The organism is Streptococcus oralis Uo5 (assembly GCF_000253155.1).
Classification (GTDB): domain Bacteria; phylum Bacillota; class Bacilli; order Lactobacillales; family Streptococcaceae; genus Streptococcus; species Streptococcus oralis_L.
Genome location: NC_015291.1, coordinates 1440912 through 1498582, shown reverse-complemented (window position 1 = coordinate 1498582; position 57671 = coordinate 1440912). Strand labels below are relative to the sequence as shown.

Sequence of the window (57671 nt, the reverse complement as noted above, 5' to 3'; positions counted from 1 at the left end):
TAGGAGCTGATGGGATTATCACTGCTGCTTTTGGGCAATTTCTCCCAAGTAAACTCCTTGATAGCATGGACTTTGCGGTCAACGTTCACGCCTCCCTTCTTCCAAAACACCGTGGTGGAGCTCCTATTCATTATGCCCTGATTCAAGGGGATGAGGAAGCTGGTGTGACCATTATGGAAATGGTTAAGGAAATGGATGCCGGAGACATGATTTCCCGTCGCAGTATTCCCATCACAGATGAGGACAATGTCGGTACCTTGTTTGAAAAATTAGCGATTGTTGGTCGGGACTTGCTTTTGGACACACTTCCTGGTTATATTACTGGGGAGATCAAACCTGAACCACAAGATTCTAGTCAAGTCACTTTCTCGCCAAATATTAAGCCAGAAGAAGAGAAACTTGATTGGACTAAAACCAATCGCCAACTCTTCAACCAAATCCGTGGGATGAATCCGTGGCCTGTTGCCCATACTTTCCTTAAGGGCGACCGCTTTAAGATTTATGAAGCCCTGCCAGTAGAAGGTCAGGGTTCTCCGGGTGAAATCCTCTCTATTGGCAAAAAGGAATTGATTGTTGCAACTGCTGAAGGAGCTTTATCTCTCAAGCAAGTGCAGCCAGCAGGTAAGCCTAAGATGGACATTGCTTCCTTCCTCAACGGAGTTGGACGGACATTGACTGTAGGAGAACGATTTGGTGACTAAAGTAGAAACGGCAAGAAATCTAGCTCTAGCAGTGTTAGAGGATGTTTTTGTCAACCAAGCATACTCCAATATTGCCTTAAACAAACACCTCAAGGGGAGTCAACTCTCAGCACCAGACAAGGGCTTGGTGACGGAGATTGTCTATGGAACGGTAGCCCGTAAACTGACTCTGGAATGGTACCTATCCCACTTTATCGAAGACCGGGATAAGCTTGATAACTGGCTCTATATCCTGCTCCTTCTTAGCGCCTACCAACTTCGGTATCTGGATAAGATTCCTAATCACGCTGTGGTCAATGAAGCAGTGGAAATAGCTAAAGCACGTAAAAAAGGCAGTGAAAAATTGGTCAACGCTGTCCTTCGTCGTATCTTGCGAGAAGGGTGGCCAGATATTGCAACTATCAAACGCAAAAATAAGCGTGATTCCATTGCCTATTCTCTCCCAGTTTGGCTAGTATCTAAGCTCAAGGAAGAATACGGTGAAGAGCGAGCACAAGCCATCTTTAAAAGTCTCTTGGTGCGCAACAAAGCTAGCATCCGGGTGACTGACTTGAGTCGAAAAGAGGAAATCAAAGCCGTGTTAGAGGCGACTGATTCTCCTTTGGCTTCCACTGGTCTGGTCAAGGAGCAAGGCCACTTTGCAGGACATGATTTGTTTTTTGAAGGGGCCATTACCATCCAAGACGAGTCCAGTCAACTGGTTGCTCCGACTCTTGATCTACAAGGTGATGAACAAGTCCTGGATGCCTGTGCCGCTCCAGGTGGGAAAACAGCCCATATGGCTTCGTATCTCAGGACAGGTCAGGTTACTGCTCTGGACTTGTATGACCATAAGTTGGACTTGATCCAAGAAAATGTGGAGCGCTTAGGTGTGGCAGATCGAGTGCAAACGAAAAAATTGGATGCTAGAAAAGTGCATGAGTTTTTTGGTCGGGACTCTTTTGATAAGATTTTGGTAGATGCTCCCTGTTCTGGGATTGGACTTTTACGTCGCAAACCAGACATCAAATACAATAAAGAAACGGCAGATTTCACCTCCTTACAGGAAATTCAGCTGGAAATATTAGGTAGTGTTTGTCAAACACTACGAAAAGGTGGTATAATAACGTATAGTACCTGTACTATTGTCTCTGAGGAGAACTTTCAAGTCGTTGAGGCGTTTTTAGAAAGTCATCCCGAGTTCGAGCAGGTTAAACTAGAACACGAATGTAAAGATATCCTGAAAGATGGCTGTATCCTGATTACTCCAGAATTGTATGGAAGTGATGGATTCTTCATTAGCCAATTTCGCAAGATATCAGAATAGGAAGGAACTGACACAATGGAAATAGCATTATTAACAGATGTTGGTCAGAAACGGACAAATAATCAGGACTATGTCAATCACTTTGTCAACCGAGCAGGACGCACTATGATCATCTTGGCTGACGGGATGGGAGGCCACCGTGCAGGTAATATCGCTAGTGAGATGGCGGTCACAGATCTCGGTGTGGCTTGGGTGGATACCCAAATCGACTCAGTCAATGAAGTTCGTGAGTGGTTTGCCCACTACCTGGAGATTGAAAATCAAAAAATTCACCAACTAGGTCAGGACGAAGCATACAGAGGCATGGGAACAACGCTAGAAGCTGTTGCTTTTATTGACAACCAAGCCATCTATGCTCACATTGGAGATTCTCGTATCGGTTTGATTCGTGGAGAAGAATACCACCAGTTGACCAGTGACCATTCTTTGGTCAATGAATTGCTCAAGGCTGGTCAATTGACTCCAGAAGAAGCAGAAACTCACCCTCAAAAGAATATCATTACCCAGTCCATCGGACAAAAAGATGAAATCCAGCCAGATTTTGGGATGATTACACTGGAGTCAGGAGATTATCTCTTGCTCAATAGTGATGGTTTGACCAATATGATTTCGGCAAGCGAGATTTATGATATCGTAACTAGTGATATTTCCCTAGCAGACAAGGCGGCAACTCTCATTCGTTTCGCTAACAATGCAGGAGGTTTAGACAACATTACGGTTGCCCTTGTTTACATGAACGAGGAGGCAGCAGAATGATCCAAATCGGCAAGATTTTTGCCGGGCGGTATCGGATTGTCAAGCAGATTGGTCGAGGAGGCATGGCAGATGTTTACTTGGCCAAGGATTTGATCCTAGATGGGGAAGAAGTGGCAGTGAAGGTCCTGAGGACCAACTACCAGACAGACCCGATTGCTGTGGCACGTTTCCAACGTGAAGCGAGAGCCATGGCGGATCTGGACCATCCTCATATCGTTCGGATAACAGATATTGGTGAGGAAGACGGTCAACAGTACCTGGCTATGGAATACGTAGCAGGTCTTGACCTCAAGCGTTATATCAAAGAACACTATCCTCTTTCAAACGAAGAAGCGGTTCGGATTATGGGACAAATCCTCTTGGCGATGCGCTTAGCCCATACTCGAGGAATCGTTCACCGGGATTTGAAACCTCAAAATATCCTCTTGACACCTGACGGCACAGCTAAGGTCACGGACTTTGGGATTGCAGTAGCCTTTGCGGAGACCAGTCTGACCCAGACGAACTCAATGCTGGGTTCTGTTCATTATTTGTCACCTGAGCAAGCACGTGGTTCTAAAGCGACCTTCCAGAGTGATATCTATGCAATGGGGATTATCTTCTATGAGATGCTAACGGGACATATCCCTTATGATGGGGATAGTGCGGTTACGATTGCCCTCCAGCATTTCCAGAAGCCACTACCGTCCGTCATAGCTGAAAATCCATCTGTCCCTCAGGCTTTAGAAAATGTTGTCATCAAGGCAACTGCTAAGAAGTTGTCAGACCGTTATCAGTCTGTTTCAGAAATGTATGTGGACTTGTCAACTAGCTTGTCTTATAATCGTCGGAATGAACCGAAACTGGTCTTTGACGATGCGAGTAAGGCAGACACTAAGACTTTACCTAAAGTTCCACAAAGTACACTGACATCGATTCCTAAAGCTCCGGCGCAAGAAGAACGCCCTCAGCCAAAGAAACCAACTCAACCAGTCGCAGAGCCAGCTCCATCGCCAAAGCCAGCCAAGAAACGGAAGTTTAAGGCTCGCTATATGATTCTTTTGGCTAGCCTTCTATTGGTTGTAGCCTCTTTGGTCTGGATTTTGTCAAGAACACCAGCAACGATTCCTATTCCTGACGTAGCCGGACAAACCGTTGCAGAGGCTAAGGAAGCTCTTAAAAAATCCAAGTTTGAAGCCGGTGAAGAAAAGTCAGAGGCCAGCGATACAGTAGCAGAAGGACGAGTTATTCGAACGGATCCAGAAGCTGGTAGCGGCCGAAAAGAAGGAACCAAGGTCAATTTGATTGTTTCTTCTGGTAAGCAATCCTTCCAATTGAGCAATTACGTCGGACGCAAGTATACAGATGTCGTAGCCGAACTCAAGGAGAAGAAGGTTCCTGAAAATCTAATCAAGATGGAAGAGGAAGAATCCAGCGAAAGCGAACCTGGAACCGTCCTCAGACAGACCCCTGCTTCGGGTTCGACTTATGATCTCTCAAAAGCCACTACGATTACCTTAACAGTGGCTAAGAAGGTGACTAGTGTCAGCATGCCGAACTACATTGGTTCAAGCCTCGAATTTACAAAGAATAACTTGACTCAGATTGTCGGTGTGAAGGAAGCAAATATTGAGGTTGTTGAAGTATCGACTGCTCCTGAAGGAACGGCAGAAGGAACTGTTGTAAGTCAAACGCCAAGAGCAGGAGAACTGGTTGATCTTGCAAGTACGCGTATCAAACTTTCCATCTACAAACCAAAAACACCACCGTCAACTTCATCCTCTAATCCTGCCCAACGTGGGAACCAGGGTTCTCCTACAAGTCCAAACCAGGGGAACCAACAAGGAAATCAACAAGGGAACACTCCTTCTAGCAGTTCATCCAATAGTGAAGGAACTCACGAAAGTTCTCGAGATTAAACGAATCTTTGTCATGATTTCATGACAAAGATTTTTTTTCACAAGATTTTGTGATAAAATATAGGAAGTAGAAAAAAGGAGGAGAAAATGGACGAATCGAGAGAGTTGAATGCCGTCATTGATGTGATTATGCTAGCAGGAACCATTCTCCTGAAAAGTGGCTCAGAGATTCATCGGGTTGAGGATACTATGATCCGTATTGCCCATTCGCAGGGAATAATGGATTGCAATGTTCTTGCCATGCCCGCAGCTATTTTCTTTTCTATTGAAAACACCAATATTTCTCGGATGAAACGGGTGACCTCATCCTCTTATAACATTGAAAAAGTCTGTGATGTCAACCAAGTATCACGGGAGCTTGTCGGAGGGCAGATTGATCTTTCGACAGCCTTTAAAAAGCTGAAAGAAATCGGCAATCAAGCCCTTCCTTATAGCAAGTTTCAAGTGACTGTAGCAGCGACCCTCAGTGCCCCTTTCTTCTCGATTATGTTTGGGGGCAATGTCTATGACGCTTTTGGCGCAGCTATTGCGACCTTATTTGGTTTTGCCTTCTCTCTCTATGTAGAGAAGTTTGTCCGCATTCCTTTTGTAACAGCCTTTGCGGGTGCCTTTGTTTTCGGATTGATCGCCCAGTTCTGGGCCCGCTACACAGGATTTCCTTCGACGGCAGACCTGATTATAGCAGGAGCGGTCATGCCCTTTGTTCCAGGGATTGCTCTGACAAATGCGGTACGGGATATCATGACCAACCATATCAACTCTGGTATGAGCAAGATGTTTGAATCTTTGCTCATTACCCTCGCTTTAGGGGCTGGCACCTCTGTCGCCCTGGTTTTGATGACATAAGATGACTCTAACAAGTATTTTGCTCCAAGCAGTGGCGAGTTTACTCGCCATTATCACCTTTCTAATCGTACTGAATGTTCAACGCTCCATGCTCCTACCTGGTGGTGTTTTGGGAATGGGCGTTTGGCTCCTCTATCTCGTGCTCAAAGAACCAACCAATGTTATTATTGCGACCTTTATCGCAGCAGTAATTGGCTCTTGCATCAGTCAGATTTTAAGTATTGTCTATAAGACACCAGCGGTGGTCTTTGTCTTGGCCATTCTTGCCCCCCTGGTGCCGGGTTATTTATCCTATCGAACGACAGCTTTCTTTGTGACAGGAGATTACAGCCATGCTATTGCCAGCGCGACTTTGGTGGTTATGTTAGCCCTCGTTATTTCTATTGGAATGGCAAGTGGAACAGTAATTCTAAAGCTTTATTACTACATCCGAAAACAACGAGGAATCTCTTCCTAATGCAGTCAAAGCAAAGACTTGATTTGTTGAATCAAGTCTTTTTTCTCTCTTTTGTCCCTATTTGTGATAAAATAGAATGAAACGATTTTTTACAATGAATGAAAAAACAGAGGTAAATATGACAATCGGTATTGATAAGATTGGTTTTGCGACCAGTCAATATGTCTTGAAATTACAAGACTTAGCAGAAGCGAGGGGAGTTGACCCCGAAAAATTTAGCAAGGGACTCTTGTTAAATGAAATTAGTATTGCGCCACTGACTGAGGACATTGTTACCTTGGCAGCTAGTGCAAGCAACTCTATTTTAACAGACAAAGAAAAAGAAGAAATCGATATGGTCATCGTGGCGACCGAGTCAGGGATTGACCAGAGTAAGGCAGCGGCAGTCTTTGTTCATGGCTTATTAGGCATTCAGCCTTTCGCTCGTAGCTTTGAAATCAAAGAAGCCTGCTATGGAGCGACAGCTGCCCTTCATTATGCTAAATTGCATGTGGAAAATTCTCCAGAATCAAAAGTCCTAGTCATTGCCAGTGATATTGCCAAGTATGGTGTCGGAACTCCGGGTGAACCAACTCAGGGTTCTGGAAGTGTAGCGATGTTGATCACCCAAAATCCGCGCATCATGGCTTTTAACAATGATAACGTTGCTCAAACGCGCGACATCATGGATTTCTGGCGTCCGAACTACTCAAGCACTCCTTATGTAAACGGCATGTACTCGACCCAACAGTATCTTGATTGCCTGACAACGACTTGGGATGAATACAAGAAACGCTATGATTGGACTATGGATGACTTTGCGGCTATCTGCTTCCACTTGCCTTATCCTAAGTTGGCCTTAAAAGGCTTGCGCAAGATGATGGACAAAACTTTATCTAAAGAAAAACAGGATAGTTTGCAAGAGAACTTTGATAAGTCCATTCTCTACAGTCAGATGATTGGGAATATCTACACAGGTTCCCTCTTCCTCGGGCTCCTCTCTCTTTTGGAAAATGCAGAGACTTTGAAGGCTGGAGATAAAATTGCCCTCTACAGTTATGGAAGTGGCGCGGTTTCAGAGTTCTTTAGTGGAGAGCTGGTCGAAGGCTATGAAACTTACCTTGATAAGGATCGCTTGAGTAAACTCAAACAACGTACAGCATTGTCTGTTGCAGACTATGAAAAAATCTTCTTCGAAGAGGTGCAGTTGGATGAGTCTGGCTCAGCCCAATTTGCAGGCTATGAACATCAAGACTATGCCTTGGTTGAAATTGTCGACCACCAACGCCGTTATAGCAAGGTTGAAAAATAATGAAGATAAGTTGGAATGGATTTTCTAAAAAATCATACCATGAGCGCCTTGAGTTGTTGCGAGCTCAGGCGCTCCTTAGTCCTGAAAAGCAATCGAGTATAGAGCAGAATGAACAGATCAGTTTGGCTGTTGCAGACCAGCTGAGTGAGAATGTAGTGGGAACTTTTTCTCTGCCTTATTCGATCATTCCAGAACTTTTGGTGAATGGTCAGGACTACACAGTTCCCTATGTGACAGAAGAACCCTCAGTGGTTGCTGCGGCCAGCTATGCCAGCAAAATCATCAAGCGAGCAGGCGGTTTTACTGCTCAAGTACATGAGCGCCAGATGATTGGGCAGGTAGCCCTTTATCAAGTTGCTGAACCTGAACAAGCGCAAGAAAAGATTGTCAGCAAGAAAGCAGAACTCTTGGAACTTGCCAATCAAGCCTATCCTTCCATCGTTAAACGCGGTGGTGGGGCGCGTGATTTGCATGTAGAGCAGATCAAGGGAGAAACAGACTTTCTCGTCGTCTATCTTCATGCCGATACCCAGGAAGCCATGGGAGCCAATATGCTCAACACCATGCTGGAGGCTTTGAAACCAGTCTTAGAAGAACTCAGTCAAGGACAGAGTCTCATGGGAATCTTGTCCAACTACGCGACCGATTCTCTGGTGACTGCAAACTGTCGTATAGCCTTTCGCTACTTGAGTCCTCAAAGGGATCAAGGACGAGAAATTGCGGAGAAAATAGCCTTGGCCAGCCAGTTTGCACAGGCTGATCCCTACCGAGCAGCTACTCACAATAAAGGGATTTTTAATGGTATCGATGCCATTTTAATCGCCACGGGTAATGACTGGCGTGCCATCGAAGCTGGGGCCCATGCCTTTGCCAGTCGAGACGGACACTATCAAGGTCTTAGTCAATGGACGCTGGACATGGAAAGAGAAGAATTGGTGGGGCAGATGACACTACCCATGCCGGTAGCTACAAAGGGCGGCTCTATCGGTCTTAATCCTCGTGTAGCCCTCAGTCATGAACTACTGGGGAATCCTTCTGCCAAGGAATTAGCTCAGATTGTCGTGTCTATCGGTCTTGCCCAAAACTTTGCGGCTCTAAAAGCCTTGGTCAGTACGGGCATCCAGCAAGGTCACATGAAATTGCAAGCCAAATCCTTAGCTCTCCTAGCTGGTGCTAGTGAGACAGAGGTTGCTCCCCTCGTTGAGCGTCTCATCGCAGATAAAACCTTTAACTTAGAGACAGCCCAGCGATATCTCGAAAACTTAAGATCATAAAAAACTCAGACGAATCAGTCTGAGTTTTCTTGTGCTTAAATACTTTTTCCTGGTAATAGGGTGACTGGTAAGAAGTAACCAGTTGTCGCGACTTCCTTGCCTTCGATCTTCTGCAAGAGAAGATCAACAGTGAGGTGGGCAATCTCTTTCATTGGTTGCTTAATCGTTGTCAGGTGAGGGTAGTAGTTCTCAATAAAGTAAGTTCCATCATAGCCGATGACTTTGAGTTCTTCAGGGACAGAGATTCCCAGTTCTTGAGCAATTTTAATAACCAAAATTGCTGTCAAATCATCCGAAGCAAAAATCGCATCTGGTTTCTGATGGGTCAAGATATTCTTGATTTCCATTTCTTTTCGGACGGGAGAAAAGTCACTCGAAACATTGATAATAGGCGCTTTCGGGAGAATAGATGCAAAACCAGCATGGCGTAGTCCAGTAGGTGAGTTAGAGTTGTCATTCCCTGTAATCATGATGATAGACTGGGCTCCTGTCTTGACCAAAGTTTGGGCTGCGAGGACCCCGCCACCGTAGTTATCAGAGGAGACGACAGGGATATCTGGTGATAGATTTCGGTCAAAGGAAATGATCGGTGCCGTCACACGATTGTAGTCTTCGATTCCCAAGTTGTGACTTCCAGAAATGATACCATCGACCTGATTGGCCTCCAGCATTTCAATGTACTCCCGTTCTTTTTCAGAGTCATGTTCGCTGTTACAGATGATGGTCTTGTAGCCATTCTTGAAGAGTTGGTGTTCCAACTTGTCAATCAACTCCGCATAAAAGACATGACTGATGTTTGGAAAAATAAGTCCAATCAACTTGGCAGATTTTCCTTGAAGACTTCGAGCCAGATTATTGGGCTTGTAGCCTAGCTCTCGCATGGCTTCATTAACCTTTTGGATGGTTTTCTCAGATAGATAACCCTTTTTATTGATGACCCGTGAGACGGTAGTTGGGCTGACGCCTGCAAGTTTTGCGACATCAGTTAGTTTTGCGACCATAATCTAATTCATAGTAAGTTCCGGTTGGATTTCCAGATTTGATGAGGATACCATTTTGGTCTGCATGTGGGAAGACACGACCAGAAAATACTTTTTCTCCTTTATTGATGAAAATTTCAAAGACTGACTTATCGATGAAGATAGTAGCAGTTGTAGCTTGGTTATTGATAGGGCAAGAACGAGTTGTACCAAATTCTTGGGCATACTGTTCACCAGCCTGACTACGATCCACTGTCACCTGTCCATTGACAAGGTCAAAGTTGATTGAAAGCCCCTTGCCTTCTTTATCAGCGAGCAAGACAATCTCGCTTTGGCTATTGGCCTCCAAGTTGAGCTCCAGTTCATAGGTGTTATTGGTTTGAGTACGATTTGAGAAGACCTCTTCAGAAGAACGAAGTTCTTTGACGGCTGAGACAGGATATTGGTAGAGTTTGCCATCTTTGATAGTGAGTTCTTTGACCAATGAGAAGGTTCCTTGGTGGTCAAAACGGTCAGATGGGTAAGAAACATCTGGTAATCCAAGCCAACTTACTGCCAATGCACGTCCATCAGGAGCGTTAAAGGCTTGAGTTGCATAGGCTTCAAAACCATAGTCTAGATTTTGCAATGGAGACACATCTACCATTTCGGCATTTTCAGGATCAAAGGAAGCACCGATTTTGTACATGTTTGGATAGATATTATCATAGTCTAGAACAATCTTATCCAATCCTTGTGGGCAGTAGAGAAGGACAGGTTGCTCCCCTACAAAGACCAGATTTGGGCATTCCATCATGTAGGCAGTGCGGTCGTTAGCAAAGTCAAGGTCGCCAACTGCTTGCCAGTTTGTATAGTCATTGTCCACAGCCTTGTAGAGACGGACGAAGCCTTTTTTCTCCAAGTCCTGTCCACCGACGATAGCATAATATTGACCTTTAAAGTTAAAAATTTGTGGGTCGCGGAAGTGGTCAGTAGAGTCTGCTGGCTGGTCAATCAAGATCTTGTCAATCTTTGTGATTTTGCCATCTTTATCCATCAAAGCCCCAATCTGGTAGGGGTGACGGATCCAGTTTTCATCACGGACATTTCCAGTATAAAATAGGAACAACTGATCGCCAAACTGCATGGCAGACCCAGAGTAGGCACCGTGGCTATCTAATGGAGTATCTGGCAAAACTTTGACTCCAGTTTCTGTAAAGTGCACTAAATCATCACTTTCAAGGTGCACCCAAGATTTCAACCCATGGGCTGCACCAAAGGGGAAGTTCTGGTAAAAGAGAATCCATTTGCCATCAAAATAAGAAAAGCCATTTGGATCATTGAGAAGCCCCATTTTAGGCTCAACATGGTAACGAGTATGCCAAGGAGATTGTGCCATCTTTTCCTTTATTTGCTTGATTTCATCATTAGACCAGTCTTCATAGCGTCTATAACGGCGCTCAGTTGTCCATTCCATTTTATCTTTCCTCCCTAAGAGTTCTATTCTATTATTAATAGTAAACGTTTTCGGCAAAAAAAGCAAGTCTTTTATGTTAAAAAAGAGAAAAATATGTCAAACGATTGCCAGAAATCAAGTAAAGGAAATCTAGCAAATTTTCACGAAAAAATGAAAGAAAATGTAAATAAAAGCCTTTATTCCTCAAGTATAAAGATATTTTTTTGAGGAAAAAGAGAATATCCCTCAAAAACAAGCAAAAATAATCAGAGAAAAAAGAAAGAGAATAAAAATTTCTGCAAAACGCTTGACATATTTTAGAAACGTGATAAAATAATAGTCGTAGGGCGAATAAAATCGCTTTCAAACAAGAACAAAATTTTATAAGGAGATTTTTGCAAATGAACAATCAGGATATTGCAAAAAAGGTCATCGAAGCCCTTGGCGGACGTGAAAATGTCAACAGTGTAGCCCACTGTGCAACTCGTCTACGTGTCATGGTCAAAGATGAAGGGAAAATCAATAAGGAAGTGATTGAGAACTTGGATAAAGTTCAAGGAGCTTTCTTTAACTCAGGCCAATACCAAATCATCTTTGGTACTGGTACAGTAAACAAGATGTACGACGAAGTGGTTGCACTTGGTTTGCCAACATCTTCTAAAGAAGACATGAAAGCAGAAGCTGCTAAACAAGGAAACTGGTTCCAACGTGCTATCCGTACTTTCGGTGACGTCTTCGTGCCAATCATCCCAGTTATCGTAGCAACTGGTCTCTTCATGGGTCTTCGTGGACTCATGAACGCTCTTGGAATGACACTTCCAGATGATGTGAAGATTTACTCAGAAATCCTTACAGATACAGCCTTCATCATCTTGCCAGGTTTGGTTGTATGGTCAACCTTCCGCGTATTCGGTGGAAATCCAGCCGTTGGTATCGTCCTTGGTATGATGCTGGTTTCTGGTTCACTTCCAAACGCTTGGGCTGTAGCATCAGGTGGGGAAGTAACAGCTATGAACTTCTTTGGCTTCATTCCTGTTGTTGGTTTGCAAGGTTCCGTTCTTCCAGCCTTCATCATCGGGGTTGTCGGAGCCAAGTTTGAAAAAGCTCTCCGAAAGGTGGTTCCAGATGTCTTGGATCTCTTGGTAACACCATTCGTGACACTTTTGGTCATGTCTATCCTTGGACTCTTTGTCATCGGACCAGTCTTCCACGTTGTTGAAAACTATATCCTTCTCGGAACAAAAGCGATTCTTGCCTTGCCGTTTGGTCTTGGTGGTTTGGTCATCGGTGGGGTTCACCAATTGATCGTCGTATCAGGTGTGCACCACATCTTCAACTTGCTTGAAGTGCAGTTGCTTGCTGCGGACCATGCGAACCCATTCAACGCTATCATCACTGCAGCTATGACAGCTCAAGGGGCTGCAACTGTTGCTGTTGGTGTTAAAACGAAGAATCCTAAACTGAAAACACTTGCTTTCCCAGCTGCTCTTTCTGCCTTCCTCGGTATTACAGAGCCTGCTATCTTCGGGGTTAACTTGCGTTTCCGTAAACCATTCTTCCTCTCATTGATCGCTGGTGCTATCGGTGGTGGATTGGCTTCTATCCTTGGACTTGCTGGTACTGGTAATGGTATCACCATCATCCCTGGTACAATGTTGTACGTTGGTAACGGCCAACTTGCCCAATACCTTCTTATGGTAGCTGTATCATTCGTTCTTGGTTTTGCCCTTACTTACATGTTTGGTTACGAGGACGAAAAAGAAGTTGCTTCTGAAGTAGCGACAGAACGTTTGGTCCAAGAAGAAACAACTGGTAACATTCCAGTAGCTCCTCAAAATGAAACAATCCAAACTCCAATCGTTGGTGACGTAGTTGCTCTCGAGAATGTTAATGACCCAGTCTTTTCAAGTGGTGCAATGGGACAAGGGATTGCTGTAAAACCAAGCCAAGGTGTGGTTTACGCACCAGCTGATGCAGAAGTATCGATTGCCTTTGCTACAGGACATGCTTATGGTTTGAAGACAGCAAATGGAGCTGAGATCTTGATCCACGTTGGTATCGATACGGTGACTATGAACGGTGAAGGCTTTGAACAAAAAGTTTCTCAAGGTGACAAGGTCAAAGCTGGTGATGTTCTTGGAACATTTGACTCAAACAAAATCGCTGCTGCAGGTCTTGACGACACAACAATGGTTATCGTGACCAATACAGCAGACTACGCTTCTGTGACACCAGTCGCAAGCGGTTCTGTTGTCAAGGGTGACGCTATCATCGAAGTGAAAGCCTAATCCTCTTCGAAAATCAAATCTAAAAACAAAACGAACAAATATCATGTTTGTTCGTTTTTACTTGGATGGTAAGATTTACAGAGGAAAATCTAAAATATTGAGAAATCTAGCCCTTTAAAATGTGCTATAATAGAGAAAACAAAGATAAGAGGTTTATCATGACAAAATTATATGGAAGCTTAGAAGCGGGCGGTACAAAGTTTGTCTGTGCTGTCGGAGATGAAAATTTTAACGTTGTAGAAAAGACACAGTTTCCTACAACAACTCCTATCGAGACCATCGATAAAACCATCGAATTCTTTTCTAAATTCGATAATCTTGCAGGTCTTGCCATTGGTTCCTTCGGTCCCATCGATATCGATAAAAACTCAAAAACCTATGGCTTTATCACAACGACTCCAAAACCTCACTGGGCAAATGTAGACCTACTTGGTGCCCTCCGTCGTGCCCTAAATGTGCCCATGTATTTCACGACAGACGTAAACAGCTCTGCTTATGGTGAAGTGGTTGCCCGTAACAATGCTGGCGGCCGCATCGAAAACTTGGTTTACTACACGATTGGTACAGGTATCGGTGCAGGTGTCATCCAACGGGGCGAGTTTATCGGCGGTGCTGGTCACCCTGAAATGGGCCACTACTATGTGGCTAAACACCCAATGGACGAGGAGAAAGAGTTTAACGGTGTTTGTCCTTTCCACAAGGGCTGTTTGGAAGGCTTTGCGGCTGGACCAAGTTTGGAAGCTCGTACAGGTATTCGTGGTGAAAATATTGAACTCAACAGCTCTGTTTGGGATGTTCAAGCCTACTATATCGCTCAAGCTGCAGTCAATGCTACAGTGACTTTCCGTCCAGATGTGATCGTCTTTGGTGGCGGGGTTATGGCCCAACAACACATGCTGGACCGTGTGCGTGAGAAATTCACAGCACTTCTCAATGGCTACCTACCAGTACCAGACGTGCGTGACTATATCGTGACGCCAGCAGTTGCTGGAAATGGTTCTGCCACACTTGGGAACTTTGTCCTTGCTAAGAGTGTCGCAAAATAAAACAAAGAAAACATCCGCTTGGGAAACCAAACGGATATTTTCTTTGAAGACAATTTTTTTGAGCCTTTCCTTAAGTGATTACGGACGGTAGCGACTTTCTTCGAAATTCCATATCTTAACTTTGAGCCTAATGTCTCAAAGTTTCCGAACACCTGAAACCATTAGATTTCAGGTGTTTTTATCACGGCGGAAAGGCTAGGTAAATCCTCGCTTCACTATTGACAAATAGGCATGATTTCCATACCAAAGTATATTTAGTATTAGGCTATATTCTATCCTCAAAACATCTGCCAGAAGAAATCAATAATATAAGTCAAACCATAAGTATAAACCACTAGGGTAAAGGGCTTGGTCAAAACGATGATAATCATATAGCGCTTGAAGGTCATCTTGGTGAGGGCAGCCAGCATACAGAGAAAGTCAGCCGGGCTAACTGGCCAGATCATCATAAAGATAAAGAACCGCTCGAAACGATTGCCCTTATCTAGCCAACCGATATACTTGTCATAGGTGCGCTTGCTAACGACCGACTGAACAAAGGCAGCTCCGTAGAGGCGCACAAGGTAAAAGATAATGGCACAGCCAATCACGATGCCGATATAGTTATAGATAGTCCCGATGATGTGGCCGTAAATAAAGACCCCAGCCACTGAGGTCAAAGCTCCCGGAATGATCGGTACAACGGTTTGTAGAATCTGTAAAAAGATAAAGAGTGGTGGCCCCCAGACTCCAGCTTGCTGGATAAAGGCTGATAGGGTTTCCTTTGACTGTAACACTCCTGCCTGATAGGCCCAAATACAGAAAATCAAGGTACCGACTCCCCCGACGATAGATGAGATATTGATGACTTGCTGTAGAAGGGGAGAAACAGCTTTCATTTGCTTATCCTGTGACATGTAAACTCCTCATAGATAGTATGATTCTACTATACCATATTTTATGGAGAAAAACTATCTGGATTATCTGACTGGAGAAATAAGTGTGGTAAAATGAGAATAAGAAAATGACGGTATAGAATGAGGGGTATCATGTTAGGTTTAAACTTTAAAGGAAGCTGGCGCCAATATCAAAAACAGGTCTTGGATTGTTTTCAGGACTATCAAGCAGACGGTCATGTTCATCTAGTGGCCGCTCCAGGGTCTGGAAAGACAACCATTGGTATCGAGCTAATCGCTCGTTTTGGCAACCCAGCCCTCATCTTAGTTCCGACTGTCACCATTCGCGAACAATGGGTAGATAGGATCCAAACTGCTTTTCTAGAGGATGGTCAGAGGCTTTCAGACCTCGTTTCCCAAAACTTAAAGGAGATGAAGGCATTAACAATTGTGACCTATCAGGCTTTTCATAGTGCCATGAACCAACTTCAATCACAAGAAGATGGAGAAGCAGAGGATTTTGTGGGGTTTGATTTGCTTGCAAGCCTAAGAGCTCAGAAAGTTGCGACTCTTTGTTTGGACGAATGCCACCACCTGCGCAATGAATGGTGGAAAAGTCTGGAAGCCTTTCGCAAGCAGTATGGACCGCTGAAACTCATCTCCCTGACAGCCACACCACCTTATGACAGCGAGCCAGAACTCTGGGAACGCTATATCCGTATGTGTGGGGAGATTGATCAAGAAATCACGGTACCTGAACTAGTCAAGGAAGACACTCTTTGCCCTCATCAGGATTTTGTCTATATGTGTTCACCAACAGCTGAAGAGGCGGAACGTCTCAAACGGTTTGAGGAGACTAAGTGGGACTATATTCACCACCTTATAGTTGATCCTGATTTTCAAACGTTTGTAGCAGGGTCTAAGGTCCTCAAAGGGGATATTTCATCTGATTTGCTCTTAGAAGATCCCAAGTACTTGTCTGCTATGTTGATTTATATGCATTCTCAGGGTTTAACGATTCCTTCCTCTTTACAAAATTTACTGCGAACCCAGAAGCTTCCAGCATTGACCTCCTACTGGCTGGAGACGCTGTTGCAGAGCATACTCTATCAGACACCAGATTGGTATGAGGATCCAGATGGATATAGGAAAAAGTTAGAGGCTGACTTGAAGGCGCGTGGGTTGGTGGAAAAACGTCAGGTTTATCTGGTTAAGTCCAAGGCTTCCGATCAGCTTTTAACCCAATCTCTGGGGAAGTTGTCTGCCATTGCCGATATCTTTTTGACGGAGTATGAGAGTCTAGGTCAGGAACTGAGACAGTTAGTACTAGCTGACTATATTCGCAAGGATTTTGCTACTTATCTGGGAGATAATCAGGCAACCATTTCTCAGTTGGGGGTTCTCCCTTATTTTGAAAGCATTCGTCGAAAAGCTCAGGAGCAAGAGATACCTGTGTCTTTGGCTGTCTTGTCAGGTAGTGTCGTTATTTTGCCTACCGATGTAGCAGCAGAGTTGAAGGAGCTCTTGCCTCAGGTTCCTCTTAGTTTCTCATCTATTGGTCACTTAGATCCAAAAGATTATGTGCAGGTAGGTTTTCCGAGCTCAGCTAAGGGAATCGTAGCGGCAGTGACGGACCTTTTTCAACGAGGACAGATTCAGGTCCTAGTCGGAACCAAATCTCTCCTCGGAGAGGGTTGGGATGCTCCTTGTGTTAATTCCCTAATCCTCGGAAGCTTTGTGGGGAGCTTTATGCTGAGTAACCAGATGCGCGGGCGTGCCATTCGTATCTGGCCGGGGCATCCAGAAAAGACCAGCAACATCTGGCATCTGGTAGCCGTTCAAGCGCAAGCACTTATCACTCTTCCTGGTGAGGAGCCTAGACCAGAGAGCAATCAGGATCTGCAGACCTTGTCGCGACGGATGGAGCATTTTCTTGGATTGGCTTATAATCAGGAGAGTATTGAGACCGGTTTGGATCGTTTGGATTTTCCAAAGCCCCCTTTTAAGAAAAAGCAAATTAGTGAGTACAATGAGCGAGTTAAGAGTCTCTCCAAGGATCGAGCAGGCTTGAGAAAAAAATGGCAAGATGCTCTTGTCGTAGCGGATCAGTTCGAGATAGTTACAGAAGTCGCAACCCAAAAACAGAAAATCCCAGTTATGCTCTTGCTTGATGCATTAAAATGGGTTCGCATGTCATTGCTCTTGTTGGCAGTAGATTTGTTGGTCTTGCTATTTAGACTGAGACTGATTGGTGTTTGGTGGCTTACAGCAGCCTGTCTCCTCTTTTTGGTCTTTGCATCTTGGCGCTACCTCCGTTATAAAAGTCCCTATAAACGTTTGCAATCTCTGGGTGAGCAGATCCGAAAGGCTCTGCTAGATTCAGAGCATCTAACGGACGATCAATCCCGTGTTCATGTAGAGGAGGACAAGGAAAATTATATGGTTTTCGCCTATCTCAAGGGAGGAAGCATGAGGGACAAGGAGCTGTTTGCGCAGACTGTGGGAGAGTTCTTTGCTCCAGTGGACAATCAGCGCTATCTCTTGAAGGCAGAGAAAGTCCGACAAGGTCAGTCACTTTACTATGTCGTGCCTAGTCTTTTTGACAAGCGCAAGGAAGAAGCACAGAAATTCCTCGACTTTCTGAGACCAACTATCGGACGTTATCACCTCGTCTATACACGAACAGAGGCCGGGCGGAAAATCCTTCTCGAAGCTCGTATCAAAGCTCTCTCCAATAAAAATGACCGTACCTTGACTAAGAAGAAGGTTAAAAGCCAGTTGGAGTAGGAGCGTATGGGAAAATCCATCTGAAACATGATATAATAATAGAGAAAATAAATTTTTAATAGTTGAAACAGTTGAATAGAATGAAGCGTTTAGAATAAACTATTCTTACAAAGCTTAAGAAAGGTTTTTTATGGCAAAGAGAAAAGATTTTTCTGAACTAACCAGGGTACAAATCCCAGCAGCTCTACATCTCATGCGTATGGGCTATACATATCTTCCTCGCAATGGGAAGGAAATTGCAGAAAGAGATCCAGATACCAACATCCTTGTATCTGTTTTTAAGGAGCAATTTTTAAAATTAAGAAATGTATTTTTGGATAAACTTGCTATTAAGGAGGTGAATGACATTGTCTTGTGTAATTGGAACTGTTTTTAGAAATTTTGCAATTATTTCAGGAGACATGAGAATGAGTAATTCGGATGAAATTACGAGTGAAAAAACGTCAAAGGTTTTTAAAGTAAATAATAAAGTTTTGGTTGGAATGACAGGTTCAGCACAGCCGGTAATAACTTTAAAAGAGAATGGTTATTTTTCATTAGAGGATTGTCCGAGTGCAGAAGATTATTTTGAATTTTTATGGCTTTTAACTGGGAACAAACAAGTTATTCAGCAAAATCAAAGTAACGTTCTAGTTATAGGAGTAAGTAAAGAGGGGATTGGATTTGGAGGAAATTTTCACATGGATGATGAAATGCTTAATAATCAGTTATATATATCTGAAAAATTAGATGGATGGTCACCTATATTGACTCCTCCTAGCGTGAACCAAAAATATTATCAAAAGGTCATTGATAATAGAATAATCGAAATTGTTTTATCTCAGACTAATATTCAAAATTTTAGTCGAGGCATGCTAATTAAAAATATAAAAGAACTTCATAGAGAAATTATTCTTGAAATTTCTAAAAAAGATAAATCAGTTAATAGTAATATTGAACAACACGTGATTAAATGGTGAATATGACTAATAAAATTATTGAATACAAAGACCTAATTGCTTTCCACCCAGGTCAATATATTGGAGAGCTAATTGAAGATTATAACATGACCCAGAAAGAATTTGCGGAGAAGTTGGGGGTATCGCCAAAGATGATCAGAAAATTAGTGAAAGGTGAGCAGTCAATTAGTAATGAGATTGCTCAGAAGTTAGAGAAACTTACCAATATTTCGATGAAAACTTGGCTCAATCTTCAAAATGCTTACGATGTAAAAATGGCAGAGTTCTTAGAGTAATCATGGTATAATGTCAATTATGAATAATAACAACCAACGTGCCCTTTGCCAACAACTCTGGGCTAGAAACAAATACCTCGTTTTGAGCCATTCCAGCAATATTTATAATGAGATTCGCCAATATCTCAAGAATGAAGTGGTGGAGGTCAGCCATGTTCAAGAACTGATTGACCGTGCTTGCCAAATTCCTGAGCATAGGGGTCAGGTTTGCAATGCCTTTCAGCATATTTGGGGCTATTTCAAAAAGAAAGCGACAGATGTTGAGCGCAAAGACTATATGCTCTTGCTGGATCGCTACCGCTTTGGTCAGGCTTCTAAGGAAGACTTGATTGCTAAGACTCGAGACTTGCTTGATCGCTATCCAAATACCTACTTGCAACATTCGACTTTACTGAAAGGAGACTCCCATGAGACTTTGGCATGAGGCTTTGATTTCGCAACTTCCTCGTCCTCAACTTTTGGGGCAACATCGAGAGTGCTGCGCCCTACGTGGCAATGGCTGGGGCAGAAAGCATGCGACGGTGGACTATGTCTTTACTCACTCGCCCTATCGTCTCTATGCCTATCATGACTTGATCATGGAGGAGATGGCTGACCGTGGCTACAATGTCAGTCCAGAGTGGCTGGATAAGAACTACCGTGGCAAGACCTGCCCTCCTTATCAAGACTTACCCGAGGAGAAGCTAACCAGTCCCATCTATAGTGAGCATGATACAGGATACTATGAGGAGTGCTTAGATAATCTCCGAGACAAGGGGATAGACCTATAGTCTTTTCTAATAACAAGCCATAGTCACTTATAAGAATTATTAATAACACGTTTTAGTATTCTAACTAAAATACAGCCACAAAACAAGCTATACAAAGGATTTGAGACACTGGTCTCAAGTCTTTTTCTTTTGATCAAAAGAGTGATATAGTTTCAAACTATATCAAAGCCTAATTATTTACAATTATACAGACAGTTTCTTTTCTGTTAAGATAGTTTCAACAACAAATTTTGGAGGACACATCATGTCAACTACGATCATCGGTTTCCCTCGTTTGGGTGAATTCCGCGAATTAAAATTTACAACTGAAAAATATTTTAGAAAAGAAATCTCAGAAGAAGAACTCCTTGCAGCAGCAAAAGACTTGCGTGCAAAACACTGGAACATCGTCAAAGAAAAAGGCATCACTGAAATTCCATCAAATGACTTTTCTCACTATGACAACTTCCTTGATGCTGCTTTCCTTTTCAACGTAGTTCCTGCATCAGTACAAAACTTAGAATTATCTGATCTTGAGCGTTACTTTGCTTTGGGTCGTGGTTACCAAGGAGAAAAAGGGGATGTTCGTGCCCTTCCGATGAAGAAATGGTTCAACACCAACTACCACTACATCGTTCCTAAATTTGAAAAAGACACTCAAGTTAAATTGGCTGGTCACAAGATTTTTGATGAGTTCCAAGAAGCAAAAGAACTTGGTCTCAACACTCGTCCAGTCCTTGTAGGTCCGTTCACTTTCCTTCAATTGTCAGACTTTGAAGACGGTGTGAAAGCAGAAGACTTCGTAGATAGCTTAGTAGCTGCTTACCAAGAAGTTTTTGCTAAATTGGCGGAGCTTGGTGCGACTCGTATCCAATTGGACGAAGCAGCTCTTGTCAAAGACTTGACAGCTGAAGAAAAGGCTCTTTTCTTGAACCTCTACAACAAACTCTTGGCTGACAAAAAAGGTCTTGAAGTCTTGCTTCAAACTTACTTCGGAGACGTTCGTGACATTTACGCTGACCTTGTGAACTTGCCAGTAGATGCCATTGGTCTTGACTTCGTTGAAGGTAAGAAAACTCTTGAACTCGTTAAAAGTGGTTTCCCAGCTGACAAGACTCTCTATGCAGGTATCGTCAATGGTAAGAACATCTGGCGCAACAACTACGAAAAGAGCTTGGCTGTTCTTGAGCAAATCCCAGCTGAAAACATTGTTTTGACAAGTTCATGCTCACTTCTTCATGTGCCATTTACAACTGCTAACGAAGAATTTGAACCAGCTATCTTGAACCACTTTGCTTTTGCAGTTGAAAAATTGGATGAGATTCGTGATTTGGATGCTATCCGCAATGGTCAAGGCGCAGAGGCTCTTGCTGCTAACAAAGAACTCTTTGCGACTGAACGTGTTGGTGAAAATGCGGAACTTCGTGCGCGCATCGCTGGATTGACAGACGCTGACTACACTCGTTTGCCAGCCTTTTCAGAGCGTGAAGCTATCCAAGAAGAAGCCTTTAAACTTCCAGCTCTTCCAACAACAACCATCGGTTCATTCCCTCAAACAAAAGAAGTCCGTGCTAAACGTTTGGCCTTCCGTAAGGGTGAATTATCACAAGAAGAATACGATGCCTTCCTTGCTGAAACCATCGACGAATGGATCAAATGGCAAGAAGAAGTTGGATTTGACGTGCTTGTACACGGTGAGTTCGAGCGTAACGACATGGTTGAGTACTTCGGTCAAAACTTGTCAGGTTACCTCTTCTCTAAGAATGGTTGGGTACAATCATACGGTATGCGTGGGGTGAAACCACCAATCATCTGGGGTGATGTGACTCGTCTCAACCCAATCACTGTCAAATGGTCTAGCTACGCACAAAGCCGTACTGACAAACCTGTTAAAGGTATGTTAACTGGACCGGTTACCATCCTCAACTGGTCATTCCCACGTGAAGACATCTCTATCAAGGATTCTACTCTTCAAATCGCTCTTGCTATTAAGGATGAAGTTCTTGACCTTGAAGCTGCAGGCGTGAAGATTATCCAAATCGATGAGGCTGCTCTTCGTGAGAAATTGCCACTCCGTCGTAGCGACTGGTACGAAGACTACCTTGACTGGGCTATTCCAGCCTTCCGCTTGGTACACTCTACAGTTGCACCAGATACTCAAATCCACACCCACATGTGTTACTCAGAATTTACAGATATCATCCCAGCTATCGACAACATGGATGCGGACGTTATTTCCTTTGAAGCAAGCCGTTCAAACCTTGAAATCTTGGACGAACTCAAAGCGAAAAACTTCCAAACAGAAGTGGGACCTGGGGTTTACGATATCCACTCACCTCGTGTGCCAAATGAAGGCGAAATCGACCACACAATCGATGCTATTCTTGCTAAAGTTCCAAGCAAGAAAGTTTGGATTAACCCTGACTGTGGTTTGAAAACACGTGGTATTCCAGAAACAAAAGAAAGCTTGATCCGCCTTGTCGAAGCAGCCAAAGCTGCGCGTGAGAAATTGTAAGAAAAGACATTTCTCCATACATGGTTGATCAGTAAGAAATCAACTAGAAAACTAGAAAAGGATAATGACTATGTCACGCCAAACGCCGTCACTTTCATTTGAAGTGTTCCCTCCAAACCCAGCTGTGGGTAATGATAATATTATTTCAGCCTTGCAGGATATGCGGGAGCTGACACCGCATTTTATCAGTGTGACCGCCAGCAATAATAAATTTAATATCAAGGAAACAACGGTTCGTTTGGCTGACTTTATCCAGAATGACTTGGCGATTCCAACCATTGCCCACTTGCCAGCTATCTATCTGACCAAGGAAAAGGTTGCTGAAACCATTGCAGACTTGGATAAGGTTGGGGTACAGAAAATCTTGGCCTTGCGTGGAGATATTATCCCTGATGTGGAACCACAAAAGGATTTCCGCTACGCAACGGACTTGATCGAGTTCATCAAGGAACAAGCTCCTCACTTTGATATTGTTGGCGCTTGCTACCCAGAGGGGCATCCAGATTCTCCAAATCAAATCTCAGATATTCAAAATCTCAAGAAGAAAGTGGATGCAGGCTGTTCAAGTCTTGTAACGCAACTTTTCTTTGACAATGAGCGTTTCTATGATTTTCAAGACAAGTGTACCTTGGCAGGGATTGATGTTCCTATTCATGCGGGTATCATGCCCATTCTGAACCGTAATCAAGCGCTTCGTCTCTTGAAAACGTGTGAGAATATCCACCTTCCACGAAAATTCAAGGCCATCTTAGACAAGTATGAGCATGACCCTGAGTCACTCAGAGCAGCAGGACTTGCCTACGCAGTGGATCAGATCGTGGACTTAGTCACACAGGATGTCGCAGGTGTGCATCTCTACACCATGAACAATGCTGAAACAGCAAAATACATTCACCAAGCAACCCATGCCTTGTTTAATCATCAGTCTTTAGGGTAATCGATTCTTTAACCACTGAGACGGCAGCTTGTCATTTACATGCTTTTAAATGAAAAATGGCAGTTGCGAAAGCCAAAGAATTTGCTAAATAAAATAAACAACAAACCATTCCTCTTTTCATGGGGGAATGGTTCCTTTTTAATAGAAAAGCCCGCACTTTTTAAGAAAAATATGATAAAATAGACTCTGTACGTACTTGATACAAAGATGAGGGTATTTAGATTGTAGAAATTTGTTTAAAGTGGATTATTTTTTAAACAAAATATGATAATAGGTGTCTCAAAAAACACGAACGGAGTGAGTATTTAAAAGATATTTCACGCTATAGTGGTATCCTAGAGAATAACTCTGTTATTTTCTAGGACGGAATTTTTTAGACTTCAGGCTAAAAAATAAGGGATGAAATTCCCTGGATTTCTAAAATCATCCACTGGATAATTTTACCTTCCGTCCGCACTATTCCAGTGAAATATCAAAAAAACTACTTAATTGAATTTTGGTCTCATTTCTTAGGAAAAAAGATAAGCTTCCTAGCACTCATCGAGTGCGGCGTCACCTTCCTATTTTTCTACAGAAATGTTCGGCAAGCCGAACCGTCCAAAATATCTTGATCTTTGTAGGCAAGGCGTATAATTTCATCAATCCAAAGGGGATTAAAATGACAAAACAAGTGTTTCAAACGACTTTTGCGGGTCGTGAGTTGGTTGTAGAGACTGGTCAGGTTGCTAAGCAAGCAAATGGCTCTGTTGTCGTGCGTTACGGTGAGTCAACTGTCTTGACTGCTGCCGTTATGTCTAAGAAGATGGCAACTGGGGATTTCTTCCCTCTCCAGGTCAACTACGAAGAAAAAATGTATGCGGCTGGGAAGTTTCCTGGTGGCTTTATGAAGCGTGAAGGACGTCCTTCAACTGATGCGACTTTGACAGCGCGTTTGATTGACCGTCCAATCCGCCCTATGTTTGCGGAAGGTTTTCGTAATGAAGTGCAAGTGATCAACACGGTCCTTTCTTATGATGAAAATGCCTCTGCACCAATGGCAGCTATGTTTGGTTCATCCTTGGCACTTTCTATCTCAGATATTCCATTTGACGGACCAATCGCTGGGGTACAAGTGGGCTATGTAGATGGTCAAATCATCATCAACCCAAGTCAAGAACAAGCAGAGCGTTCGCTTCTTGAATTGACAGTAGCTGGGACCAAGCATGCTATCAACATGGTTGAGTCTGGTGCCAAAGAATTGTCAGAAGAAATCATGTTGGAAGCCCTTCTAAAAGGACATGAAGCCGTTAAAGAATTGATTGCCTTCCAAGAAGAAATCGTTGCCGCAGTTGGTAAGGAAAAAGCAGAAGTGGAATTGCTTCATGTGGATGCTGAATTACAAGCTGAAATCACCGAAGCTTACAACAGTGACCTTCAAAAAGCGGTTCAAGTAGAAGAAAAATTGGCTCGTGAATCTGCAACTCAAGCAGTGAAAGACCAAGTCACAGCAGTTTACGAAGAAAAGTATGCAGACCACGAAGAATTTGACCGTATCATGCGTGATGTAGCTGAAATCTTGGAACAAATGGAACATGCTGAAGTGCGCCGTTTGATCACAGAAGACAAGGTTCGTCCTGACGGTCGTAAGGTCGATGAAATCCGTCCTTTGGATGCGGTTGTTGACTTCCTTCCTCGTGTGCATGGTTCCGGTCTCTTCACTCGTGGACAAACTCAGGCTCTTTCAGTTTTGACCTTGGCTCCGATGGGAGAAACGCAAATCATCGATGGTTTGGATCCAGAGTACAAGAAACGCTTTATGCACCACTATAACTTCCCACAATACTCTGTAGGGGAAACAGGTCGTTATGGTGCACCAGGTCGTCGTGAAATTGGTCACGGTGCTCTCGGTGAGCGTGCTCTTGCTCAAGTCTTGCCAAGTTTGGAAGAATTCCCGTATGCGATCCGCTTGGTAGCTGAGGTTTTGGAATCAAATGGTTCTTCATCTCAAGCTTCTATCTGTGCGGGAACTCTTGCCCTTATGGCTGGTGGTGTGCCAATCAAGGCGCCGGTAGCTGGTATTGCCATGGGTCTCATCTCCGACGGAAACAACTACACAGTATTGACAGATATCCAAGGATTGGAAGACCACTTCGGTGATATGGACTTTAAAGTTGCCGGTACTCGTGACGGGATTACAGCCCTTCAAATGGATATCAAGATCCAAGGGATTACTGCAGAAATCTTGACTGAGGCTCTTGCTCAAGCCAAGAAAGCGCGTTTTGAAATCCTTGATGTGATTGAAGCAACGATTCCAGAAGTTCGTCCAGAATTGGCTCCAACTGCACCGAAAATTGATACCATCAAGATTGATGTGGACAAGATTAAGATTGTCATCGGTAAAGGTGGAGAAACCATCGATAAGATTATCGCTGAAACAGGCGTTAAAATCGATATCGACGAAGAAGGTAATGTTTCTATCTACTCTAGCGACCAAGATGCCATTAACCGTACCAAAGAAATTATTGCTGGCTTGGTTCGTGAAGCCAAAGTGGATGAAGTTTACCATGCCAAGGTTGTTCGTATCGAGAAATTTGGTGCCTTTGTCAACCTCTTTGATAAGACAGATGCACTTGTGCACATTTCTGAAATGGCTTGGACTCGTACCAACCGTGTCGAGGACTTGGTAGCTATCGGTGATGAAGTCGATGTTAAGGTTATCAAGATTGATGAAAAAGGCCGTATCGATGCCTCTATGAAAGCTCTTCTTCCTCGTCCTCCAAAACCTGAGCATGATGAAAAAGGTGAAAAGTCTGAGAGACCTCACCGTCCACGTCATCACAAGGACCACAAACCGAAGAAAGAATTTACAGAAACACCAAAAGATTCAGAATAAGAAAAGGAGAAATGTATGGGATGGTGGCGCGAAACCATTGATATTGTAAAAGAAAATGATCCAGCGGCACGCAACAGTTTGGAAGTTTTGCTGACTTATCCAGGTGTCAAGGCCTTAGCTGCCCACCGTCTCTCGCATTTTCTATGGAAGCACGGCTTCAAACTCCTAGCTCGGATGCACAGTCAGTTTTGGCGTTTTTGGACCCAAATCGAGATTCATCCGGGTGCCCAGATTGACTCAGGTGTTTTTATCGACCATGGTTCAGGTCTGGTGATTGGAGAGACGGCGATTGTTGAAAAAGGCGTTCTTCTCTATCACGGAGTAACACTTGGTGGGACAGGGAAGGATGTTGGCAAACGCCATCCGACTGTGCGTAAAGGAGCTCTCATATCAGCCCATGCCCAAGTCATCGGACCGGTAGAAATCGGTGAAAATGCCAAAGTCGGTGCTGCTGCAGTAGTCGTGGCAGACGTACCTAGTGATGTGACGGTTGTCGGTATTCCGGCTAAGATCGTCCGAGTTCATGGACAGAAGGATGAACCAACGATCCACGAAGTCGAAGAAAAACGAGAGTACTACGTCAATAAACTCGAGCATGCTAGAGAAGCCAGTCACCATTCATCAAGTCTGTAGGATAGGGTAGCAAAGTTATCGAGGTGAAGTATGACAGGAGGTAAGAACTATGTCAGATTTATCAGATGCAATTTTGAACCAGGCAGTTCTTGAGTTGCAAGAACGCTTGGATGGTCTTGCTAAGGAGCGCTTTATTAAACTGCCACCTAGCCACCAGCGTGAATGGGCTCATTATATCAGTGAAGCCAAAAAAGATGAGACCAAACTGCGCCGTCTAAATAAAATGAAGGCGGATTTGCTGGAGCCTTAAAGAAAGAGAAGTTATGCTATTAGAGGAATTTGAAGATGTAGCAGCAGTTATTGAGCCAACTGAAAAGCCAGTCCATGACAAGGGAGAGGTATGCGAAACCATCATTCTGTCCTTTAATGGCGAAATTCTGAAACGTTTGATTGAGTCAGAAGATGTCTATCCGGGAGGCTATTTGAAAAGCATAAACGGCCATCATCCATGGTATATTTATGGCCAAGGACCTAGCAAGCTAGCAGTTATGTTGGCTCCAATTGGGGCTCCCATGATAGTCGGCCAGCTGGAGGAGTTGGCGGCCAGAGGCTTCAAAAATTTCATCATTTTAGGTTCCTGTGGCGTTTTGGACCGCTCAATTGAGGCGGATAAAATTATCCTGCCTGCAGCTGCATTGCGAGATGAAGGAACTAGCTATCACTATGCCCCACCGGGTGACGAAGTCGCCTATGACGAGTCTCTGCTGATTGAGCTGGAAGCCATCTTTGACAAGCACAATATCGAGCATATCCGCACCAAGTCTTGGACGACTGATGCCTTTTATCGAGAAACGCCTGATAAGGTCAAACGTCGCTTGGCTGCTGGAGCTCAAGTGGTGGACATGGAAGCTTCAGCTATCATGGCTTGGAGTCAATTTCGCAAGAGTAAAGTCTATCAGTTCTTCTACACAGCTGACTATGTGGATCATCATAACCGAACCTGGGATGCCCGCCATGAAGAGCGGACAGCTGATGCCATGACTTTTTTCACTATCGCTTTGACAATAGCAAAGGAACTAGAAAGGTAACTACAAGAATGGCAGTATATTTTTACGGCTGTATCACCATGGATGGCTACTTGGCAGACAGCCAGCACAGGATAGACTGGCTGCATCAGCTTGGTTCTGTAGAGGATACAGGCTATGATGACTTTTACAGGCAAATGGATATCACCATCATGGGCAAGCGGACCTTTGAGGAAATCCAAGATTTGCAAGATGTAGAAAGTTTTTATCAAGCTACGGAGAACTATGTCTTTACGCATGATAGGCACCTGCCTGTCAGCAATTACCAGCCAGTAGCTGGGGATGTGGTGGACTTTGTTCATCAGATTGACAAAGGAAAAAATGTCTTTGTGATTGGTGGTAATTCCTTGGTAGGACCGCTCTTGGATGCGGATCTTTTCGACCACCTCATTATTCAGATAGCGCCCCTTATCCTAGGAAAGGGGGTTCCCCTCTTTACCCAAGAGGAAGGGCAGCGCTTTTACCAATTGGATAGCCTCAGACAATTTGGTCCTTTTGCAGAGATGGTTTTCAGCCGAAAAAGTCAGAAATAGAGAAGGGAGTGGACCGCATGATTAAAATTTACGACACTATGTCTCGTGATTTGCGAGAATTTGTCCCGATCGAGGACGGTAAGGTTAAGATGTATGTCTGTGGGCCTACGGTATACAACTATATTCACGTGGGCAATGCCCGCTCAACAGTAGCTTTTGACACTGTTCGTCGCTACTTTGAGTATCGGGGATTTGAGGTCAATTATATTTCCAATTTTACAGATGTAGATGATAAGATTATCAATCGCGCCAAGGAAGAAGGCATCACACCTCAGGAGGTTGCGGACAAGTACATCGCGGCCTTTCGTGAGGATGTGACGGCCTTGGGCGTAAAACCTGCGACTCGCCATCCACGAGTAGTCGAGTTTATGGCTGACATTATCCGTTTTGTGGAAGACTTGATTGAAAAAGGCTTTGCCTACGAGAGTCAAGGGGATGTTTACTTCCGTGTGGAAAAATCTCATAACTATGCCAAGTTAGCCAATAAAACCTTGGAAGATTTGGAGCTGGGTGCTTCAGGTCGTACCGATGAAGAAACGGCTCGTAAGGAAAATCCTGTGGACTTTGCCCTTTGGAAGACTGCCAAACCAGGCGAGATTTCTTGGGACAGTCCTTGGGGACCTGGTCGTCCAGGCTGGCATATCGAGTGTTCGGTCATGTCGACAGAGATTTTGGGAGATACCATTGATATTCACGGTGGTGGAGCCGATCTGGAGTTTCCGCATCATACCAATGAAATTGCCCAGTCAGAAGCTAAAACAGGTAAGACTTTTGCCAACTACTGGATACACAATGGCTTTGTCAATATCGACAATGTCAAGATGTCCAAGTCCTTGGGCAACTTTATCACTGTCCATGATGCCCTCAAAACCATCGATGGCCAAGTCCTTCGTTTCTTCTTTGCCACTCAGCATTACCGCAAGCCAATCAACTTTACCGAAAAAGCAGTGCGAGACGCCGAGACTAATCTCAAATATCTGAAGATCACTTACGAACAACCATTTACAGGAAACGTGGATACCCAAGAGTTACAGGACTTTAAAGATAAGTTTGTAGCCGCTATGGATGAGGATTTCAACTCCGCAAATGGTATCACAGTTGTCTTTGAAATGGCAAAATGGATCAACTCCGGCAACTATGATGCAAGTGTTAAGGAAGCTCTTGCGGCTATGTTAGAGGTCTTTGGGATTGTCTTTGTTGAGGAAGTTTTGGATGCAGACATTGAAGCCTTGATCCAAAAGCGCCAAGAAGCGCGTGCCAATCGTGACTTTGCGACAGCAGACCAAATCCGTGACCAATTGGCTGCTCAAGGAATTAAGCTCCTTGACACCAAGGATGGAGTGAGGTGGACTCGTGATTGATGTCAATCTCATTAACGGGATTGCGCTTGCCTTCGAAGGAGATGCGGTTTATTCCATGTATATCCGTCGCCATCTCATCCTTAAAGGCATGACCAAACCCAACAAACTCCACCAAGAGGCGACTAAGTATGTGTCAGCCAAGGCTCAGGCTCGCTTGATTTCCCTCATGTTGGAAGAGCAAGTCCTGACGGAAAAAGAAGAAGAAATCTACAAACGTGGCCGCAATACCAATAGTCACACAAAGGCTAAAAATGCAGATGTGGTGACTTACCGCATGTCTACTGGCTTTGAGGCGGTGATGGGCTATCTCCATCTGACTGAAAATGTGGAGCGCCTAGAGACCATAATTTCTTGGTGCATCCAAAAAGTGGAGGGCTAGGAATGATTGCAAAAGAATTACTAGATTGGTTTCCACAAGCTCAAATCGTAGACCAGCCAGTCGACAAGGAAGGCTATCTGACGCTTCCGGGATCCTCAAATCAGTGGGTTTTACTGGAGGAGTCCAATCTCACTGAACGTGAAAAGCAGTTAATTGCCCTTTTAACCCAGCAGGAGCAGGCTCGTTCGCTCAATCCTTGGTATTCCTATTTGATTGAGGGGAAGGGGCAGGCACCGCAAACTTTCAAAAAGATTCAGCTGGTTTATTGCCATCTATCCTATTACCAACAGGAAAATCTATCCTCTTGGCTAGACATGATGCGGACTCTTTTTCCCAACTGCCAGACAGTGCTACAGGTTGGGGCTCAGGATTATGTATTTGTTCTTCAACAAGATAAATATAGCTCTGTTCGCTCAATCTTATCTGATATGATTGAAGCGGTTGAGTATGACTTTGGCCTTCGTCTGTCTATCATGTTAGGCCAGGTTTGGTCTCAGACAGGCCCTCAAGCCCTATCAGACTTAATCAAAGCGGAGCGGGATTTGTTTAAAGCTTGGTGGCGCCAAGGTCACCAAGGTGTACACACCTTTTCACAGCTCTATCTATGGAGTATGGGGGAAAGACTTGTGGAACTGAGAGTCATTAAAGAATACCTGCATCAGATGATTTTGGATCAGGATCAGATTCAGGAAATTATCCTTTCTCTCTGGGAAAACAGTGCTGTCCTAACTAAAACGGCCCAGCAACTCTATCTGCACCGCAATTCTCTCCAATACAAGATTGACAAATGGGAAGAATTGACAGGGCTACAGTTGAAGGAATTGACCGACTTGACCTTGTGTTATCAGTTGATTTTACCAGATATTCTTTAAAGTTTTGTGCAAGTTGCACAGAACTTTTTTATTTTTTTGGTCACCTTGCCATAGAAAAGTAAAGCGTTTTCATCTATAATAAAGCTATCAAAAAATAAAAGGAGTTCACCTCGATGGTAGAATTAAATCTTAAAAACATTTACAAAAAATATCCAAACAGCGAACACTACTCAGTTGAAGACTTCAACTTGGACATCAAAGATAAAGAATTTATCGTTTTCGTAGGTCCTTCAGGATGTGGTAAATCAACAACTCTTCGTATGATTGCTGGTCTTGAAGACATCACAGAAGGTACTGCATCTATCGATGGCGTGGTTGTCAACGACGTAGCTCCAAAAGACCGTGACATCGCCATGGTATTCCAAAACTACGCTCTTTATCCACACATGACTGTATATGACAACATGGCTTTCGGTTTGAAATTGCGTAAATACAGCAAGGAAGACATCGACAAACGTGTTCAAGAAGCAGCAGCAATCCTTGGTTTGAAAGAATTCTTGGATCGTAAACCTGCTGACCTCTCAGGTGGTCAACGTCAACGTGTTGCCATGGGTCGTGCCATCGTCCGTGATGCAAAAGTATTCTTGATGGACGAACCTTTGTCAAACTTGGATGCCAAACTTCGTGTATCCATGCGTGCTGAAATCGCGAAAATCCACCGTCGTATCGGAGCTACAACTATCTACGTAACCCACGACCAAACAGAAGCGATGACTCTTGCAGACCGTATCGTTATCATGTCAGCTACTAAGAACCCTGCTGGTACAGGTACTATCGGACGTGTTGAACAAATCGGTACCCCTCAAGAAGTTTACAAAAACCCAGTTAACAAGTTCGTTGCAGGATTCATCGGAAGCCCAGCTATGAACTTCATCAATGTGAAATTGGTTGGTGGTGAAATTGTTTCTGACGGTTTCCGCTTGAAAGTTCCAGAAGGAGCATTGAAAGTTCTTCGTGATAAAGGCTATGAAGGTAAAGAATTGATTTTCGGTATTCGTCCAGAAGATGTGAATGCAGAACCTGCTTTCCTTGAAACATTCCCAGAATCAGTTGTTAAAGCAACTATCTCTGTATCAGAATTGCTTGGTTCAGAATCTCACCTTTACTGCCAAGTTGGTAAAGATGAATTTGTTGCAAAAGTGGATGCTCGTGACTACTTGCAAACAGGTGCAACAGTTGAACTTGGATTTGACTTGAACAAAGCACACTTCTTCGACGTAGAAACTGAAAAAACTGTCTACTAAGCAAATGAAATGTCAAAACACTGCTAGAGAAATCTGGCAGTGTTTTTTTAATGATTGGTATTGGCATAAAAACAGGCTTTTCTAGTTTTCATATCCTTAAAAAAGTGATAAAATGGTAGGAAGAATTGGAGAGTATAGATGCCGAAAGAAGTGAATTTGACGGGCGATCAGGTAGTCGCTTTAACGAGAGAATATTTAACAAAGGAAGACGTTGCTTTTGTACAAAAAGCATTGATTTACGCAGTTGATTGTCATAGTGGGCAGTTTCGGAAATCAGGTGAGCCCTATATTATCCATCCCATTCAGGTAGCAGGAATTCTGGCTAAGCTCAAGCTGGATGCCGTAACAGTTGCCTGTGGTTTTTTGCATGACGTGGTTGAGGACACAGATGCGACACTGGATGATCTGGAGAGAGAGTTCGGTCATGATGTTCGGATTATCGTTGATGGGGTGACCAAGCTTGGTAAGGTTGAGTACAAATCACTCGAGGAACAATTGGCGGAAAATCACCGCAAGATGCTTATGGCCATGTCAGAGGATATCCGTGTTATCTTGGTTAAATTATCGGACCGTTTGCACAATATGCGGACTCTCAAACACCTGCGAAAGGACAAGCAAGAGCGTATTTCCAGAGAAACCATGGAAATTTACGCACCACTTGCTCATCGTCTAGGGATTTCCAGTGTCAAGTGGGAGTTGGAAGATCTATCTTTCCGTTACCTCAACCCAACTGAGTTTTACAAGATCACCCACATGATGAAGGAAAAACGCAGAGAACGTGAGGCTTTGGTCGATGAAGTCGTAACCAAGTTGGAAGACTACGCTACCGAACGCAATCTCAAAGGGAAAATCTATGGTCGTCCTAAGCATATCTATTCGATCTACCGCAAGATGCAGGATAAGAAGAAACGCTTTGAGGAGATTTATGACCTGATTGCCATTCGCTGTATCTTGGATACCCAAAGTGATGTCTATGCCATGCTGGGGTATGTGCATGAACTTTGGAAACCTATGCCAGGTCGCTTCAAAGACTATATCGCTAACCGCAAGGCCAACGGTTACCAGTCTATCCATACGACTGTCTATGGACCAAAAGGGCCGATTGAATTCCAGATTCGGACTAAGGAAATGCACGAAGTGGCTGAGTACGGGGTTGCGGCTCACTGGGCTTATAAGAAAGGCATTAAAGGGCAGGTCAACAGCAAGGAATCTGCTATTGGGATGAACTGGATCAAGGAGATGATGGAGCTCCAAGACCAGGCTGATGATGCCAAGGAATTTGTGGACTCTGTTAAAGAAAACTATCTGGCGGAGGAGATTTACGTCTTTACTCCAGATGGTGCAGTTCGTTCCCTTCCAAAAGATTCAGGACCGATTGACTTTGCCTATGAAATCCATACCAAAGTCGGTGAAAAAGCGACTGGCGCCAAGGTCAATGGCCGTATGGTTCCACTGACAACCAAGCTCAAGACAGGGGATCAGGTTGAAATTATCACCAACCCCAACTCCTTTGGTCCGAGTCGTGACTGGCTCAACATGGTCAAGACCAGCAAGGCGCGCAACAAGATTCGGCAGTTCTTTAAAAATCAAGACAAGGAATTATCCGTTAACAAGGGCCGTGAAATGTTGATGGCCCAGTTCCAAGAAAACGGCTATGTAGCCAATAAATTCATGGACAAGCGCCATATGGATGAGGTTCTTCAAAAGACCAGCTACAAGACAGAGGAAGCCCTCTATGCAGCCATTGGTTTTGGAGAAATTGGCGCTATTACCGTCTTTAACCGTTTGACAGAAAAGGAACGCCGTGAGGAAGAGCGTGCCAAGGCCAAGGCGGAAGCAGAAGAGCTTGTCAAAGGTGGCGAAGTTAAGGTTGAAAATAAAGAAACCCTCAAGGTTAAGCATGAGGGTGGCGTGGTCATTGAAGGAGCCTCAGGTCTCCTAGTTCGGATTGCCAAGTGTTGCAATCCAGTGCCAGGTGACGACATTGTCGGCTACATTACCAAGGGTCGCGGTGTAGCTATTCACCGTGTGGACTGTATGAACCTTCGCGCCCAAGAAAACTACGAGCAACGTCTCCTTGATGTGGAATGGGAAGATCAATTCTCAAGCAAGGAATACACTGCCCACATCGATATCTATGGTCTCAACCGTACAGGGCTCTTAAATGATGTTTTACAAGTTCTCTCAAACACGACCAAGAATATCTCAACTGTTAATGCTCAACCAACTAAGGATATGAAATTTGCTAATATCCATGTCTCATTTGGTATTTCCAACCTCTCTACACTGACCACAGTCGTGGACAAGATTAAGAGTGTACCAGAGGTCTACTCTGTTAAACGGACCAACGGCTAATTCTCTCTTCAGTTACTAGAAAGGCTATTATGAAAATCATCATTCAACGAGTCAAGAAAGCCCAAGTCAGTATCGGAGGTCAGGTTCATGGGAAAATTAATCAGGGACTTTTATTACTGGTCGGTGTAGGTCCAGAGGACCAAGAGGAAGATTTGGACTATGCTGTGAGAAAGCTTGTCAATATGCGGATTTTTTCAGATGCAGAAGGCAAGATGAACCTGTCTGTCCAGGATATTGAAGGGGAAATCCTTTCTATTTCTCAGTTTACCCTCTTTGCGGATACCAAGAAGGGCAATCGTCCAGCTTTTACAGGTGCCGCCAAGCCGGATATGGCAGCTGCCTTCTATGAGGCTTTCAACCAAAAGCTAGCTCAGGAAGTGCCCGTTCAGACAGGCATCTTTGGAGCGGATATGCAGGTGGAGCTGGTCAATGATGGACCAGTTACCATCATTCTTGATACTAAAAATAGATAAGAAAACCAAGCCCAGCTGGCTTGGTTTTTGTTTATAGACACTCCCAGAAAGAGATGTGTTTATTGTAAAAGTCTGGATAGTTTTCTCTTAGGTGGCTAGCCGTTATATAATATAAAGTAGAATGACAACCAGTGACGATTGGCATAAGAGAGGAAAGTCGCTGAGAACTAGCGAAGGCTAAGAGGACAAATAATAGAAAATCGCTGATGACTACTCCTAAATAGTAGAAGCGAAACTTTTTATTCATCTGAGGATAAATCTCAGCGAACTGTTTTTTGAGTCGGTTGACCAAGCGAAATAGCAGTAGTCCCTGAGCAAGGATGAAAATAAAACCAGAGAGCAGGAGCCAGTCTACAGAGAGATCGGTTTTGGAGATAAAAATTGCTAACAGTAGCAAATCGCTGACTGCAATGGCTGCAAAATGGATTCTAAAGAGCTTTTTCATAGGAAGACCTCCCTCTTTTATCTAGCTTCATTCTACATCAAACGAATGGGACTTACAAGCAAAATAATAAAAAATCCCTGAAAGGAATTTCTTTCAGGAATAAGGGGTTAGTTGATTTTTTCGACATAGAGTTGTTTGGCGATATCGATGCTAACTTGGAGGTCTTCACCTTTGTTGACCAGTGTAAAGGTATTGGAAAAATTATCAAACTGCTTGACTTGGACTTGGTCACCGATATGAATTTCATGCTTTTCTAAGTATTTAAGCAGGTCAAAACTATCGTGAACCCGATTCAGGAGATAGGTACCGGCTTCTTTGGTATCTGCTAAAGGCAGGTTGTTAATTTCAACCAAGAGCTCTCCTTTGGCTGGGATGGTTCCTCCGTGGGGGCAGGTTTTAGGGAAGCCAAGTAGTTTATCCAGTCTCTCTACGAAGAGATCGGATACAGTGTGCTCTAGGACTTCAGCTTCTTCGTGGATCTGGTCACTGGTATAGTCGAGATGGTGAACCAGAAAGACTTCAATCAACCGGTGTTTGCGATAGAGTTCGGAGACTAGTTTGAGCCCAATATCTGTCAATAGATAGCCGTTCTCCTTATCCTTGAGGATGAGATTTTCACTTTTCATGCGTTTGATCATCTCTGTTACAGCAGGTGGAGAGACCTGCATACGGGCAGCAATTTCTTTGTTGGTGATTTTTTGCATGTCCGTACCGATTTCATAAATACATTTTAAATAATCTTCTTTATTTGGAGTCATTCGTTTCCTCTTGTATATTCTCTCCATCTAGTATACCAAAAAAAGCTAGATTTCTCTAGCTTTCTGTCATAATGCTTGTGATTTTAGTCTATTTCTTTAACTGCAGCAATAGCAGCTTCAAAGTTTGGCTCCGTGTTGATATTGTCAACGTATTCTACATAACGGATGACATTGTCAGTATCGAGAACAAAGACGGCACGTGCAAGGAGATGCCATTCGTTGATCAAGAGGGCATAATCGCGCCCGAAAGAATGGTCAAAGTAGTCTGAAAGCATGATGGCATTGTCAAGACCTTCAGCCCCACACCAGCGTCCTTGGGCAAATGGTAGGTCCATAGAAACAGTAAGAACGACAGTATTGTCAAGGTTGGCTAGTTCTTGGTTGAAGCGACGTGTTTGCGTTGAGCAGATACCGGTATCGATAGATGGGACAACACTCAAGACTTTTTTCTTTCCTTCAAAGTCGGCAAGACTTTTTTTAGAGAGATCGGTTGTCGTAAGAGAAAAGTCAAGTGCCTTGTCTCCGACTTGCAATTGTTTACCTGTAAAGGTTACAGGATTTCCGAGAAAAGTGGTCATAAACTACTCCATTCTTTTTTCTTTTATTTTACCGAGAATTGTCAGATTTTTCCAATGATTTGACCGGAAATTGAAAAAACGCCAATTCGGTGAGAATGACGTTTTTTAATGGATTATTTTGACAAACCTTCAGCAATCTTGTCAAGGTTGTATTTCATCATGTTGTAGTAGCTGTCACCTTCTTTACCTTCTTCAGCGATTGAATCAGTAAAGATTTGTGCGTAAATTGGGATATTTGTGTCTTGTGAAACAGTCTTCATTGGACGGTCATCGACACTTGATTCAACAAAGAGTGATGGAACTTTTGTTTGGCGAAGTTTTTCAACCAAGGTCTTGATTTGTTCAGGTGTTCCTTCTTCTTCTGTGTTGATTTCCCAGATGTAGGCACTTGGGACACCGTAGGCTTTAGAGAAGTATTTGAAGCATCCTTCGCTGGTTACGATGAGTTTTTTCTCAGCAGGGATATTGTTAAATTTCTCTTTGGCTTCCTTGTCCAGTTTGTCTAGTTTTTCAGTATAGTCTTTGAGATTTTTTTCGTAGAATTCCTTGTTGCTTGGGTCTTTGGCAATGAGCTGTTTAGCGATATTTTTAGCATAAATCATCCCATTTTCAAGGTTGAGCCAAGCGTGTGGGTCTTCTTTGCCTTTCTCGTTTTGGCCTTCAAGGTAGATAACATCAACGCCTTCGCTGACTGCAAAGTAGTCTTTGTTTTCAGTTTTCTTGGCATTTTCGACCAATTTGGTAAACCAAGCATTGCCACCTGTTTCAAGGTTGATACCGTTATAGAAAATCAAGTCAGCTTGAGAAGTTTTCTTAACGTCTTCAGGAAGTGGTTCGTATTCGTGTGGGTCTTGACCAACAGGAACGATACTGTGAAGATCAATCTTGTCACCAGCGATATTTTTGGTAATATCAGCGATGATTGAGTTTGTAGCAACAACTTTTAGTTTTTGACCAGAAGCAGCATCTTTTTTTCCGCTAGCACATGCTACAAGTGCAATGACGGAAAGAAAGAGTACAAGCAATGTACCTAATTTTTTCATTAGATTCCTCCAGAAGGGTTTCCCCTTATTTATTGATTTTTTTATTTTTTAGTTTCAAGTATCGTTGCTTTGGAGAGATAAAGAAACTGATTAAAAAGAAGCTGGCAGATGTGAGCACGATGCTGGATCCTGCTGCGAGATTGAAGCTATAGCCGATAAAGAGTCCCAAAACAGAAGCGGTTGCCCCTAGGGTTGATGAAAGAAAAATCATGCTCTTTAGGCTATTCGCATAAAGGTAAGCCGTCGCAGCTGGGGTGATCAACATGGCCACGATAAGAATAGTTCCAACACTTTGCATGGCAGTGACTGACACAAGGGTCAAGAGCACCATGAGCAGATAGTGGTAGAAATTGACGGGCATTCCCATGGCTTTAGCCAGGAGTTCGTCAAAGGATGTAATCAATAGTTGTTTAAAGAAAATCCCGATAATCAAGAGAATGATTGCACCCACACCAATGGTGATCCACATGTCCGTATCTTGGACAGCGAGGATATTCCCAAAAAGGATATGGAAGAGGTCTGTCGAACTCTTGGCAACACTAATCAAGATGACACCTAAGGCTAAGAAAGATGAAAAGGTAATACCAATGGCAGTGTCACTCTTGATGATAGAGTTTCCCTTGATGTAGGTAATGATGATGGAAGCCATCAAGCCAAAGATGATCGCTCCAATAAAGAAATCAATTCCCAGGATAAAGGAAAGGGCTACGCCGGGCAAAACAGCGTGAGAGATGGCATCCCCCATGAGAGACATTCCACGCAGGATGATAAAACATCCCACGGCTCCAGCAACGACTCCGATGACTATAGCTGTTATCAGGGCGTTTTGTAGGAAATGGAAATGTTGCAATCCATCGATAAATTCTGCTAACATAGGTCACCTCCATTGAAAAAGAGTTTGTTACCGTAGGCCTTCTTAAGATTGGCTTCGGTAAAGGTTTCTTCAGTTGGACCAAGGTCTATTAATTCTCGATTGAGAAGCAAAACTTGGTCAAAATAATGGGGGACTTTGCTGAGGTCATGATGGACGATGAGAACTGTTTTACCAGCTTTTTTAAGATCTCTCAGCGTATTCATGATAATCTCTTCACTGATCGAGTCAATTCCAGCGAAAGGCTCATCTAAAAAGATGTAGTCAGCTTCCTGAACTAAGCAGCGGGCAATCAAAACACGTTGGAATTGTCCTCCTGAGAGCTGACTGATTTGGCGATCAGCATAGTCTGAGAGTCCAACGATTTCAAGTGCATCCGCCACTTTTTTCCAGTGGCTGGCCTTTAAAGTGTGGAAGAGCGGGATAGATGGATAGAGTCCCAGTGAGACACATTCCTTGACCTTGATAGGGAAATTGTAGTCGATATGGATTTTTTGCTCGACATAGGCAACTCGATGTAACGATTTCTTGACTTCTTTGTCATCGAGATAGGCCTGACCTTCGTGTGGGATAATTCCCAACATACTTTTTAATAAAGTTGATTTTCCAGCACCGTTTGGACCAATAATTCCGGTAATAGTCGGTCCGTGGAGCACTAGTGAAATATCCTTTAGTGCCAACGTCTCTTTGTAGGAGACACTGAGGTTTTCGATACGTATCATACAGTTGTTTTCCTCCTATCTTTTAATATACATTAAAAAAAATTAAGTCAAGTTAATTTTTGAAAAATTTAAAATAATAACTGAAAAATGAAGAAAAAAGAGAGACCATTTTTAATTGCATTCCCAAGTGTTTTTTGCTAAGCTAAGAATAAGTGAAAAATGAAAGCGAGAACAAGATGACACGTTATCAAGACGATTTTTATGATGCAATCAATGGAGAATGGGAAAAGACAGCTGTCATTCCAGCTGATAAATCTCGAACAGGTGGTTTTATTGACCTTGATGAGGAGATTGAAGAGTTAATGCTGGCGACTACGGACAAGTGGTTGGAAGGCGAAGATGTTCCAGAGGATGCAATCCTCGCAAACTTTGTTAAGTACCATCGTATGGTACGTGATTTTGATAAGAGGGAAGCAGATGGGATCAAACCTGTCCTTCCTCTACTCAAGGAATACCAGGGCTTAGAAAGTTTTGCTGATTTTACCAGCAAACTGGCAGAGTTTGAACTAGCTGGTAAACCAAACTTCCTTCCATTTGGTGTATCACCAGACTTTATGGATGCCAGAACCAATGTTCTCTGGGCCAGTGCACCAGGGACGATTTTGCCAGATACGACTTACTACGCTGAAGACCATCCTCAGCGTGAAGAGCTCTTGACTCTTTGGAAGGAAAGTACTACGAATCTTCTCAAAGCCTATGATTTTTCAGATGAGGAAATCGCAGACTTACTAGAGAAACGATTGGAATTGGACCGTCGCATTGCAACTGTGGTGCTGTCTAATGAAGAAAGTTCAGAGTATGCCAAACTCTACCATCCATACGCTTATGAAGATTTCAAGAAATTTGCTCCTGCCCTCCCTTTGGATGACTTCTTCCAAGCAGTGATTGGACAAACTCCAGATAAGGTTATCGTAGACGAGGAACGTTTCTGGCAAGCAGCAGAGCAATTCTATAGTGAAGAAGCGTGGCCTCTACTCAAAGCAACCTTGATTTTGGGTGTGGTCAATCTCTCAACAAGCTATCTCACAGATGAGATTCGTGTCCTGTCAGGTGCTTATGGTCGTGCCCTTTCAGGTGTTCCAGAAGCTCAGGATAAGGTCAAGGCAGCTTATCACTTGGCCCAAGGACCTTTCAAGCAAGCTCTTGGTCTCTGGTATGCGCATGAAAAATTCTCCCCAGAAGCTAAGGCTGACGTAGAGAAAAAAGTAGCGACTATGATTGACGTTTATAAGGAACGCTTGGCTAAGAACGACTGGCTCACGCCTGAAACGCGAGACAAGGCCATTGTCAAACTCAATGTTATCAAGCCTTATATCGGTTATCCAGAGGAATTGCCAGCCCGCTACAAGGACAAGGTAGTGGACGAAACTGCTAGTCTCTTTGATAATGCCCTAGCCTTTGCGCGTGTGGAAATCAAGCACAGCTGGAGCAAGTGGAACCAACCGGTTGACTACAAGGAGTGGGGTATGCCAGCTCATATGGTCAATGCCTACTACAATCCTCAGAAGAACTTGATTGTCTTCCCAGCTGCCATTTTACAGGCTCCATTCTATGATTTGCATCAGTCGTCTTCAGCTAACTACGGTGGTATTGGTGCTGTTATTGCCCACGAGATTTCTCATGCCTTCGACACAAATGGCGCTTCTTTTGATGAAAATGGTAGCCTCAAGGATTGGTGGACAGAGAGTGACTATACTGCTTTCAAAGAAAAAACACAAAAAGTTATCGACCAGTTTGATGGGCAAGAATCTTACGGTGCAAGAATCAACGGGAAACTAACTGTGTCTGAAAACGTTGCTGACTTGGGAGGAATTGCTGCAGCCCTTGAAGCTGCTAAGAGAGAACCAGACTTCTCTGCTGAAGAATTCTTCCACAACTTTGCTCGTATCTGGCGCATGAAAGGCCGTCCAGAATTGATGAAACTTATGGCCAGTGTCGATGTGCACGCGCCTGCCAAACTCCGTGTCAATGTGCAAGTACCAAACTTCGATGACTTCTTTACAACCTATGATGTCAAAGAAGGCGATGGTATGTGGCGTTCACCAGAGGACCGTGTGATTATTTGGTAAAGTAAGTCCTTAATCAAGTATCATCTTGGGATTAATGATTCATTTTTGAAGTTTATCCATCTGAAAATTCAATGCTATCGAGGTTAACATGAAGAAATTTTTAATGACGCTTTCAGCTATTCTTTCGATTTCAGTTTTAGCATCTTGTGGTCTCAATAAAAATAGGAACAATACAGAACCTTCACCCGCACCATCATCTGTCTCCAAAGATGATAAGACTAGTGTATCAACAGAAGCAAAGGCTGAAAATACTAGTGAATCGTCAACCAAGGAATCGCAATCGACTGCTGAAAATAAGAAAGAAACTAGACAAGATTTATATAAAGAAGTTATTGAACGCTATAATCACTTTACAGACCTTTTAAAACAAGGTAATAGAGAAGATTTATACAAGGAAAGTAAACAAGATAAGATTACTTCAGAAGAATATGGCCTAGTTTTCTCTCGAATGGATTATCATAATGCACCCGCTTGGAAATACGCAATTGTTGATTTGAATAAGGATGGTCAAGACGAGTTGCTTATTGGCGATGAAAAATTTGTTTCAGCCATTTATTATTTGGAAAATCAAAAACCTAGCTTACTTCACACAGCATATATAGCTTCTGCAGGTGGTTTTCGCTCAGGATTTGATATTTATGAAAACGGTCAAGTCTCTTATGCAGACTGGCAGTCAACTCGTCCAGAAATGAATCTGGCTCTATATTCGTTTGATAAAAATGGAGTGCAGAAGATTAAAGAAGCAACTATTCAAATCGGTGGCAATGAAAAAGCAGAGCAAGTTTTAGATATCTCTTCTGAAAAGCTTAATTTATCAAATATTGACTGGAAAGAATTGAATCCGGCTAATTAGTTTTGAATTACTTTTCTAGTCAATATTGATTCTTCTGAGCAAATATTAACATAAAAATAGAAGCTACACAAAAACCAAGGAAAATTTCCTTGGTTTTTTGCTTGTTAGAAAAAGGGATTAAAGGTCTTTTCGTGAGCGATAGTCGTAGCTGGACCATGTCCAGGATAGACATCGTAGTTAGGAAGAGTGAAGAGTTGCGTCTGAATGCTATGGAGAAGTTGTTCCGTGTTACCTGTAGGAAGATCGGTCCGTCCGATGGTTTCGCGGAATAGGGCATCTCCCGTCAAGACTAGATGGGCATCAGGAAAAAACAGAGAAACACCTCCGATAGAATGGCCAGGTGTTGGCAATGCCGTAAAACGAAACTCTTTGATCTGGTATTCCTCATGATAGACATAGATGTGTTCAGCTGGTTTGCAGATGACATCAGCCATATCATCATGACGAGGTAGGCCAGAGAGATTGTCAACAGGGGTAAAGAGCCAGCTGGCTTCACTTTCTGCTACATAAACGGGAGGATTTCCAAAAGTTTCACGAACCAAGTCCAGACTCATAATATGGTCGTAGTGGGTGTGGGTCAGGAGAATCGTGCAGACTGGTTTGTTGATTTTTTCGATAGTCATGCGAATAGCTTCCCAATGGCTACCTGGGTCAACCACAATCAGGTGTTGGTCCCCTTCTAGATAATAAGTGTTTTCATAGGCAACGGGATTCACGGTTTTATGGATTTTCATACTGGCTCCAATCTCAAAGAATGTACTAAACTAAGTATAGCATAGAAGAGGGAAATAAAGTGAAAAGAAAGTCCCTCTTTTGTGCTAGAGGGACAATGATCTTATTTAAACTTGAAACCTTCGTAAATGAGTTTTGCTTTGGGATTCTTTTTCTTGATTTGCTTGGCAAGGGCCTTCATCATAGGAAGAGGTCCACACATATAGACTGTAGTCTGGTCAGGGATTTCTTCTTGATCCAAAGTCAGGTATCCTTTTTCATTGCTATCGACCAGCTGCAGGTCAAAGTTAGCATTTTGACGGGCGTAGTCTCGAAGTAGATCTAGGTAGACAGCATTTTCCTCTCCACGGAAACTATAGTAGAAGCGGACGTTCCTGTCTAGGATAGGGTGTTCTCGGATATAAGAGATGAAAGGTGTCATTCCAATTCCACCTGCAATCCAGATTTGCTGCTTTGGACCATGTTCCATAGTCATATGCCCATAGGCGCGATCAACTGCAACCTTGCTACCAACTTGAAGATTATCATAGATATTTTTGGTGTGGTCACCAGAGTTTTTTATCGTAAAATAAAGAGTTCGTCCTTGTCCTCCAGAGATGGAGAAAGGGTGTGGAGCAGTCTCAAAACCTTTTTGGAAAATTTTTAGAAAGGCAAATTGCCCATATTCGTAAGTGAAAGGATGACTGAGTTCTATTTCAATTTCAGTCGTGTCGTGGTTGAGGCGTTTGATTCCTACGATTTTTCCAAGATAGGTGAAACCGACCTTTTGATAAAGGAAAATAATATAAAATCCTGCAAGCAAGCCTAAAATAGCATAGATTCCAAAGATAAGACCTAGGAAACTAAAAGAGAGGAGACGATTTCCCATGATCATCAAAACATGAAAAAGGCCAAAGATATAGGCTAGATAAACCAATCGATGAATCCATCTCCATGCTTCATACTGGATGTACTGTCCCAGATAGGCAACCAGAACAATGCTGATAAAGATATAGATAGCGATATTTCCAAACTGTGCGGCCAAATGCGAACCCCAGAGACCACCCATGCTAAAGTTGTGTAGGGTTAGTAGGAGAATGGATAGAAAAGCAGTGAATTTATGAGCTAGATACATCTTTTCAAGTCCGTTAAACCAAGCCTCAAGCAGGGGTAAACGGCTAGCTAGTATAAAAGTAAGTGAGAGGGTAGTGAGAGCTAAACCAGGGATTAGAAACTGACTAGCGCCTGAACTAAGCCAAGCTAGAATAGTCAGAAGCATACTAAGTCCGATAAATAAAATACCTTTTAATGATTTCATAGTAGAAGTCCTTTCATGGATTTATCTTATATCAGATGTAATAAGATTTGTTACATTTTAACAAAAAATGAATCTGTAGTCAAGGTTTAGGGGCTCGGCCTCTAAGTCAAATTTTCATGATAATCTATAAATAACGGCTAAGAAATATACTGTTAGATTTGTGTATTTCTTATAGAAATTTTTTTGTTATAACAATGTAGAGGTGGGAAAAATCTAACTTCTACAAAACTCTAAAAAATAAATTGATACATAAAAGTGTATTTTATTTAATTATAAGATAAACGACACTTGAAATTTACATGATGTAAACCTCTGTGAGTATTGGTCTTTTAAAGTATTCGGTGTTAAATTATTTTTGTATTTTTCTCAAATAAAATAATTAAAAATGTTGAAAAAGAGAACAGAAAATGTTAGTATGAAGATGCATATTGAATATGAGGATATAATCCTTTTAGAATAACGAAATTTAAAAACCAATTTTCGAGAAGGGAAAGAAATTTCGTTTTTTCTATATTTCAATATCGACATAATAAAAATAGGGAGGTTGTTTTTCTTATGAAGAGTAAGCAACAGGATTTTAGAACGGAGAAATACATTCGATACGGGATTCGAAAGTATAGTTTAGGAGTAGCATCAGTAGCAATTTCAGCAGGTTTGATGTTTTTGGGCAATGGAGCAGTATCAGCGATGGAACTTCAAGGAGCAGATACTACGCTTGTTTCAACATCGACATTGAATACGGAATCTTCTACGGAAACAAAAACACCTGAAAATTCGATAAAAAAAGAAAAAGAAGTTGCCCTTAAGACGGTTGATAAAACGGATTTAGTTAAAAAAATTACAGAACTTGAAGAGAAAGTAAAAACAGCAAAGAATATAGATGACTTGGTACTAACATCTGCTAAAGAACTATTAGATTCTGCGAAATCTGTCATCTCAAAAGAGATAGTTGAGCAAGAGGAAGTGGATACTGAACTTGCTAAGATTAAAGAGTTAATTACGGTATTTGCTGAGTCTGTCGAAGTTGGGAAAATAACGGAATCTACAGAAAAAGTAGAAGAAACAAAAGAAGCAAAAGAAACAAAAGAAGCAGAAGAAACTGTCAAACCAGTCCAAGAAGATAAAAAAGTCTTAGAACAAGTTACTTCTGAAGCTGAGGTAACCAATGTTTTAGCAACTGAAGCAGTCCGGAAAAATAAGCTTGAGGGTGAAAACAAAGCGGCAATTGAGGCGGCGATAGCTAATAATAAGGAAGTTATTGCAGAAACTAAAAAAGTTCTAGCGAATGATGCCCTTACAGCTAAACAAATCAATGATCAATTGTCACGCTTAAATGATTCCATTCTTGCTGTCTACAATGATTTGAAGAAAGCAGGAATCGGAAAAGATGGAAACTTTGGAGTCGCTTTGGCTGCTCAAGATTTCTATGCCGAAGAGGGTTCTAATACAACTCATGCATCGGAAACAAACGCTGCAAATCATACTGGTAAAGATACCTATACAATTCCAGTACAAGAAATTAAATTAATTACGGGTACTGATGCTACAGGTCTAGAGATTGAAGTCTATTCTAATCAGCGAGTTGGCAATGATACAAATGCTGGAAATGGGATGCATACAGAACAAGGTGGAAAGACTGGTCATAACAACAAAGGACGTGTAGACTATCCATTAACTCCTGATGCCGCTAAAAAATTAGCAGAAGAAGCACCTCTTTGGAGAAACAAACTTCGTGCGGATGGGTCAAGAATTTCAAACGCTGCGACGTCAATATACTCTGCTAACGGTGGTTATGAATACCTAGCTACAGAAATTTATGGCTATGGGTATGAACAAGGAGTTGACAGAGTTTATATTAAAGGCTTGAAAGATCGTATCGCTGTTTCTGAAAATGCCAAGCAAGCTGGTTGGAGTTTAACTTCTGTAACCCCAACTAACCTTGTGCCGGGATTGACATACGATTCAGAAACAGACACAATTCAAGGAAAAGTTATAGCGGATATTGAAAATGGAGTTTATGATTTACGATTTAATATTACTGCGACCAATACAGACGGTCGTACGGTAACTTTCCAAATTCAGAATCTTCGTGCTGGTTGGGTCGGATGGCAAGATAGTACGCCTCCTAAAATAAAATCAGATTCTGAGCGTTATGATCGTATTGTTGGTGACGATGCTAATGTAAATATTCAATTCTATGATGAGTCAGGTGCAAGTGCAATACCAGCAAATAGTCGAGGAACTTATAACTATACGACGGTTGAAGGCAAAGTTGTAAGAGTACCTCAAAGATTCTCTAAATCAGTAACAGGAGTTTCGGGATATAATACTATTGGTGAAGCATTAGATGATTCCAAAGTATTAATTCCAGGAACTAAATATAGTGTTGCGAATAGTACTTCTGAAGAGCAAGCTGCTGATCGAACGAATATGGGGAGAGGAATCATTTCTGGAAAATTAACTGAAGCAGGAATTTACACAGTCTCCGTATTTGCAAAAGATTATGATAAGTTGGCTAATAATAATGTCTGGAACCAATCTGGACAAGAAGCACATGCTACCGTAACATTAGTTGTGAAACCAAAGGTTGAGGTTCAAAACGTTGAGACTTACTCAACGGTTGTACCAGTTAAAATTTCTAAAGGTGCATCAAGTGCTAAGATAACAATGCCGGATGGTACTGTAACCAATCTAAAAGCAGTTAATGGCAAATGGCTCGTAGATAGTGGTTCAACCAACACAGCTGTTTCTGAAAATCAAGAATTAGGTATTGTAGATTCAGATACAGTCTTTAATATTCCTGTGACATCAGAGGCGACTGCCAAAGTTGGTGTGGACAATATTAAAGTGGAAGCATCTGTTGAAAATGTGAAGGGAACTTTCTTACGTGAACAAGTTGAGTTAAATGGAACAGATGGGCAAAAACATACTGCGACTTTTAATAAGGCTACCGGACACTGGGAGTTACCTGGCGACTATGCTGAAAGTAAAACACTGAATGGTGATGGTACGACAAGATGGACTAAACGTCAAGTGTACACAGAAGCTCAACAAGACGGTAGTATGAAATTTTATATCTATGAGTACATTCGACAGCTTGATAGCACTGGGAAAGTGACAAGTGTAGAAACTCCAACTCGCCCAGAAACGATTTATGTTTCTAAGAACACTAATCAAGTAGGTGATGGAATGTCAGTAACTGTCACTTATGACAAACATTCAAATACCTGGGCGTCATCTGATGGAACGGAAGTGACTGCTACTAAGCTTGGAAATGACTCTTGGGAAGTTCATACTAAGTCAGGATTTGGTGGTATTATTAGAGGAACGATTGCAACAAATACTGATGTGGCAACTGTAGTAAATACAAAACCAACAGCAACTTCACAAGATTATACTTCAACAAAAGGTACAGCTGTTGACCTTCGTAATGAAGCAAAAGCTGCAGTAAGCATCTCAGACTCTGAAGATACGAAATATGGAAAAACTACCTATATCACTAGAATCACAGTAACTTCGCCTTCAGGAGTTCAAAAAGTATTTGATACTAAACAAGATGCAAATAACTACAATATTGCTAGTGGATATAGCTTAAATGAAGTAGGAGTATATACTGTTAAGATTGATGTTATTGATAGTAATGGAAATTACACTACTGAAGCAACAATCGGTGGAACTGAGTCGGGAGTTGATCATGGAGTTGATTCATCAACTGCTACAACAACCTACCATATTACAGTAACTGATACGATTGAAGGACATAATGTGACTTCGACTGATGTTCAAGGTGCTACTCAAAAAGAAACTCCAACCTTTACATCAGTTGGAGATGGATCACCAGTAAAACCAAGTGCTTCTTCACCTGCTAAGTTAGTAGATCCAAAAACAGGTGGATTTGTTGATACTCTAACAATTGATGGTCAGGGTACCTACTCAATTGATAATGAAACAGGCGAAGTAACTTTTGTTCCATTGAAGACATTTACCGGTACAGCTACACCTGTCACAGTTTCACTTACTGCAAAATTAGGAAAAGATGCTAATGATACTGATATTACAGCAACTGCTACAGCAACGTATACTCCAACTGTAATACCTGTTAAACCAACTTCTACAGATGCTGAATCCGAAGGTCCAAAAGGACAAACACAACACGGTACACCAACTTTTACAGGTGGTAAAGTTACAGTAAATGGTGTGGAGAAAACTGTAGAAATTGATGAAAATGTCAAACCAACCTTTGATGATGGGACAACTAAGAAAGTCGTTCCGGGAGAAGGAACTTATACCATTGATGAAAATGGTGTGGTAACTTTCACACCAGAAAAAGACTTTGTTGGGAAGGCTTCAGGAGTTACAGTCAAACGAGTTGATAAGAACGGAACAGAAATAACTGCAAAATACACTCCAACTGTACGTCCAATTACTTCATTTGTAGATACTAAGGGGAATACATTAATTCCAAGCGAAGACGGCGAACAACCTAAGAAAGATATTCCAGGTTACCGCTTCGTAGAGACTAAGAAACTTCCAAACGGCGACACAGAACACGTTTATGAGAAGGTTAAGACTGCCCCTCAACAAAAACCGACTGAGCAATCTCCAGCTACTAAAGCAACCAAAGAATTACCTAATACTGGTACGGAAGATTATGTAGCTTTGGCAGCTCTAGGAGTTCTTGGTTTGATGAGCGGATTTGGACTTGTGTCTCGTAAGAAAAAAGAAGACTAATTCTATACTCGAGATTCTAAGTAGTATCCTTTAGTTTCTTAAACAAAAAACCAACTAATCTAATGATTAGTTGGTTTTTGTCTATTCTCGATTTTTCCAAGCTTGGTAACGGGTGTCAATCAAGAGTTGGGTTAGTCGTCCCATGGTTTCTCTTTCTTCGGGAGTGAGGGATTGAGCTTGGACAAAGAGATGGTGAACGTGTTCAATCACCTTGAAGGAAGAGAGGTCGTTGATAGAGGAAATGCCTGCATCAAGAATGATTCCAAAAAAGAGGTCAAAGTAGAGCTGCAGTTCAGTATCAGGGACCGTCTCAACCCATTCCTTGAAGGTAGTATCGACTTGCTGGCTGTCACTATTGGTCTCGTCTAGTTGGACAAAGTGTTTGTCTTCAATCTGCCAACTAAAGGTGTCATGCTGGGCAAGACCGCCTAAGGCAGTGCTTCGAACGACGATTTTTTTATCAGGAATTTCCAGCATCATCCCGATGATAGAACCTTGTGGGACAAATACTTTCGTTCTTTCCATCATGTTTTGATAGCCAGCTGTTTCGGTTAGTTCCTTGTGAAGTCCAGGAGCATCAAAAGTATAGACAGCGGCAATATTTTTCTGCAAGTTTGGATCAAGTTGACTTGCAGCATAGACAGCTAAATTGCCCCCTTTTGAGTGTCCTGCTAGGATAACCTTTTGGTTGGGGTGTTGAGCAAAAAAATTCTCTAAATACTGGAGGGCATGTTTTTGAGCAGGGATTTCCTTCATATAGGTCATATGGAAATCTTCTTTCCAACCAATGATGCTGTCATCCGTCCCGCGAAAAACAAGCAAATAGGTATCGAGACTGATACGATAAGTCATAGCCGCAAACTGTTTTTGCAATTCAGGATCGATATCGTTGATAAAGTCTGAGAGCTTGCAATTTTTAAACCGTTTGTGTTGAGCGAGCTGATCCAACAACTGGAGACGGTTTTTATTGGTCAACATCGTCGTTTCTCTAGGGATCTGAGTTGCTAAGTCAATGAGACGCTGTGGTTCTTGGGTAACTATATCATCAAAAGCAAGATAGGTTAATTCAGTAAGGACAAGAACATCTAATTCATTCACGGGGAGGTCATAAAAGGAATCGTATGCTACATCATTTAAGTAGTCAAAAATATTAGCCATAAAAGCTCCTTTCTCTATGTTTATCCTACCACATTTACCTAGAATTAGCTAGTGGGCTTGTTAGAATGACCTAGTAGGGTTTGATTGAAATACATAGAAGATAGATTGCTCCTATTTCAAACCTCTAAACGAGCTTACTTGTATGTTTTTGCTATCAATCCCATTTTCCTTTAAAAAATTCTTCATCTCATTTACATCATCAGGCTGACCTGTGATGAGATAGCTGGCTTGATTGCCGTATTCATCAATAGCACGTTTTAAAAATTCTTGACTTTGAGAAAGTTCCTCGCTAGTTTTATAAGTAAAATTCGGTGTTTTTTGAGCCACTTCTTTCATCTCATTATCGAAAATAGTAACTCCTTTGTCAAAATGGTTGAGAATAATCGGACATTTACCAGCCCATTCTTTGATAAGGGGGCGTAGAGCAGAAATGCCGACATCAGATGCAAAGCAAACTAGTGGCTTATTCGTATCTTTAACAGTCAAAGAGGAATCCAGCCAACTCATCTCAATCTCACTGCCAGCTGGTAAATGTGTCAAGGTGTTCTTAAAGTTGCTTCCACTATTATGAGTCAAAATGAGAATTTCATCTTCATCAGGTGTGGAGGCAATGGTTAGCCATCGACTGGTTTGCTCTCCCGTAGCTTCATATTTACTAGCAGTAGATGAGGTATCAGGGAGTGTAAACTTAGCATAAGCCCCAGCTTTCCAGATTTGATGACTCGGTTTTGTGATATGAATTAAATATAGATCTCCGCTGGGGTTTTCGATGGATTTTATCGATAATGTCTGGCTTCGTCCAAGAAAAGCGATGGCACCCCAAGTTATAATACATAGCGCTCCAAGTGTTGATAGAATGATAATAAACATTTTTTTACCTCTTTTCATTTTTTATGACTCCTGTTCTTAATTTTATGAATGAACTATAAAATAATTCATTCATATCTTTTTAAAAAATAAAGAAATCCATTCTTTATTTTAGAACTCCTTTAATGAAGTTGGTTGCAAGTATTTCAACAGTTTTGCCAATATCTGGAAAATCTTTTTCCGTGATATGCATATCCATATAGTAAAACAGATTATAAACCTGTAAAATATCTTGAATCTTTTCTGGCGAGTACCCTTCAGCCTGCATGCGATTTGTAAAAGTTTTAACTAGAAACTGATGAAAAGGATTTGCGACTTTGCCTTCTTCCGAGGAATAGTAGCTGTGCAACTCATCTGCGATGGCAGGATTGTACCATTCTGCAAGGATTTTATTGGAAGAAACGAGAGTTCTGGACTGAGCAAATAGTTGACCAATGAGGTCGACCATGTCAATTTCCCAATCCAGTTCGTCGATCATAGCTTGGCGAACACGGTTGTTTTCATCTATATAGATGTCTAGAAAAATGGCTTCTTTACTCTCGTAATAGTTATAAAAAGAGCCTACTGCCATACCAGCTTGTCTAGCAATTTCTGAAATTCCTGTCGCCTTGTAACCTTTTTTCGAAAAAACGTCATAAGCTGCTGTTTTTAGAGCTTGTTTTTTGTCCAATATGATTTAACCTCCTTTGTTTCATGAATGAATAAAATTAGTTATTCATTCATATTCTAACAAATCATGGCTAGCTTGTCAATAAGAAGGCTAGATCTGTTAAATAAGTTAAAGAAACGCTAACTAAATGAGCACAAAAGGAAAATATAGGATAAGGCTGGAACTATAATTAAAAATAAGGTATGATATCAGTGGGAATGTTCTCTATTTAGCATCTGTTTTCTGATCTGAATTTGGGGAAAGGCTGCTAAACAGTATGAGATACTGATCCGTAAATCTGATATGAAGGGTTTTGATACTTTGAGAAATAGCAAAGGAGGAGCGCATGCACAAAATTTTACTGGTAGAAGATGACCAAGTTATTCGGCAACAAGTTGGGAAATTGCTCTCTGAGTGGGGCTTTGAAGTCGTTTTGGTAGAAGACTTTATGGAAGTGTTGAGTTTATTTGTCCAGTCGGAACCTCATCTGGTCCTCATGGATATCGGTCTGCCTCTTTTTAATGGTTATCACTGGTGCCAGGAGATTCGCAAGATTTCCAAGGTACCTATCATGTTTCTGTCATCGAGAGACCAGGCTATGGATATTGTCATGGCGATCAATATGGGAGCGGACGACTTTGTGACCAAGCCTTTTGACCAGCAGGTGCTCCTTGCCAAGGTTCAGGGCTTGTTGCGCCGTTCCTATGAGTTTGGGCGAGATGAAAGTCTGCTGGAGTATGCGGGTGTGATCCTCAATACCAAGTCTATGGACCTGCACTATCAGGGTGAAGTCCTGAGCTTAACCAAGAATGAATTTCAAATTTTGCGGGTTTTGTTTGAACATGCGGGTAATATCGTGGCGCGTGATGACCTGATGCGGGAACTTTGGAATAGCGACTTTTTCATCGATGACAATACCTTGTCTGTCAACGTTGCTCGTTTGCGCAAAAAGTTGGAGGAGCAAGGCTTAGTAGGCTTTATTGAAACCAAGAAAGGGATAGGATACGGACTGAAACATGCTTGATTGGAAATCATTTTTTCTAGCCTATCTGCGTTCTCGCAGTCGCGTTTTTGCCTATATTTTTTCATTAGGCTTTCTCGTCCTTCTCTTTCAGTTTTTATTTGCTAGTCTAGGAACTTATTTTCTTTATTTCTTTCTGCTCAGTAGTTTTTTGACCTTCTTATTTTTGGCTTGGGATATATTTGCAGAAGCTCAGGTTTACCGGCAGGAAATACTCTATGCTGAGAGAAATCCCAAGTCTCCTCTGGAATGTGCGCTAGCAGAAAAGCTCGAAGAGCGTGAGTCTGAATTGTATCAAAAGAAGTCGGAAGCCCAGAGCAAGCTGACAGATTTGCTGGATTACTACACCTTATGGGTTCACCAGATCAAGACGCCCATTGCAGCGAGTCGCCTTTTAGTAGCAGAAGTCTCTGATCGGGAGGTCAAGCAGCAACTGGAACAGGAAATCTTCAAGATTGACTCCTATACCAATCTGGTGTTGCAGTATCTTCGTTTGGAAAGCTTTCATGATGACTTAGTATTTGAAAAGGTTCAAGTGGAGGATTTGGTGAAGGAAGTGGTTCGCAAGTATGCCCTTTTCTTTATCCAAAAAGGACTGACGGTCAATCTCCATGACCTTGACAAAATCATCGTGACCGATAAGAAGTGGTTGTTGGTCGTCATTGAACAAATCCTTTCAAACAGTCTCAAGTACACCAAGGAAGGTGGGCTAGAGATTTCTATGGAAGGTCAGGAGCTCTGTATAAAGGATACGGGGATTGGGATTAAAAACAGTGATGTGCTCCGAGTCTTTGAACGTGGCTTTTCAGGATATAATGGGCGCTTGACCCAGCAGTCATCTGGACTGGGCCTCTACCTATCTAAGAAAATTTCTGAAGAACTCGGCCACCAGATTCGCATCGAGTCTGAGGTTGGGATAGGAACAACCGTTCGCATCAAGTTTTCCAATAGGAATCTGATGATTGAGTGAGCATAGTTGATGATAACCTTATCCATCTGTGGAATTTTTGTTCTAGTCTATATCTCTATTTTCATGATAACGTCTAGAAGTTACCGTAAGATTGTCCAGATGTAAAAAATGTTACACTAGGAAACGACTAGAATATAGTCAAAAAATAAAAGAGACAAAAATGAAAGAAAGTTATTTTGACGGAGGAATCATAGATTATATTGGATGCTCCATCTTAGTAGCCATAATTTTCGGGCTTACCTTGGGGGTCGCAACACCTTGGGCGGTTTGCATGATGAAAAATTGAAAATCAAACACACGGTAGTGGATGGGTAACGTCTATACTTTGACGGGATTGGAGCACAACTGTTCGGTAACTGGATCAAGTGGTTTCTTCTAACCATCATCACGTTTGGAATCTATGGCTTCTGATTGAAAATAAAAATGAAGCAATGGATTGTCGAACACACCAATCTTGTTTAAAGATTAAAACGGCATCTTCTTTCAGAGGAGATACCATTTTTTTCTTTTTCGTATAAGGAAACAAAAGTTTCTTCCTTCTCTATCTGTTCAATTGATATATTTCTTCAGAGAAAGACTGTAAAATTTTTGATATAATGTTAAGGATAGACTGACGGATGCTTAAAAGATAATTTTCAAAAAAATAACAGGTGAGAATTAAAATATGTAAAATTGAAAAGAAGTCTCTCTGCCACCATCTAAGCAGAAACAAGAGTATATGAAATAAAAGGAGTAACCAATGACTGGAAATTATTCAACACGTGAATATCGTGAGAAATTATATGATGATCTTCATGTTCGATTAAGAGATACAGTGATTTTGATGTGTGCGATTTTTATTGCCTCTATAGGTTTAAATATGAATTCAACAGCTGTCATTATTGGAGCCATGCTGATTTCCCCTCTTATGACATCGATTGTTGGACTCGGATTTGGTTTAGCTATTTTTGATACGCGTTTAATCAAGCAATCTTTAGAGGTTTTATTTACTCAAGTATTGGTCAGTTTGCTTGTCTCGACTTTGTATTTCTGGATTTCCCCCTTATCTTATGCAAGTAGCGAGTTGATTGCACGAACCTCTCCAACCATTTGGGATGTTCTCATTGCTATTGCTGGTGGGATAGCAGGTGTAATTGGGTCAAGGAAAAAAGAAGCAAACAATATCGTGCCAGGAGTAGCCATTGCAACAGCTCTGATGCCACCTATCTGTACTGCAGGATATGGTTTAGCTAACGGAAATGTACGATTTTTATTTGGGGCTCTCTATCTTTTCTTGATCAACTGTGTCTTTATCATGCTAGCCAACATTATTGGAACAAGAATTTTGATGAGAAAATCTCCCTTAAGTTCATTTAAAGAGCTAAACATTAAAATGAAAATTGGCTTGATATCCTTGATTGTATTATTGGTTCTTCCAGCCAGTTATTCAGCAGTCACTCTGACGATAGATCAAGCGCGAAAAGAAGGGATCAAACAGTTTGTAGGAAAAGAGTTCTCTAATCATACGGTCATTAATCAAGTCTACAAGTCTAGGGACAATGAATTGGTCTTGACAGTTGTTGGAGATCCGATTTCAGAAGAAGAATTAGAAACGCTCCATCAAAAACAAGCCTCTTACGGTATTCAATCTGTTCAATTGAAGGTCAATCAAGTTCATAATTCGACAAAATTAGACAGCGATACGACCAAGGAATTTTATGAAACCATTAACAAGTATATCGATCAAAAACTCTCTGAAAAAGATTCACAAAAAGATATTGTAAAAGAAAATGAGGCAGACAAGGATTGAGGATAATCAACTTATCTAACTCATGGAAGCAAATCTTGAGAGGATATCCTATATCCAACAGTTAGTGGATAGAAAGGATTGTTTATGAGGATACCATTTGTGGTGGTTTAACCAATCACTACTAGCTCAGGTTAAATAAAATATAAAAAAGCAACAACTGAAATAGTTGTTGCTTTTTCTTACTGAAAAATGTTTCTCAGACAGTGATTGTTTTATTTCTCAACACGAGATTTGTTGGCGATATCAGCAAGGATTGCTGCTACAAACTCATCTACTGGGACAGTTTGTGTTTCTTTTTGGCCATAGCGACGAACGTTGACAGTTCCGTCTTCCATTTCCTTATCACCAACGATCAATTGGTAAGGAATCTTGCTGGTTTGAGAAGCACGGATCTTGAACTGCATTTTTTCATTGCGCTCATCTACGTCTGCACGGACACCGCGGTCACGGAGTTTCTTAGCCACTTCCCAAGCGTAGTCCACGTGTTTTTCGTTAGAAACAGGGATGAGAGTTACTTGATGTGGTGCAAGCCATGTTGGGAAGGCACCCTTGTAGTTTTCAATCAAGATAGCTGTGAAGCGTTCCATAGTGGAGATAACCCCACGGTGGATCATAACTGGGCGATGTTCTTCACCGTCAGCACCGATGTATTTGAGGTCAAAACGTTCAGGAAGCAAGAAGTCAAGCTGGATAGTAGAAAGGGTTTCTTCTTTTCCAAGAGCTGTCTTAACCTGAATATCCAATTTTGGACCGTAGAAGGCTGCTTCACCTTCTGCTTCAAAGTAGTCAACACCCATTTCATCAAGGGCTGCACGAAGCATGGTTTGGGCATTTTCCCACATCTCATCGTTGTCAAAGTACTTGTGAGTATCTTGAGGGTCACGAAGAGATAGGCGGAAGCGGTATTCATTCAAGTTGAAGTCTTCATAAACATCGATAATCAACTGAAGGGCACGTTGGAATTCTTCTTGGATTTGTTCAGGAGTCACAAAGAGGTGACCGTCGTTGAGGGACATTTCACGCACACGTTGAAGACCAGTGAGGGCACCAGATTTTTCATAACGGTGCATCATTCCGATTTCAGCGATACGGATTGGCAATTCGCGGTAAGAGTGAACATGGTGCTTGAAGACTTGGATGTGGTGCGGACAGTTCATTGGACGAAGGACAAATTCTTCCCCGTCACCCATGTCCATAGTTGGGAACATGTCTTCCTGGTAATGATCCCAGTGACCAGAAGTTTTGTAGAGTTCAACAGAAGCAAGTGGTGGAGTGTAGACGTGTTGGTAGCCAGAAGCTAACTCCTTGTCGACAATGTAGCGTTCCAATTCACGACGGATCGTTGCACCATTTGGCAACCAGAATGGCAAACCTTGTCCGACTTCTTGGGAAATCATGAAGAGGTCAAGCTCTTTACCAAGTTTACGGTGGTCACGTTCTTTGGCTTCTTCACGCATTTGAAGGTAGTTTTTCAAGTCTTTCTTGTCAAACCAAGCTGTACCGTAGATCCGTTGCATCATAGCGTTGTCACTATTTCCACGCCAGTAAGCACCTGCTACATGGAGCAGGTGGAAGATTTGGATGCGTCCTGTTGAAGGAACGTGCGGGCCACGGCAGAGGTCCACGTATTCACCCTGACGGTAGATAGTCAAACCACCCTCGTCTTCAGAGTGTTCTTCAATCAATTCCAACTTGTAAGGGTCGTTTTTGAAGATTTCACGCGCTTCATCTTTAGTCACTTCTTCACGAATAGATGGGAAGTTTTCTTTGACGATTTTTTGCATTTCTTCTTCGATACGAGGAAGGTCTTCGTTAGAGATTTGACCAGCAGTATTGTCGGTATCGTAGTAGAAGCCATCTTCAATAGCCGGACCAACTCCCAAGTGAATATCAGGGAAAAGGCGACGAGCTGCTTGGGCAAACAAGTGGGCAGCTGAGTGGCGCAAGATTGGAAGGGCATCTTCGTGATCAGGTGTCACGATTTCGATGCTTCCAT

The 57671-nt window shown here is 42.3% G+C and carries 48 protein-coding genes and 4 pseudogenes (2 of these 52 cut by a window edge); 37 read left to right on the top strand and 15 right to left on the bottom strand.

Annotated elements, in window-relative coordinates; genetic code table 11:
• The 8 genes from fmt to SOR_RS07505 all read left to right on the top strand — a co-directional run.
• On the top strand, nucleotides 1–701 hold the 3' portion of the coding sequence (fmt, locus tag SOR_RS07540; protein ID WP_000163662.1) for a methionyl-tRNA formyltransferase. It extends 235 nt beyond the left edge of the window; only the last 701 of its 936 coding nucleotides appear in the window; its start codon lies off the left edge, out of view; it ends in the stop codon at nucleotides 699–701.
• Nucleotides 694–2007 carry a 16S rRNA (cytosine(967)-C(5))-methyltransferase RsmB gene (gene rsmB / locus SOR_RS07535; RefSeq protein WP_013670271.1) on the top strand — a complete coding sequence of 438 codons (1314 nt, stop codon included), beginning with the start codon at nucleotides 694–696 and terminating at the stop codon, nucleotides 2005–2007. The genes fmt and rsmB overlap by 8 nt, the downstream gene beginning before the upstream one ends.
• A gap of 15 nt (nucleotides 2008–2022) precedes the next feature.
• Nucleotides 2023–2763 carry a Stp1/IreP family PP2C-type Ser/Thr phosphatase gene (locus tag SOR_RS07530; protein ID WP_000401527.1) on the top strand — a complete coding sequence of 247 codons (741 nt, stop codon included), beginning with the start codon at nucleotides 2023–2025 and terminating at the stop codon, nucleotides 2761–2763.
• Entirely contained in the window at nucleotides 2760–4661 is a 1902-nt protein-coding gene (gene pknB / locus SOR_RS07525) for a Stk1 family PASTA domain-containing Ser/Thr kinase (RefSeq protein WP_000614524.1), read from the top strand. The genes SOR_RS07530 and pknB overlap by 4 nt, the downstream gene beginning before the upstream one ends.
• 87 nt (nucleotides 4662–4748) lie before the next feature.
• Nucleotides 4749–5507, top strand: coding sequence for a threonine/serine exporter family protein (locus SOR_RS07520; RefSeq protein WP_000344541.1), 759 nt, complete (start codon nucleotides 4749–4751; stop codon nucleotides 5505–5507).
• A 1-nt stretch (nucleotide 5508) separates the two neighbouring features.
• Nucleotides 5509–5964, top strand: coding sequence for a threonine/serine exporter family protein (locus tag SOR_RS07515; protein ID WP_000176907.1), 456 nt, complete (start codon nucleotides 5509–5511; stop codon nucleotides 5962–5964).
• Between the two features lie 118 nt (nucleotides 5965–6082).
• Nucleotides 6083–7255, top strand: coding sequence for a hydroxymethylglutaryl-CoA synthase (locus SOR_RS07510; protein WP_000151968.1), 1173 nt, complete (start codon nucleotides 6083–6085; stop codon nucleotides 7253–7255).
• Nucleotides 7255–8529 (top strand): hydroxymethylglutaryl-CoA reductase, degradative, encoded by a 1275-nt coding sequence (locus SOR_RS07505; RefSeq protein WP_000704362.1) that lies wholly within the window; start codon nucleotides 7255–7257, stop codon nucleotides 8527–8529. The genes SOR_RS07510 and SOR_RS07505 overlap by 1 nt, the downstream gene beginning before the upstream one ends.
• Nucleotides 8530–8564: 35 nt before the next feature.
• Here SOR_RS07505 and SOR_RS07500 read toward each other — a convergent pair whose 3' ends face one another.
• Nucleotides 8565–9530, bottom strand: a complete 966-nt coding sequence (locus SOR_RS07500) for a LacI family DNA-binding transcriptional regulator (protein WP_000225986.1) — start codon at nucleotides 9528–9530, stop codon at nucleotides 8565–8567.
• Nucleotides 9511–10965 (bottom strand): sucrose-6-phosphate hydrolase, encoded by a 1455-nt coding sequence (locus tag SOR_RS07495; protein ID WP_000455335.1) that lies wholly within the window; start codon nucleotides 10963–10965, stop codon nucleotides 9511–9513. Before SOR_RS07495 ends, SOR_RS07500 begins: the two co-directional genes overlap by 20 nt.
• A gap of 380 nt (nucleotides 10966–11345) precedes the next feature.
• On the opposite strand from SOR_RS07495, the gene SOR_RS07490 reads away from it, so the two are divergent.
• Nucleotides 11346–13232, top strand: a complete 1887-nt coding sequence (locus SOR_RS07490) for a sucrose-specific PTS transporter subunit IIBC (RefSeq protein WP_001064512.1) — start codon at nucleotides 11346–11348, stop codon at nucleotides 13230–13232.
• 158 nt (nucleotides 13233–13390) lie between these two features.
• Nucleotides 13391–14278 (top strand): fructokinase ScrK, encoded by an 888-nt coding sequence (gene scrK, locus SOR_RS07485; protein ID WP_000164286.1) that lies wholly within the window; start codon nucleotides 13391–13393, stop codon nucleotides 14276–14278.
• 278 nt (nucleotides 14279–14556) lie between these two features.
• On the opposite strand, the gene SOR_RS07480 is transcribed toward scrK, so the two are convergent.
• Nucleotides 14557–15174: a TVP38/TMEM64 family protein gene (locus SOR_RS07480; protein WP_000076177.1), complete on the bottom strand. Its 618-nt coding sequence runs from the start codon at nucleotides 15172–15174 to the stop codon at nucleotides 14557–14559.
• A 132-nt stretch (nucleotides 15175–15306) separates the two neighbouring features.
• Between SOR_RS07480 and SOR_RS07475 the strand changes: the two genes are divergently transcribed.
• The 19 genes and pseudogenes from SOR_RS07475 to dtd all read left to right on the top strand — a co-directional run bounded on the left by SOR_RS07475 (nucleotide 15307) and on the right by dtd (nucleotide 35122).
• Nucleotides 15307–17940, top strand: coding sequence for a DEAD/DEAH box helicase family protein (locus tag SOR_RS07475; RefSeq protein WP_000901149.1), 2634 nt, complete (start codon nucleotides 15307–15309; stop codon nucleotides 17938–17940).
• 130 nt (nucleotides 17941–18070) lie between these two features.
• Nucleotides 18071–18295, top strand: a pseudogene (locus SOR_RS07470) (hypothetical protein); the annotation flags it as partial.
• A gap of 52 nt (nucleotides 18296–18347) precedes the next feature.
• Nucleotides 18348–18899 (top strand): hypothetical protein, encoded by a 552-nt coding sequence (locus SOR_RS07465; protein ID WP_000071345.1) that lies wholly within the window; start codon nucleotides 18348–18350, stop codon nucleotides 18897–18899.
• Between the two features lie 2 nt (nucleotides 18900–18901).
• Nucleotides 18902–19171: pseudogene (locus SOR_RS07460) on the top strand (HigA family addiction module antitoxin); the annotation flags it as partial.
• A 22-nt stretch (nucleotides 19172–19193) separates the two neighbouring features.
• Complete coding sequence (locus tag SOR_RS07455; protein ID WP_013670267.1) at nucleotides 19194–19598, top strand: YbgA family protein; 405 nt, start codon at nucleotides 19194–19196, stop codon at nucleotides 19596–19598.
• A complete protein-coding gene (locus SOR_RS07450) occupies nucleotides 19582–19944 on the top strand; it encodes a TIGR02328 family protein (RefSeq protein WP_001241790.1) in 363 nt (120 codons plus the stop codon). The genes SOR_RS07455 and SOR_RS07450 overlap by 17 nt, the downstream gene beginning before the upstream one ends.
• 244 nt (nucleotides 19945–20188) lie before the next feature.
• The gene (metE, locus tag SOR_RS07445; RefSeq protein ID WP_000108236.1) at nucleotides 20189–22438 is read left to right on the top strand and encodes a 5-methyltetrahydropteroyltriglutamate--homocysteine S-methyltransferase; all 2250 of its coding nucleotides are present in this window, start codon (nucleotides 20189–20191) and stop codon (nucleotides 22436–22438) included.
• Nucleotides 22439–22508: 70 nt separating this feature from the next.
• Entirely contained in the window at nucleotides 22509–23375 is an 867-nt protein-coding gene (gene metF, locus SOR_RS07440) for a methylenetetrahydrofolate reductase [NAD(P)H] (RefSeq protein ID WP_000089973.1), read from the top strand.
• Between the two features lie 658 nt (nucleotides 23376–24033).
• Nucleotides 24034–26247 carry a polyribonucleotide nucleotidyltransferase gene (gene pnp / locus SOR_RS07435; RefSeq protein WP_000166434.1) on the top strand — a complete coding sequence of 738 codons (2214 nt, stop codon included), beginning with the start codon at nucleotides 24034–24036 and terminating at the stop codon, nucleotides 26245–26247.
• Between the two features lie 15 nt (nucleotides 26248–26262).
• Entirely contained in the window at nucleotides 26263–26880 is a 618-nt protein-coding gene (gene cysE, locus SOR_RS07430) for a serine O-acetyltransferase (protein ID WP_000539959.1), read from the top strand.
• 49 nt (nucleotides 26881–26929) lie between these two features.
• Entirely contained in the window at nucleotides 26930–27130 is a 201-nt protein-coding gene (locus SOR_RS07425) for a YdeI/OmpD-associated family protein (RefSeq protein ID WP_002882686.1), read from the top strand.
• Between the two features lie 13 nt (nucleotides 27131–27143).
• On the top strand, nucleotides 27144–27908 hold the full coding sequence (locus SOR_RS07420) for a nucleoside phosphorylase (RefSeq protein WP_000923405.1): 765 nt from the start codon (nucleotides 27144–27146) through the stop codon (nucleotides 27906–27908).
• A gap of 8 nt (nucleotides 27909–27916) precedes the next feature.
• Entirely contained in the window at nucleotides 27917–28438 is a 522-nt protein-coding gene (locus tag SOR_RS07415; protein WP_000301975.1) for a dihydrofolate reductase family protein, read from the top strand.
• A 17-nt stretch (nucleotides 28439–28455) separates the two neighbouring features.
• The gene (gene cysS, locus SOR_RS07410; RefSeq protein WP_000591115.1) at nucleotides 28456–29799 is read left to right on the top strand and encodes a cysteine--tRNA ligase; all 1344 of its coding nucleotides are present in this window, start codon (nucleotides 28456–28458) and stop codon (nucleotides 29797–29799) included.
• Nucleotides 29792–30178 (top strand): Mini-ribonuclease 3, encoded by a 387-nt coding sequence (locus tag SOR_RS07405; RefSeq protein ID WP_000567925.1) that lies wholly within the window; start codon nucleotides 29792–29794, stop codon nucleotides 30176–30178. Before cysS ends, SOR_RS07405 begins: the two co-directional genes overlap by 8 nt.
• A 2-nt stretch (nucleotides 30179–30180) precedes the next feature.
• A complete protein-coding gene (locus SOR_RS07400) occupies nucleotides 30181–31050 on the top strand; it encodes a helix-turn-helix domain-containing protein (RefSeq protein ID WP_000560734.1) in 870 nt (289 codons plus the stop codon).
• A gap of 113 nt (nucleotides 31051–31163) precedes the next feature.
• Entirely contained in the window at nucleotides 31164–32294 is a 1131-nt protein-coding gene (locus SOR_RS07395; protein ID WP_000229940.1) for an ABC transporter ATP-binding protein, read from the top strand.
• A gap of 138 nt (nucleotides 32295–32432) precedes the next feature.
• Nucleotides 32433–34649 (top strand): RelA/SpoT family protein, encoded by a 2217-nt coding sequence (locus SOR_RS07390; RefSeq protein ID WP_001123779.1) that lies wholly within the window; start codon nucleotides 32433–32435, stop codon nucleotides 34647–34649.
• 29 nt (nucleotides 34650–34678) lie between these two features.
• Entirely contained in the window at nucleotides 34679–35122 is a 444-nt protein-coding gene (gene dtd, locus SOR_RS07385; RefSeq protein ID WP_000691427.1) for a D-aminoacyl-tRNA deacylase, read from the top strand.
• Nucleotides 35123–35153: 31 nt separating this feature from the next.
• On the opposite strand, the gene SOR_RS07380 is transcribed toward dtd, so the two are convergent.
• The 6 genes from SOR_RS07380 to SOR_RS07355 form a co-directional block, all read right to left on the bottom strand.
• The gene (locus SOR_RS07380) at nucleotides 35154–35567 is read right to left on the bottom strand and encodes a hypothetical protein (RefSeq protein ID WP_000732779.1); all 414 of its coding nucleotides are present in this window, start codon (nucleotides 35565–35567) and stop codon (nucleotides 35154–35156) included.
• Nucleotides 35568–35674: 107 nt separating this feature from the next.
• Nucleotides 35675–36325: a metal-dependent transcriptional regulator gene (locus tag SOR_RS07375; protein WP_000188530.1), complete on the bottom strand. Its 651-nt coding sequence runs from the start codon at nucleotides 36323–36325 to the stop codon at nucleotides 35675–35677.
• Between the two features lie 83 nt (nucleotides 36326–36408).
• Complete coding sequence (gene tpx / locus SOR_RS07370) at nucleotides 36409–36903, bottom strand: thiol peroxidase (RefSeq protein WP_000206534.1); 495 nt, start codon at nucleotides 36901–36903, stop codon at nucleotides 36409–36411.
• A gap of 113 nt (nucleotides 36904–37016) precedes the next feature.
• Complete coding sequence (locus tag SOR_RS07365) at nucleotides 37017–37946, bottom strand: metal ABC transporter substrate-binding protein (RefSeq protein ID WP_000733079.1); 930 nt, start codon at nucleotides 37944–37946, stop codon at nucleotides 37017–37019.
• Between the two features lie 25 nt (nucleotides 37947–37971).
• A complete protein-coding gene (locus SOR_RS07360; RefSeq protein WP_000878992.1) occupies nucleotides 37972–38820 on the bottom strand; it encodes a metal ABC transporter permease in 849 nt (282 codons plus the stop codon).
• Nucleotides 38814–39539 carry a metal ABC transporter ATP-binding protein gene (locus SOR_RS07355; RefSeq protein ID WP_000619159.1) on the bottom strand — a complete coding sequence of 242 codons (726 nt, stop codon included), beginning with the start codon at nucleotides 39537–39539 and terminating at the stop codon, nucleotides 38814–38816. Before SOR_RS07355 ends, SOR_RS07360 begins: the two co-directional genes overlap by 7 nt.
• A gap of 176 nt (nucleotides 39540–39715) precedes the next feature.
• Here SOR_RS07355 and SOR_RS07350 point away from each other — a divergent pair, with 176 nt between their 5' ends.
• Nucleotides 39716–41608, top strand: a complete 1893-nt coding sequence (locus tag SOR_RS07350; protein WP_000199242.1) for a M13 family metallopeptidase — start codon at nucleotides 39716–39718, stop codon at nucleotides 41606–41608.
• Nucleotides 41609–41696: 88 nt separating this feature from the next.
• Nucleotides 41697–42461, top strand: coding sequence for an LptM family lipoprotein (locus SOR_RS07345; RefSeq protein ID WP_013670266.1), 765 nt, complete (start codon nucleotides 41697–41699; stop codon nucleotides 42459–42461).
• 104 nt (nucleotides 42462–42565) lie between these two features.
• Here SOR_RS07345 and SOR_RS07340 read toward each other — a convergent pair whose 3' ends face one another.
• The gene (locus SOR_RS07340) at nucleotides 42566–43195 is read right to left on the bottom strand and encodes an MBL fold metallo-hydrolase (RefSeq protein ID WP_000690838.1); all 630 of its coding nucleotides are present in this window, start codon (nucleotides 43193–43195) and stop codon (nucleotides 42566–42568) included.
• Between the two features lie 101 nt (nucleotides 43196–43296).
• Complete coding sequence (locus SOR_RS07335; protein WP_002882666.1) at nucleotides 43297–44490, bottom strand: ferredoxin reductase family protein; 1194 nt, start codon at nucleotides 44488–44490, stop codon at nucleotides 43297–43299.
• Nucleotides 44491–45045: 555 nt separating this feature from the next.
• On the opposite strand from SOR_RS07335, the gene SOR_RS07330 reads away from it, so the two are divergent.
• Nucleotides 45046–49221, top strand: a complete 4176-nt coding sequence (locus tag SOR_RS07330) for a YSIRK-type signal peptide-containing protein (protein ID WP_000837688.1) — start codon at nucleotides 45046–45048, stop codon at nucleotides 49219–49221.
• A gap of 81 nt (nucleotides 49222–49302) precedes the next feature.
• Here the strand turns inward: SOR_RS07330 and SOR_RS07325 are convergent, their stop codons facing one another.
• From SOR_RS07325 to SOR_RS07315, 3 genes are all read right to left on the bottom strand, one after another.
• Complete coding sequence (locus SOR_RS07325; protein WP_001273853.1) at nucleotides 49303–50379, bottom strand: DUF2974 domain-containing protein; 1077 nt, start codon at nucleotides 50377–50379, stop codon at nucleotides 49303–49305.
• Nucleotides 50380–50490: 111 nt separating this feature from the next.
• Nucleotides 50491–51267 carry a ferredoxin reductase domain-containing protein gene (locus tag SOR_RS07320; RefSeq protein WP_000820259.1) on the bottom strand — a complete coding sequence of 259 codons (777 nt, stop codon included), beginning with the start codon at nucleotides 51265–51267 and terminating at the stop codon, nucleotides 50491–50493.
• A gap of 85 nt (nucleotides 51268–51352) precedes the next feature.
• The gene (locus SOR_RS07315) at nucleotides 51353–51922 is read right to left on the bottom strand and encodes a TetR/AcrR family transcriptional regulator (RefSeq protein ID WP_041170818.1); all 570 of its coding nucleotides are present in this window, start codon (nucleotides 51920–51922) and stop codon (nucleotides 51353–51355) included.
• 319 nt (nucleotides 51923–52241) lie between these two features.
• Between SOR_RS07315 and SOR_RS07310 the strand changes: the two genes are divergently transcribed.
• The 5 genes and pseudogenes from SOR_RS07310 to SOR_RS07300 all read left to right on the top strand — a co-directional run bounded on the left by SOR_RS07310 (nucleotide 52242) and on the right by SOR_RS07300 (nucleotide 55675).
• Nucleotides 52242–52919, top strand: a complete 678-nt coding sequence (locus tag SOR_RS07310) for a response regulator transcription factor (protein WP_000548982.1) — start codon at nucleotides 52242–52244, stop codon at nucleotides 52917–52919.
• Nucleotides 52912–53886, top strand: coding sequence for a sensor histidine kinase (locus tag SOR_RS07305; protein ID WP_000887981.1), 975 nt, complete (start codon nucleotides 52912–52914; stop codon nucleotides 53884–53886). Before SOR_RS07310 ends, SOR_RS07305 begins: the two co-directional genes overlap by 8 nt.
• A 6-nt stretch (nucleotides 53887–53892) precedes the next feature.
• Nucleotides 53893–53991: pseudogene (locus tag SOR_RS10470) on the top strand (peptide ABC transporter); the annotation flags it as partial.
• Between the two features lie 55 nt (nucleotides 53992–54046).
• Nucleotides 54047–54297: pseudogene (locus SOR_RS10265) on the top strand (hypothetical protein).
• 328 nt (nucleotides 54298–54625) lie between these two features.
• Nucleotides 54626–55675, top strand: a complete 1050-nt coding sequence (locus SOR_RS07300) for a DUF389 domain-containing protein (protein ID WP_000147513.1) — start codon at nucleotides 54626–54628, stop codon at nucleotides 55673–55675.
• Nucleotides 55676–55887: 212 nt separating this feature from the next.
• Here SOR_RS07300 and thrS read toward each other — a convergent pair whose 3' ends face one another.
• Nucleotides 55888–57671: the 3' portion of a threonine--tRNA ligase gene (gene thrS / locus SOR_RS07295; RefSeq protein ID WP_000591037.1), read on the bottom strand. The gene runs 160 nt beyond the window's last position; only the last 1784 of its 1944 coding nucleotides appear in the window; the start codon falls outside the window, past its right edge — the gene reads right to left on this strand; its stop codon occupies nucleotides 55888–55890.

What these genes read in the sequence shown, in the direction of transcription:
- SOR_RS07530 (WP_000401527.1), top strand. Translation starts at nt 2,023, where the DNA reads ATGGAAATAGCATTATTAACAGATGTTGGTCAGAAACGGACAAATAAT.
- pknB (WP_000614524.1), top strand. Translation starts at nt 2,760, where the DNA reads ATGATCCAAATCGGCAAGATTTTTGCCGGGCGGTATCGGATTGTCAAG.
- SOR_RS07520 (WP_000344541.1), top strand. Translation starts at nt 4,749, where the DNA reads ATGGACGAATCGAGAGAGTTGAATGCCGTCATTGATGTGATTATGCTA.
- SOR_RS07515 (WP_000176907.1), top strand. Translation starts at nt 5,509, where the DNA reads ATGACTCTAACAAGTATTTTGCTCCAAGCAGTGGCGAGTTTACTCGCC.
- SOR_RS07510 (WP_000151968.1), top strand. Translation starts at nt 6,083, where the DNA reads ATGACAATCGGTATTGATAAGATTGGTTTTGCGACCAGTCAATATGTC.
- SOR_RS07505 (WP_000704362.1), top strand. Translation starts at nt 7,255, where the DNA reads ATGAAGATAAGTTGGAATGGATTTTCTAAAAAATCATACCATGAGCGC.
- SOR_RS07500 (WP_000225986.1), bottom strand. Translation starts at nt 9,530, where the DNA reads ATGGTCGCAAAACTAACTGATGTCGCAAAACTTGCAGGCGTCAGCCCA.
- SOR_RS07495 (WP_000455335.1), bottom strand. Translation starts at nt 10,965, where the DNA reads ATGGAATGGACAACTGAGCGCCGTTATAGACGCTATGAAGACTGGTCT.
- SOR_RS07490 (WP_001064512.1), top strand. Translation starts at nt 11,346, where the DNA reads ATGAACAATCAGGATATTGCAAAAAAGGTCATCGAAGCCCTTGGCGGA.
- scrK (WP_000164286.1), top strand. Translation starts at nt 13,391, where the DNA reads ATGACAAAATTATATGGAAGCTTAGAAGCGGGCGGTACAAAGTTTGTC.
- SOR_RS07480 (WP_000076177.1), bottom strand. Translation starts at nt 15,174, where the DNA reads ATGTCACAGGATAAGCAAATGAAAGCTGTTTCTCCCCTTCTACAGCAA.
- SOR_RS07475 (WP_000901149.1), top strand. Translation starts at nt 15,307, where the DNA reads ATGTTAGGTTTAAACTTTAAAGGAAGCTGGCGCCAATATCAAAAACAG.
- SOR_RS07465 (WP_000071345.1), top strand. Translation starts at nt 18,348, where the DNA reads ATGAGTAATTCGGATGAAATTACGAGTGAAAAAACGTCAAAGGTTTTT.
- SOR_RS07455 (WP_013670267.1), top strand. Translation starts at nt 19,194, where the DNA reads ATGAATAATAACAACCAACGTGCCCTTTGCCAACAACTCTGGGCTAGA.
- SOR_RS07450 (WP_001241790.1), top strand. Translation starts at nt 19,582, where the DNA reads ATGAGACTTTGGCATGAGGCTTTGATTTCGCAACTTCCTCGTCCTCAA.
- metE (WP_000108236.1), top strand. Translation starts at nt 20,189, where the DNA reads ATGTCAACTACGATCATCGGTTTCCCTCGTTTGGGTGAATTCCGCGAA.
- metF (WP_000089973.1), top strand. Translation starts at nt 22,509, where the DNA reads ATGTCACGCCAAACGCCGTCACTTTCATTTGAAGTGTTCCCTCCAAAC.
- pnp (WP_000166434.1), top strand. Translation starts at nt 24,034, where the DNA reads ATGACAAAACAAGTGTTTCAAACGACTTTTGCGGGTCGTGAGTTGGTT.
- cysE (WP_000539959.1), top strand. Translation starts at nt 26,263, where the DNA reads ATGGGATGGTGGCGCGAAACCATTGATATTGTAAAAGAAAATGATCCA.
- SOR_RS07425 (WP_002882686.1), top strand. Translation starts at nt 26,930, where the DNA reads ATGTCAGATTTATCAGATGCAATTTTGAACCAGGCAGTTCTTGAGTTG.
- SOR_RS07420 (WP_000923405.1), top strand. Translation starts at nt 27,144, where the DNA reads ATGCTATTAGAGGAATTTGAAGATGTAGCAGCAGTTATTGAGCCAACT.
- SOR_RS07415 (WP_000301975.1), top strand. Translation starts at nt 27,917, where the DNA reads ATGGCAGTATATTTTTACGGCTGTATCACCATGGATGGCTACTTGGCA.
- cysS (WP_000591115.1), top strand. Translation starts at nt 28,456, where the DNA reads ATGATTAAAATTTACGACACTATGTCTCGTGATTTGCGAGAATTTGTC.
- SOR_RS07400 (WP_000560734.1), top strand. Translation starts at nt 30,181, where the DNA reads ATGATTGCAAAAGAATTACTAGATTGGTTTCCACAAGCTCAAATCGTA.
- SOR_RS07395 (WP_000229940.1), top strand. Translation starts at nt 31,164, where the DNA reads ATGGTAGAATTAAATCTTAAAAACATTTACAAAAAATATCCAAACAGC.
- SOR_RS07390 (WP_001123779.1), top strand. Translation starts at nt 32,433, where the DNA reads ATGCCGAAAGAAGTGAATTTGACGGGCGATCAGGTAGTCGCTTTAACG.
- dtd (WP_000691427.1), top strand. Translation starts at nt 34,679, where the DNA reads ATGAAAATCATCATTCAACGAGTCAAGAAAGCCCAAGTCAGTATCGGA.
- SOR_RS07380 (WP_000732779.1), bottom strand. Translation starts at nt 35,567, where the DNA reads ATGAAAAAGCTCTTTAGAATCCATTTTGCAGCCATTGCAGTCAGCGAT.
- SOR_RS07375 (WP_000188530.1), bottom strand. Translation starts at nt 36,325, where the DNA reads ATGACTCCAAATAAAGAAGATTATTTAAAATGTATTTATGAAATCGGT.
- tpx (WP_000206534.1), bottom strand. Translation starts at nt 36,903, where the DNA reads ATGACCACTTTTCTCGGAAATCCTGTAACCTTTACAGGTAAACAATTG.
- SOR_RS07365 (WP_000733079.1), bottom strand. Translation starts at nt 37,946, where the DNA reads ATGAAAAAATTAGGTACATTGCTTGTACTCTTTCTTTCCGTCATTGCA.
- SOR_RS07360 (WP_000878992.1), bottom strand. Translation starts at nt 38,820, where the DNA reads ATGTTAGCAGAATTTATCGATGGATTGCAACATTTCCATTTCCTACAA.
- SOR_RS07355 (WP_000619159.1), bottom strand. Translation starts at nt 39,539, where the DNA reads ATGATACGTATCGAAAACCTCAGTGTCTCCTACAAAGAGACGTTGGCA.
- SOR_RS07350 (WP_000199242.1), top strand. Translation starts at nt 39,716, where the DNA reads ATGACACGTTATCAAGACGATTTTTATGATGCAATCAATGGAGAATGG.
- SOR_RS07345 (WP_013670266.1), top strand. Translation starts at nt 41,697, where the DNA reads ATGAAGAAATTTTTAATGACGCTTTCAGCTATTCTTTCGATTTCAGTT.
- SOR_RS07340 (WP_000690838.1), bottom strand. Translation starts at nt 43,195, where the DNA reads ATGAAAATCCATAAAACCGTGAATCCCGTTGCCTATGAAAACACTTAT.
- SOR_RS07335 (WP_002882666.1), bottom strand. Translation starts at nt 44,490, where the DNA reads ATGAAATCATTAAAAGGTATTTTATTTATCGGACTTAGTATGCTTCTG.
- SOR_RS07330 (WP_000837688.1), top strand. Translation starts at nt 45,046, where the DNA reads ATGAAGAGTAAGCAACAGGATTTTAGAACGGAGAAATACATTCGATAC.
- SOR_RS07325 (WP_001273853.1), bottom strand. Translation starts at nt 50,379, where the DNA reads ATGGCTAATATTTTTGACTACTTAAATGATGTAGCATACGATTCCTTT.
- SOR_RS07320 (WP_000820259.1), bottom strand. Translation starts at nt 51,267, where the DNA reads ATGAAAAGAGGTAAAAAAATGTTTATTATCATTCTATCAACACTTGGA.
- SOR_RS07310 (WP_000548982.1), top strand. Translation starts at nt 52,242, where the DNA reads ATGCACAAAATTTTACTGGTAGAAGATGACCAAGTTATTCGGCAACAA.
- SOR_RS07305 (WP_000887981.1), top strand. Translation starts at nt 52,912, where the DNA reads ATGCTTGATTGGAAATCATTTTTTCTAGCCTATCTGCGTTCTCGCAGT.
- SOR_RS07300 (WP_000147513.1), top strand. Translation starts at nt 54,626, where the DNA reads ATGACTGGAAATTATTCAACACGTGAATATCGTGAGAAATTATATGAT.